At 48.1% G+C, this 57671-nt stretch carries 58 protein-coding genes, 1 pseudogene and 2 CRISPR repeat arrays; of the genes and pseudogenes, 29 read left to right on the forward strand and 30 right to left on the reverse strand.

Features of this window, described 5'->3' with window-relative positions; all coding sequences use genetic code 11:
• Window positions 1-554 precede the first annotated feature (554 nt).
• On the forward strand, window positions 555-2261 hold the full coding sequence (locus tag JOD24_RS10450) for an ABC transporter permease/substrate binding protein (RefSeq protein ID WP_429246889.1): 1707 nt from the start codon (window positions 555-557) through the stop codon (window positions 2259-2261).
• 59 nt (window positions 2262-2320) lie between these two features.
• Here JOD24_RS10450 and JOD24_RS10455 read toward each other — a convergent pair whose 3' ends face one another.
• From JOD24_RS10455 to JOD24_RS10470, 4 genes are all read right to left on the reverse strand, one after another.
• Window positions 2321-3262, reverse strand: coding sequence for a siderophore ABC transporter substrate-binding protein (locus JOD24_RS10455; RefSeq protein WP_380165389.1), 942 nt, complete (start codon window positions 3260-3262; stop codon window positions 2321-2323).
• A gap of 275 nt (window positions 3263-3537) precedes the next feature.
• Window positions 3538-4296, reverse strand: coding sequence for an iron ABC transporter ATP-binding protein (locus JOD24_RS10460; protein WP_380165387.1), 759 nt, complete (start codon window positions 4294-4296; stop codon window positions 3538-3540).
• The gene (locus tag JOD24_RS10465; RefSeq protein ID WP_380165385.1) at window positions 4293-5237 is read right to left on the reverse strand and encodes an iron chelate uptake ABC transporter family permease subunit; all 945 of its coding nucleotides are present in this window, start codon (window positions 5235-5237) and stop codon (window positions 4293-4295) included. The genes JOD24_RS10460 and JOD24_RS10465 overlap by 4 nt, the downstream gene beginning before the upstream one ends.
• Complete coding sequence (locus JOD24_RS10470) at window positions 5227-6180, reverse strand: ABC transporter permease (protein WP_380165383.1); 954 nt, start codon at window positions 6178-6180, stop codon at window positions 5227-5229. Before JOD24_RS10470 ends, JOD24_RS10465 begins: the two co-directional genes overlap by 11 nt.
• Before the next feature lie 468 nt (window positions 6181-6648).
• Here JOD24_RS10470 and JOD24_RS10475 point away from each other — a divergent pair, with 468 nt between their 5' ends.
• On the forward strand, window positions 6649-7446 hold the full coding sequence (locus tag JOD24_RS10475; RefSeq protein WP_380165381.1) for a permease: 798 nt from the start codon (window positions 6649-6651) through the stop codon (window positions 7444-7446).
• Window positions 7373-7711: a permease gene (locus tag JOD24_RS10480; RefSeq protein ID WP_380165488.1), complete on the forward strand. Its 339-nt coding sequence runs from the start codon at window positions 7373-7375 to the stop codon at window positions 7709-7711. The genes JOD24_RS10475 and JOD24_RS10480 overlap by 74 nt, the downstream gene beginning before the upstream one ends.
• Window positions 7712-7982: 271 nt before the next feature.
• Here JOD24_RS10480 and JOD24_RS10485 read toward each other — a convergent pair whose 3' ends face one another.
• On the reverse strand, window positions 7983-10382 hold the full coding sequence (locus tag JOD24_RS10485) for an MMPL family transporter (protein WP_429246890.1): 2400 nt from the start codon (window positions 10380-10382) through the stop codon (window positions 7983-7985).
• Window positions 10383-10515: 133 nt separating this feature from the next.
• On the reverse strand, window positions 10516-11130 hold the full coding sequence (locus JOD24_RS10490) for a TetR/AcrR family transcriptional regulator (protein WP_380165377.1): 615 nt from the start codon (window positions 11128-11130) through the stop codon (window positions 10516-10518).
• A gap of 427 nt (window positions 11131-11557) precedes the next feature.
• On the opposite strand from JOD24_RS10490, the gene JOD24_RS10495 reads away from it, so the two are divergent.
• Window positions 11558-11809 (forward strand): hypothetical protein, encoded by a 252-nt coding sequence (locus JOD24_RS10495; protein ID WP_429246891.1) that lies wholly within the window; start codon window positions 11558-11560, stop codon window positions 11807-11809.
• A 76-nt stretch (window positions 11810-11885) separates the two neighbouring features.
• Window positions 11886-12183: a CRISPR direct-repeat array (repeat unit 30 nt; unit sequence GTTTCAATTCCTCATAGGTACGTTAGAAAC).
• Between the two features lie 911 nt (window positions 12184-13094).
• Here the strand turns inward: JOD24_RS10495 and JOD24_RS10500 are convergent.
• On the reverse strand, window positions 13095-14240 hold the full coding sequence (locus JOD24_RS10500) for a cation:proton antiporter (protein ID WP_380165486.1): 1146 nt from the start codon (window positions 14238-14240) through the stop codon (window positions 13095-13097).
• A 160-nt stretch (window positions 14241-14400) separates the two neighbouring features.
• On the reverse strand, window positions 14401-14820 hold the full coding sequence (locus tag JOD24_RS10505) for a hypothetical protein (protein ID WP_380165371.1): 420 nt from the start codon (window positions 14818-14820) through the stop codon (window positions 14401-14403).
• A 318-nt stretch (window positions 14821-15138) separates the two neighbouring features.
• A CRISPR array of direct repeats spans window positions 15139-15773; the repeat unit is 30 nt; unit sequence GTTTCAATTCCTCATAGGTACGTTAGAAAC.
• A 705-nt stretch (window positions 15774-16478) separates the two neighbouring features.
• On the opposite strand from JOD24_RS10505, the gene JOD24_RS10510 reads away from it, so the two are divergent.
• The gene (locus JOD24_RS10510) at window positions 16479-16652 is read left to right on the forward strand and encodes an ArsR/SmtB family transcription factor (RefSeq protein ID WP_380165369.1); all 174 of its coding nucleotides are present in this window, start codon (window positions 16479-16481) and stop codon (window positions 16650-16652) included.
• A 373-nt stretch (window positions 16653-17025) separates the two neighbouring features.
• Here JOD24_RS10510 and JOD24_RS10515 read toward each other — a convergent pair whose 3' ends face one another.
• The 6 genes and pseudogenes from JOD24_RS10515 to JOD24_RS10540 form a co-directional block, all read right to left on the reverse strand.
• The gene (locus tag JOD24_RS10515) at window positions 17026-17664 is read right to left on the reverse strand and encodes a LysE family transporter (RefSeq protein WP_380165367.1); all 639 of its coding nucleotides are present in this window, start codon (window positions 17662-17664) and stop codon (window positions 17026-17028) included.
• A pseudogene (locus JOD24_RS10520) lies at window positions 17664-17860 on the reverse strand (YqcI/YcgG family protein); the annotation flags it as partial. The gene JOD24_RS10515 and the pseudogene JOD24_RS10520, both read right to left, overlap by 1 nt.
• Before the next feature lie 252 nt (window positions 17861-18112).
• The gene (locus JOD24_RS10525; protein ID WP_429246892.1) at window positions 18113-18940 is read right to left on the reverse strand and encodes a GNAT family N-acetyltransferase; all 828 of its coding nucleotides are present in this window, start codon (window positions 18938-18940) and stop codon (window positions 18113-18115) included.
• An 18-nt stretch (window positions 18941-18958) separates the two neighbouring features.
• Window positions 18959-19402, reverse strand: coding sequence for a GNAT family N-acetyltransferase (locus tag JOD24_RS10530; protein WP_380165363.1), 444 nt, complete (start codon window positions 19400-19402; stop codon window positions 18959-18961).
• A gap of 41 nt (window positions 19403-19443) precedes the next feature.
• Window positions 19444-20118 (reverse strand): sigma-70 family RNA polymerase sigma factor, encoded by a 675-nt coding sequence (locus tag JOD24_RS10535; protein WP_380165361.1) that lies wholly within the window; start codon window positions 20116-20118, stop codon window positions 19444-19446.
• Window positions 20119-20901: 783 nt separating this feature from the next.
• Window positions 20902-21357: a VOC family protein gene (locus JOD24_RS10540; RefSeq protein ID WP_380165484.1), complete on the reverse strand. Its 456-nt coding sequence runs from the start codon at window positions 21355-21357 to the stop codon at window positions 20902-20904.
• Window positions 21358-21516: 159 nt separating this feature from the next.
• Here JOD24_RS10540 and JOD24_RS10545 point away from each other — a divergent pair, with 159 nt between their 5' ends.
• On the forward strand, window positions 21517-22425 hold the full coding sequence (locus JOD24_RS10545; protein ID WP_380165357.1) for a helix-turn-helix transcriptional regulator: 909 nt from the start codon (window positions 21517-21519) through the stop codon (window positions 22423-22425).
• Window positions 22426-23027: 602 nt separating this feature from the next.
• On the opposite strand, the gene JOD24_RS10550 is transcribed toward JOD24_RS10545, so the two are convergent.
• Entirely contained in the window at window positions 23028-23573 is a 546-nt protein-coding gene (locus tag JOD24_RS10550; RefSeq protein WP_429246900.1) for a S1C family serine protease, read from the reverse strand.
• Window positions 23574-23950: 377 nt separating this feature from the next.
• Between JOD24_RS10550 and speE the strand changes: the two genes are divergently transcribed.
• Both speE and JOD24_RS10560 read left to right on the forward strand, forming a co-directional pair.
• The gene (gene speE / locus JOD24_RS10555; RefSeq protein WP_380165355.1) at window positions 23951-24832 is read left to right on the forward strand and encodes a polyamine aminopropyltransferase; all 882 of its coding nucleotides are present in this window, start codon (window positions 23951-23953) and stop codon (window positions 24830-24832) included.
• Window positions 24833-24915: 83 nt separating this feature from the next.
• A complete protein-coding gene (locus tag JOD24_RS10560) occupies window positions 24916-25497 on the forward strand; it encodes a biotin transporter BioY (RefSeq protein ID WP_380165353.1) in 582 nt (193 codons plus the stop codon).
• A gap of 10 nt (window positions 25498-25507) precedes the next feature.
• On the opposite strand, the gene JOD24_RS10565 is transcribed toward JOD24_RS10560, so the two are convergent.
• Window positions 25508-25891: a hypothetical protein gene (locus JOD24_RS10565; RefSeq protein ID WP_380165351.1), complete on the reverse strand. Its 384-nt coding sequence runs from the start codon at window positions 25889-25891 to the stop codon at window positions 25508-25510.
• A 108-nt stretch (window positions 25892-25999) separates the two neighbouring features.
• Between JOD24_RS10565 and JOD24_RS10570 the strand changes: the two genes are divergently transcribed.
• The gene (locus JOD24_RS10570; protein WP_380165349.1) at window positions 26000-26224 is read left to right on the forward strand and encodes a YqgQ family protein; all 225 of its coding nucleotides are present in this window, start codon (window positions 26000-26002) and stop codon (window positions 26222-26224) included.
• Between the two features lie 68 nt (window positions 26225-26292).
• Here JOD24_RS10570 and JOD24_RS10575 read toward each other — a convergent pair whose 3' ends face one another.
• The 11 genes from JOD24_RS10575 to JOD24_RS10625 all read right to left on the reverse strand — a co-directional run bounded on the left by JOD24_RS10575 (window position 26293) and on the right by JOD24_RS10625 (window position 34958).
• Complete coding sequence (locus tag JOD24_RS10575) at window positions 26293-27147, reverse strand: dimethylarginine dimethylaminohydrolase family protein (RefSeq protein ID WP_380165347.1); 855 nt, start codon at window positions 27145-27147, stop codon at window positions 26293-26295.
• Window positions 27148-27257: 110 nt separating this feature from the next.
• Window positions 27258-27878, reverse strand: a complete 621-nt coding sequence (gene leuD / locus JOD24_RS10580) for a 3-isopropylmalate dehydratase small subunit (RefSeq protein ID WP_380165345.1) — start codon at window positions 27876-27878, stop codon at window positions 27258-27260.
• Window positions 27879-27890: 12 nt separating this feature from the next.
• Entirely contained in the window at window positions 27891-29303 is a 1413-nt protein-coding gene (gene leuC / locus JOD24_RS10585; RefSeq protein WP_380165343.1) for a 3-isopropylmalate dehydratase large subunit, read from the reverse strand.
• A gap of 338 nt (window positions 29304-29641) precedes the next feature.
• Window positions 29642-30037, reverse strand: a complete 396-nt coding sequence (locus JOD24_RS10590) for a DinB family protein (protein ID WP_380165341.1) — start codon at window positions 30035-30037, stop codon at window positions 29642-29644.
• Between the two features lie 145 nt (window positions 30038-30182).
• Window positions 30183-30626: an amino acid ABC transporter permease gene (locus tag JOD24_RS10595; RefSeq protein WP_429246893.1), complete on the reverse strand. Its 444-nt coding sequence runs from the start codon at window positions 30624-30626 to the stop codon at window positions 30183-30185.
• 371 nt (window positions 30627-30997) lie between these two features.
• Window positions 30998-31153 carry a hypothetical protein gene (locus tag JOD24_RS10600; RefSeq protein ID WP_429246894.1) on the reverse strand — a complete coding sequence of 52 codons (156 nt, stop codon included), beginning with the start codon at window positions 31151-31153 and terminating at the stop codon, window positions 30998-31000.
• 187 nt (window positions 31154-31340) lie between these two features.
• On the reverse strand, window positions 31341-31892 hold the full coding sequence (locus JOD24_RS10605) for a transporter substrate-binding domain-containing protein (RefSeq protein WP_429246895.1): 552 nt from the start codon (window positions 31890-31892) through the stop codon (window positions 31341-31343).
• A 333-nt stretch (window positions 31893-32225) separates the two neighbouring features.
• The gene (locus tag JOD24_RS10610; protein ID WP_429246896.1) at window positions 32226-32591 is read right to left on the reverse strand and encodes a hypothetical protein; all 366 of its coding nucleotides are present in this window, start codon (window positions 32589-32591) and stop codon (window positions 32226-32228) included.
• A gap of 150 nt (window positions 32592-32741) precedes the next feature.
• Window positions 32742-33833: an LCP family protein gene (locus JOD24_RS10615; RefSeq protein WP_429246897.1), complete on the reverse strand. Its 1092-nt coding sequence runs from the start codon at window positions 33831-33833 to the stop codon at window positions 32742-32744.
• 188 nt (window positions 33834-34021) lie between these two features.
• Entirely contained in the window at window positions 34022-34729 is a 708-nt protein-coding gene (locus JOD24_RS10620; RefSeq protein ID WP_380165331.1) for a hypothetical protein, read from the reverse strand.
• A 34-nt stretch (window positions 34730-34763) separates the two neighbouring features.
• Window positions 34764-34958, reverse strand: a complete 195-nt coding sequence (locus tag JOD24_RS10625) for a hypothetical protein (RefSeq protein WP_380165329.1) — start codon at window positions 34956-34958, stop codon at window positions 34764-34766.
• Window positions 34959-35324: 366 nt separating this feature from the next.
• On the opposite strand from JOD24_RS10625, the gene mraY reads away from it, so the two are divergent.
• The 8 genes from mraY (at window position 35325) to JOD24_RS10665 (ending at window position 42783) form a co-directional block, all read left to right on the forward strand.
• Window positions 35325-36320, forward strand: coding sequence for a phospho-N-acetylmuramoyl-pentapeptide-transferase (gene mraY / locus JOD24_RS10630; RefSeq protein ID WP_380165327.1), 996 nt, complete (start codon window positions 35325-35327; stop codon window positions 36318-36320).
• A gap of 133 nt (window positions 36321-36453) precedes the next feature.
• Window positions 36454-37104, forward strand: a complete 651-nt coding sequence (locus tag JOD24_RS10635; RefSeq protein WP_380165480.1) for an HAD family hydrolase — start codon at window positions 36454-36456, stop codon at window positions 37102-37104.
• A gap of 139 nt (window positions 37105-37243) precedes the next feature.
• Window positions 37244-38095: a MurR/RpiR family transcriptional regulator gene (locus tag JOD24_RS10640; protein WP_380165325.1), complete on the forward strand. Its 852-nt coding sequence runs from the start codon at window positions 37244-37246 to the stop codon at window positions 38093-38095.
• A 27-nt stretch (window positions 38096-38122) separates the two neighbouring features.
• Complete coding sequence (locus tag JOD24_RS10645) at window positions 38123-38791, forward strand: N-acetylmannosamine-6-phosphate 2-epimerase (RefSeq protein ID WP_380165323.1); 669 nt, start codon at window positions 38123-38125, stop codon at window positions 38789-38791.
• Complete coding sequence (locus JOD24_RS10650; protein ID WP_380165321.1) at window positions 38791-39672, forward strand: ROK family protein; 882 nt, start codon at window positions 38791-38793, stop codon at window positions 39670-39672. The genes JOD24_RS10645 and JOD24_RS10650 overlap by 1 nt, the downstream gene beginning before the upstream one ends.
• Window positions 39673-39679: 7 nt before the next feature.
• Window positions 39680-40717 carry a Gfo/Idh/MocA family protein gene (locus JOD24_RS10655; RefSeq protein WP_380165319.1) on the forward strand — a complete coding sequence of 346 codons (1038 nt, stop codon included), beginning with the start codon at window positions 39680-39682 and terminating at the stop codon, window positions 40715-40717.
• Window positions 40718-40877: 160 nt separating this feature from the next.
• Entirely contained in the window at window positions 40878-42314 is a 1437-nt protein-coding gene (locus JOD24_RS10660; protein WP_380165317.1) for a PTS mannitol transporter subunit IIBC, read from the forward strand.
• Between the two features lie 34 nt (window positions 42315-42348).
• Window positions 42349-42783, forward strand: coding sequence for a PTS mannitol transporter subunit IIA (locus tag JOD24_RS10665; RefSeq protein ID WP_380165315.1), 435 nt, complete (start codon window positions 42349-42351; stop codon window positions 42781-42783).
• Window positions 42784-42957: 174 nt separating this feature from the next.
• Here the strand turns inward: JOD24_RS10665 and JOD24_RS10670 are convergent, their stop codons facing one another.
• Together JOD24_RS10670 and JOD24_RS10675 are read right to left on the reverse strand one after the other, a co-directional pair.
• Window positions 42958-44634, reverse strand: coding sequence for an ABC1 kinase family protein (locus JOD24_RS10670; protein WP_380165313.1), 1677 nt, complete (start codon window positions 44632-44634; stop codon window positions 42958-42960).
• 36 nt (window positions 44635-44670) lie between these two features.
• Window positions 44671-45018 carry a phasin family protein gene (locus JOD24_RS10675; RefSeq protein WP_380165311.1) on the reverse strand — a complete coding sequence of 116 codons (348 nt, stop codon included), beginning with the start codon at window positions 45016-45018 and terminating at the stop codon, window positions 44671-44673.
• 338 nt (window positions 45019-45356) lie between these two features.
• Between JOD24_RS10675 and JOD24_RS10680 the strand changes: the two genes are divergently transcribed.
• From JOD24_RS10680 to JOD24_RS10715, 8 genes are all read left to right on the forward strand, one after another.
• Window positions 45357-46043: a protein kinase family protein gene (locus JOD24_RS10680; protein ID WP_380165309.1), complete on the forward strand. Its 687-nt coding sequence runs from the start codon at window positions 45357-45359 to the stop codon at window positions 46041-46043.
• Window positions 46044-46121: 78 nt separating this feature from the next.
• Window positions 46122-47144 (forward strand): NADH:flavin oxidoreductase/NADH oxidase, encoded by a 1023-nt coding sequence (locus tag JOD24_RS10685; RefSeq protein ID WP_380165307.1) that lies wholly within the window; start codon window positions 46122-46124, stop codon window positions 47142-47144.
• A 718-nt stretch (window positions 47145-47862) separates the two neighbouring features.
• Window positions 47863-48144, forward strand: a complete 282-nt coding sequence (locus tag JOD24_RS10690) for a DUF2508 family protein (protein ID WP_380165305.1) — start codon at window positions 47863-47865, stop codon at window positions 48142-48144.
• Window positions 48145-48491: 347 nt separating this feature from the next.
• Complete coding sequence (locus JOD24_RS10695) at window positions 48492-48914, forward strand: CoA-binding protein (protein ID WP_380165303.1); 423 nt, start codon at window positions 48492-48494, stop codon at window positions 48912-48914.
• 142 nt (window positions 48915-49056) lie between these two features.
• Window positions 49057-49239, forward strand: a complete 183-nt coding sequence (locus tag JOD24_RS10700; protein WP_380165301.1) for a hypothetical protein — start codon at window positions 49057-49059, stop codon at window positions 49237-49239.
• A gap of 341 nt (window positions 49240-49580) precedes the next feature.
• On the forward strand, window positions 49581-50180 hold the full coding sequence (locus tag JOD24_RS10705; RefSeq protein ID WP_380165299.1) for a hypothetical protein: 600 nt from the start codon (window positions 49581-49583) through the stop codon (window positions 50178-50180).
• Window positions 50181-50403: 223 nt separating this feature from the next.
• Window positions 50404-51609, forward strand: a complete 1206-nt coding sequence (locus tag JOD24_RS10710; RefSeq protein ID WP_380165297.1) for a Tm-1-like ATP-binding domain-containing protein — start codon at window positions 50404-50406, stop codon at window positions 51607-51609.
• An 877-nt stretch (window positions 51610-52486) separates the two neighbouring features.
• The gene (locus JOD24_RS10715) at window positions 52487-53185 is read left to right on the forward strand and encodes a tetratricopeptide repeat protein (RefSeq protein WP_380165295.1); all 699 of its coding nucleotides are present in this window, start codon (window positions 52487-52489) and stop codon (window positions 53183-53185) included.
• Window positions 53186-53487: 302 nt separating this feature from the next.
• On the opposite strand, the gene JOD24_RS10720 is transcribed toward JOD24_RS10715, so the two are convergent.
• Window positions 53488-54723, reverse strand: coding sequence for an aminopeptidase (locus tag JOD24_RS10720; protein WP_380165293.1), 1236 nt, complete (start codon window positions 54721-54723; stop codon window positions 53488-53490).
• Window positions 54724-54898: 175 nt separating this feature from the next.
• Here JOD24_RS10720 and nagA point away from each other — a divergent pair, with 175 nt between their 5' ends.
• The 4 genes from nagA to JOD24_RS10740 all read left to right on the forward strand — a co-directional run bounded on the left by nagA (window position 54899) and on the right by JOD24_RS10740 (window position 57653).
• Window positions 54899-56059 (forward strand): N-acetylglucosamine-6-phosphate deacetylase, encoded by a 1161-nt coding sequence (gene nagA, locus JOD24_RS10725; protein WP_380165291.1) that lies wholly within the window; start codon window positions 54899-54901, stop codon window positions 56057-56059.
• A gap of 26 nt (window positions 56060-56085) precedes the next feature.
• Window positions 56086-56472 carry a DUF309 domain-containing protein gene (locus tag JOD24_RS10730; RefSeq protein ID WP_380165289.1) on the forward strand — a complete coding sequence of 129 codons (387 nt, stop codon included), beginning with the start codon at window positions 56086-56088 and terminating at the stop codon, window positions 56470-56472.
• Between the two features lie 158 nt (window positions 56473-56630).
• Window positions 56631-57203: a hypothetical protein gene (locus JOD24_RS10735; RefSeq protein ID WP_380165287.1), complete on the forward strand. Its 573-nt coding sequence runs from the start codon at window positions 56631-56633 to the stop codon at window positions 57201-57203.
• Between the two features lie 45 nt (window positions 57204-57248).
• Window positions 57249-57653, forward strand: a complete 405-nt coding sequence (locus JOD24_RS10740) for a hypothetical protein (RefSeq protein ID WP_380165285.1) — start codon at window positions 57249-57251, stop codon at window positions 57651-57653.
• Window positions 57654-57671: the final 18 nt, after the last annotated feature.

A 57671-nucleotide genomic window follows, 5' to 3' on the forward strand; every position in this document is an offset into this window, starting at 1 on the left:
GCCCATCGAGATTGTAGTGCCTGTGGCGCAAAGGTCGCTTTGGCAGCACACGACTCCCTTCCGCTGCCCATTTTCTGGTTAATCAACAGCCCTGACTGCGTATATATTCCCAATGGATCAGATCTTCGTCTAAGTTCATCTCGTTGACTTGACCGCCATGATATATTGCCCACCATCCCCGTCCCCTCAAGCCATATTATACGATGGAGACAATGGGAAGAACGAAAAAGATCGTTTCGTTTCCGTCATCCACTTTAGGTTAATTCAAAGCCCTGCTTGTCCATCTCTCATGCAAGTCAGAGTATAAGTTTCCGATTTACCGCCATCTGTTAGATATGCTTTAAATCACCAAATCGATCTATGTTAAACTATCAATGGTTGAGTTTTCACAAGTAGATTGAAAAAAATGACATCGAAAGGAGATTGTTTTTGAAGGTAACTACAGCGAAAGATCTCATCAGATGTTCAGACACTTCTCCGGAGTCGGCTGTGAAGTGGGTTTCGGGGAGAAGTATGGATGATCTCGACTCTCGCCGAAAGCGGGGTGAAGGATCATGAGTTTTCCCAAAATTCCCATGGATAAATGGGTCGATCAAATTGTGGACTGGCTCCAAGTGCATTTGGCACCATTGTTTGCCATGATTACTGAGTTGATTGAACCGACGGTGTCTTTCTTCCAATCTGCGTTGATGATCCTGCCGTCGATGATTACAGCCCTGGTATTGACGGTGCTCGTCTTTTGGGCGAGTCGGTTATCCATCGCATTGCTCACTTTTTTCGGTTGTTTATTAATTGACAACCTGGGGTATTGGGAGGCAAGCGTTGAAACGATCGCTATGGTGTTGACTGCCACATTGCTGTCCATTATCATCGGGTTGCCTCTCGGCATCTGGACTTCCCGTAGCCGGTCTTCCCAACACCTGATCACGCCGGTGTTGGACTTCATGCAGACGATGCCGGCTTTTGTCTATCTGATTCCGGCAGTCTTCTTTTTCTCCCTGGGGGCGGTTCCCGGTATCATTGCCTCAATTATTTTCTCCATGCCGCCAACGATCCGTCTGACCAATCTTGGGATTCGTCAGGTGTCGGCAGATCTGATCGAAGCTGCGGATGCGTTTGGGTCTACGTCGCTCCAAAAATTGTTCAAGGTTCAACTCCCGCTGGCCAAGCCCACGATCATGGCGGGGATCAACCAGACGATTATGCTTTCACTATCCATGGTGGTGATCGCCTCGATGATCGGGGCGGGTGGATTGGGCACAGTGGTTCTGCAGTCCATCACCCGCTTGGAAGTGGGGAAAGGGTTTGAAGGCGGCCTTTGTATCGTGATCATCGCGATCGTACTGGACCGTGTCACTCAGAGCTTGGGGCGCGAACGTCAAAAAGCGAAAAGTCACAAGGGGAAAGGAAATCGGCGGGGGTGGATTTGGCTGGTTCTTTTCCTTATTGCGGCTTTGGCGGTTTTCACACTGTATACACCCCAGGATCCGGAGAAGGATCGTGTGACGCTGACCTATGTGAACTGGGATTCTGAGGTGGCTAGTACTCATGTGCTGAAGAAAGTGCTGGAGGATCAAGGTTTTCAGGTGAAGATGCAGGAAGTGGATGTGGGGCCGATGTTTGCGGCAGTAGCCAGTGGGGATGCGGATGGAAGCGTAGCCGCATGGCTTCCCGTTCAACATCGAAACTATATGGACAAGTACAAAGGAAAACTGGAAGATCTGGGGCCCAACCTGAAGGGAACTCAGCTGGGCTTAGTGGTCCCCCAATATGTAAAAGCGAACTCCATCGATGATCTAAAAAAGGATGCAGACCAATTTGATCACCAGATCATCGGGATCGAGGCAGGGGCCAACATGAATAAGCAGACGGAAAAGCTGATCAAAGATTACGATCTGGATATGGAGTTGGTGGAGAGTTCCAGTGCGGCGATGGCTTCTTCCCTGGCTAAGGCTTATAAAGAAAAGAAACCCATCGTCGTGGTCGGTTGGCAACCTCATTGGAAGTTTGCTAAATTCCAACTGAAATTCCTCGATGATCCCAAAAAAGAGTTTGGGCAGTCCGAGGAGATCCATACCATTGTCAGCAAAGATTTGAAAGAGAAAAACCCCGAAGCTTATCAAATCATGGACCAGTTTTATTGGACCCCGGAGGATATGGGGGAAGTGATGTTGATGATTGATGGCGGAAAAGAACCGGAGCAAGCAGCTGCGGAATGGGTGGAGAAAAATAAGGACAAAGTAAAAAAATGGACTCAGTAGGTTGATATGCAGCTGAGATCAGAGAGTAAAAGGATAAGCGCCCCGAAGGGGCGCTTATTTTATTTCAGAGCCTGATCCACTTGTTTCACCATTTCATTGAGGGAAACTAAGCCACCTCCAGAGAGGTACCAATAGTTGGGATCCAGGTAGGTGACCTGTTTCTCTTTATATGCCTTGGTTTTTTTGACAAGATCGTTCTCTACCACTTGTTTAGCGGAGGATTGGCCGCCGACTACAGCACCTCTGTCAATGACGAAGAGGTAATCCGGGTTATTTTTAGCGATGTATTCAAAGGAAATGCTTTGCCCGTGGGTGGAAGCTTTGATGTTTTTATCTACAGGCTGGACGCCAAAGACATCATGGATCAGGCCGAAGCGTGATCCTGCTCCGTAGGCACTCACTTTCCCGTCGTTTGCCAGAATGATCAAGGCGTTTTTGTTGGAGGACTTCGCTTTCTCCTTCAGGTTGTCAATGTCTTTTTCAATCGCTTCCAATTCCTTCTTTGCTTCTGATTCTTTATCGAAGATCTTGCCTAGTTGGGTTACGTTTTCTCGGAAAGATTCCATGTACCGGTTGGTATCGACTCCCATGTAGATGGTTGGGGCAATCTCCTTGAACTGATCGTACAGATCTGACTGTCTTCCGGAGATGATGATCAGATCCGGTTGCGTCTCATGGATCTTTTCAAAATCGGGCTCTTTCAGATTGCCTACATTTTCATATTTGTCGTCTTGGAATTTGGAGAGGTATTTTGGGACATTTTCTTGGGGGAGGCCGGTCACTTCCACTCCCAATTTGTCCAGTGTGTCCAGGGTACCGAAGTCAAAGACCACCACTTTTTTCGGGTTTTTCTTCACCTTGGTTTCGTCCAGTTCATGTTTGACGGTCAGGGTTTCTTCCTTGTCGGAAGTGGAGGATGCATCATTGTCTTGGCCACAACCGGCGATGACTAAGGCAAAAGCAGCAGCGAGAATGAAAAACATCGACATCCTCTTTCTCATGTAAGCTCACCTCTTATATAGAATAGGTCAGGGCTATTGATGAACCATAAAGTGGATGATGGGAACGAAACGACCCTTTCCCTCTTCCCCTTGCCCCCATCTTAAAATATGGCTTGAGGGGACGAGATGGGGGGAGGGCTACGATCTCTTGTAAAGAGCACAAAGGCTCCACCATCCCGACCTTACTTACTCCCTGAAATATGGCTAATCAACAAGCCTGATTTCTCCTTGCAAGCGAATGGATCATCGATCATCCGGTAGATGGAGTTACTACCTTAGGTGTAATACAGACAAATCCGGTGATCTCCGAAATGTTCCACATTGAAATCCATGTTGTAAATCTCTTTCAGGGTGGAAGAGTGGATCATCTCGTGAGGGGGGCCTTCCCGCACCACTTTTCCGTCTTTGAGTGCGACGATATGATCGGAATAACAGGAAGCGAAGTTGATGTCATGAATAACGATCACCACGGTTTTTCCCAGCTCATCGACCAGTCTGCGTAGGATCTTCATGATCTGGACGGCATGTTTCATATCCAGATTGTTCAGGGGTTCGTCCAGTAAAATGTATTCCGTATCCTGAGCAACCACCATGGCGATATATGCCCGTTGTTGTTGACCGCCACTCAGCTGATCCAGATATTGATGCTGGATCTCCTCCAAATTCAAGTAGCGGATGGCTTCATCGACATGCTTCCAATCGGTCTCTGTCAAGTGTCCTTGTGAGTAGGGAAAGCGCCCGAAGGAAACAAGTTCCCGGATGGTCAAACGGAGGGTGGTGAAGTTGGACTGTTTCAGAATCGATATTTTTTTAGCGAGATCCCTGTTTTTACTTTTGGTGAGGTCTTGGTCATCGATAGTGACCACACCGGCGTCTTTTGCAATCAGTCGGCTGATCATCGATAACAACGTGCTCTTACCGGCACCGTTGGGTCCGATGAAGGAGGTGATCTTCCCTTTTTCAATTTGAAGGGACACATCCTTAATCACCTGTTTGCGGCCGTACTTTTTAAAGAGATGGCTCACCTGGATCATGTTCGACTCTCCTTTAACAGCAGATAGATAAAGTAGATCCCACCGACAAAGTTGATGATGACACTTAACGGAGTGGAGAAGCTGAATACTTTCTCCACCATCAGTTGCCCCCCGACCAGTGTGATGATACTAATCAAAAAGGACCCTACGAGTAAATATCGATGACGATAGGTCTTCATAAGCTCGTATGTGACATTCACTACCAGCAATCCCAGGAAGGTGATGGGTCCGACCAGTGCTGTCGAGATGGAGACCAGGATGGCGACGATGACTAGAAAATGTTTGACCACATGGTCGTAGTCGACCCCGAGATTGACGGCCTGGTCCCGTCCCAGAGACAGGACGTCCAGGTATTTGGCCAACTGCAGAAAATAGAGGATGACCACCAAAATCAAGGCGCCTGCGATCCAGAGTAATTCGGTGTTGATATTGTTGAAGCTGGCAAACATTTTGTCCTGTACAATCTGAAACTCATTGGGATCGATCAGGATCTGCATAAAGGAAGACAGGCTTTGGAACAGAGTTCCAAAGATAATCCCGATCAGGAGTAGCAAATAGACATTCCGTCCGCTCTGAAACATCAGTTTGTACAACACACCGGAGAACAAGATCATGATTCCGATGGTCATCAGGAAGTGGATATGATTATTCATCATGGTCAGGGTAGTGGAACCCACCAAGAAGACCACGAGCGTCTGGATGAGTAGATACAGAGAGTCGAGACCCATAATGCTGGGAGTCAGGATCCGGTTGTTGGTGATCGTTTGAAAGATGGTGGTGGAAAGAGCGATGGCACCACCGGTCAGGATCATGGCGGTGACTTTGGCGATCCGTCGCGGAAGAGCATAATCCCAACTCCCCCTGAGGTCAAAGAACAGATAGATTGCGACAACGATGGCGGAAATAACCGTGAGTAGAATGGTTTTGGACTTAGGTGTCATATGCCCTTCTCCTCAACAACAGATAAATGAAGATTCCACTTCCAATGATCCCTACAGTCAAACTGATCGACACCTCATAGGGATAGATGACGATTCGCCCGAGGATGTCACAGAACAATACGAAAACCGCTCCCAGTACGGCTGTATGCGAAAGGTTCTTCTTCAGATGATCTCCTTGGTAGATGGAAACGATATTGGGGATGATCAGGCCGAGAAAGGGGATCATACCCACGGTCAAAACGACACAGGCGGTTACCATGGAGACGATGATCAGGCCGATCCGGACCACCTGGCGATGATTCAATCCCAGGTTTTTTGCAAACTCTTCCCCCATTCCTGCAATTGTAAATTTATCTGCAAAAAAGTAGGCAAGAATCAGCAGAGGGATGCTTATGTAGATCAATTCAAACTGTCCCGAGACGATCATGGAGAAATCTCCATGTAGCCATGAGGACATATTTTGAATCAGATCATACTTATAGGCGATGAAGGTGGCGATCGAACTGATGATATTGCCAAACATCAGACCGACGAGGGGAATAAAAACGGCGTCTTTCATTTTAATGCTGTCCAGAATTTTCATAAACAGCAGAGTTCCACCCAACGCAAAGGCGAAGGCGACGAACATTTTGGTCAACGGACTCGCCGATGTAAAGACGAGTAGAGAGACCAAGACGCCCAGGCGGGCCGCATCCATTGTTCCCGCTGTGGTCGGAGAGACAAATTTATTGCGGCTGAGCTGTTGCATGATCAAACCGCAAATACTGATGCTGGTTCCGGCGATAATGATGCTGATGAGGCGGGGTAACCGGCTGCTCAACAAAATCAGAGATTGATCCCCTTCCAGATGGAGAAGATCGAGGGGAGTCAATTCCTGGACTCCTACAAAAATGGAGATGACGGACAAGACAAGTAATGCGATCAATAAATATCTCAGTTTCACAAGAAATCCTTCTCCATATTCTTTTCTAATAAAATTGATATTCATTCTCAGTGGTTCAGATCCCATTTTAGCAGGTTATAAAGTTTCGTCAACAGTCATGGAGATAAAAATGCGGAAAATATAGTGACTAAAGTGAGATGGATAGCATCTATAAGTGTTGTGATGTCATACAATCTGAGTCGATCGGGAAGGGATTTTACATGAGCTTTTCGTTATTCTGAACTGCCAAAATCACTCCATGGGAACCGCAACTCTCCCTGATCACGTGGGGGAGAAAAGCAATCCGAGGCGAAAGGATGCCTTACTCACAGCGCTTCCAGAGGTATGTTCAGAAGGCGAGTTTAAAAGTAGGTATTTTTTGGTGTAAATACGTATAAGTGCGAGATTCCAGAAACAAACAGATGTATGGTATGATCGTAAACGAAAATCTGGTGGATAAAATCCTTTGAAAGGAGCGTCAGGTCATTTGTGACAACTGTTAATCATCTAGTGTTGCGGCAGAAGAAATGGATTGGACTTATAGTCTTCCTGCTAATCGCCGTCGTGGGGCTGTATCTTGTGAAATGGGCCCCCTATTATGAGAAAGCGATCCGGGCAATGACTGAGCATTCTATCGGACCTCCCATCATCTCCGGGGAATCCGCTACAGTGCCGGCACCTTCCTGGAACGCCGCGCTTTCTTATAGTCTCGATTACTTTCAGGCGATCTGGCAGGCGATGATCGTCGGGATTGTCCTCGGTTCTCTGATTCAAGTACTGATTCCCCGGGATGGACTGGTCCGTTGGCTCGGTGGGGGAACCTTCAAAAGCACCATGGTAGGCGGTTTGTGCGGGATGCCGAGCATGATGTGCACTTGCTGTGCGGCTCCAGTCGTGATTGGGATGCGGAAGAGTCAAAGCTCTGTCGGGGCTGCCATCGCTTATTGGACGAGCAATACAGCGCTCAATCCAGCTGTCCTGGTCTTCATGGCTTTTATCCTTCCTTGGAAGTTCGTGGTGCTCCGCGTATTGCTGGGTTGGATCCTGGTGTTTGGAGTAAGTCATCAGTTGAACCGATTGGCACCGGAAAGAGCGGTGGAGATGGAGAAAATTATCCCTCCTGTCTCAGGAAGAGACGCTGTCGCAACCCTCATTTTTTCATCGTTGGTGGAAGCAATTGAAAGGATTGACCTTCACTATCCTTCCTACTTATGTGATTACGGTCTTGATCCTGGGGGGAGTGCGGGCCTGGTTGTTTCCCACGATCAACCCGGACTGGGGCAATAGTTCCCTGGCGATTATCGGCTTTGCCTTGGCAGGGTTGCTATTTGTCATCCCCACAGCGGGAGAGATTCCCATTGCGCAGACGCTTATGGCTGCGGGTTTAGGTGCCGGACCTGCCGCCGCACTCCTATTTACCCTTCCGGTCATCAGTCTGCCGTCAGCGATCATGGTGAGCCGGGCGTTACCCTGGCGAGTGATCGCTGCCTTGGCAGGAATGATCCTGTTACTCGGAATTCTCAGCGGATATGTGGCTATGATCTGGTTTTAGGAGGAGTGCGGAGGTGAGCCGGAGATGAGAAGCTGGCCCACCCTTGCGGGGAAAGGAAACCACCCCACAATCCTAGGAGCATTGTGAAATAAACATGGAGCGTCTTTGGCTCGTTATCTTTTATCCCTATACCCGACCGTCTGCAAACGCAGGGTATCATAACACTTTTAGTCGGGATGGTTTTTGTTCGGGCCCACAAGAAAAGCGCCGATCCAACCTGTTATACAGGTTGGATCGGCGCTCATTGCTGCTGAGGAAAGTGAGGGTTTCCTCAGTTTTTGCTATCCTTTGCATTCAGTTCTTGGATCAGCTTTTCACCCTCAATGTCCAAGTTCGGCAGGATGCGGTCCAGCCACTTTGGCAGCCCCCAAGCCTTGTCACCGAAGAGAGCCATTACGGCGGGAACCAGCGCCATGCGAACCACAAAGGCATCAATTAAAATACCGATCGCCAATGCGAAACCGATTTGTTTGATCATGATATCATCGGTGAAGATGAAGCCTGCGAATACCGAGACCATAATAATCGCAGCAGCCACTACGACTCGACTGGCCTGTTCATATCCATGAATCACACTCTCTCTGCCTCGATGTCCGTGGACATAAGACTCACGCATGGAAGAGACGAGGAACACCTGGTAGTCCATCGCCAGTCCGTAGAGGATTCCTGTGACGATGATAGGGATAAAGCTCAACAGGGGACCCCCGGTGTCAAATCCGAAGATGTCCTTGAACCATCCCCATTGGAACACGGCTGTGGTGATCCCGAAGGTCGCAAGTATGCTGAGCAGGAACCCAACGGTTGCCTTGATCGGGATCAGGATGGAACGAAAGACTAAGAGCAGAATGATCAGCGAGAGGATGACAATGATACCGATATAAATCGGGAAGACCTCCGCCAACTTTTCCGACATATCAATGGTGACTGCGGTGAATCCAGTCACCTGAAGCTTCACGTCGTGGTTTTTTGCTATCTTTGAATCTGTATCCCGCAGATCTTCTACAAGGTCTTTGGTTGCGGCATCGGATGGGCCTGTTTCGGGAATCAGGCTCAAGATAGCCAAGTCTCCCTCTTCTTTAACACCCATAGGCGATACCACTGAAACATCTTTCACCTTGTGCAGATCCTGGACGAGCTTATTCAGCACTTGCGGTGTGATCTTCTCAGAAGAATCTTTGGGTTTGGCGACGATGAGAAGCGGACCGTTGAACCCTTCTCCGAAACTGTCGGAGATGGCGTCATAACTCTGCCGTTCGGAGGTATCCAAGTTAGCAGTACCGCCAGAGGGCATCCCCAGTTCCATTTCTGTAGCGGGAATGGCCGCAACACCAAGGATGGCGATCACAGCGACAATGACAGGCCAACGGAATTTAACGATTCCCTGCACCCAGCTTTTCGCGAATCCATTTTGCTTTTCTGCTGCCTTGGAACGTCTCTTTTCGCGGGCCTTGTCGGAGCAGATGCGTTCACCCACCAGGCCGAGCAACGCCGGTAGCAGTGTGAGGGCGATCAACACGCTGAGTAAAACGGTAACCGCGGCAACGAGGGCCATCATGCTCAAGAAGGAAATACCGATCACGAACAATCCACTCAAGGCGATGATCACCGTCAGCCCAGCAAAAAATACTGCGCTTCCTGCTGTGCCGATCGCTCGGCTTGCAGCTTCACGTGCGGTCAGTCCCTGGTCGAAAATGAGATTTCGCTGGCGATTCACGATAAACAGTGCATAATCGATACCCACTGCCAGTCCAATCATCAAGGCCAAAACAGGTGTGACAGATGTCATCGAAACATAGTTGGAAAGGGCGAAGGCACCGCCGACACCAATACCGACGCCGAAGAGCGCTGTCACGATGGGCAAACCAGCTGCAATGATCGACCCCAGCGTGATGATCAGAACCGCTGCAGCGATAATCAATCCGTAAAACTCATTCGAACCGATCGGAATATCCAAGGCCTTAAGGGAATCACTTGGCAGTACAGTGATCCCGGTGCCGTCCTCCGCTTTGGAGACCTTATCAACAATGGAATTCAGAGCACTTTTGGGCAGAGAGGATTGCTGTTCAGTGAACTGGAATTGGAACAAGGCAACACTGCCGTCGGAGGAAATCAACACCCCAGGCACGGGCATTCCATCAATTACGAGCGGGCCATAGGGTAGGGAATCATTGTCGGGAGTCTGCCCTCCTTGGCCTTTGGCCTGTGCCTCGGCTTGGGCTTTGGCTTGTGCTTCGTCTTGAGCTTGGGTTCCGGCTTCCCCTTGAGCCTGTGCCTCAGCCTGGGCCTGTGCTTCAGCTTGTGCTTTGTCTTGAGAGGCTTCGTTTGCGGCGGCGGCAGCCAAATCAGCAGGGTTGATGACATACTTATTGTCATAAACCTCTTTCACTGCCTTGCTAATCGCAGCCAAGCGTTTCGGTGTGTCCAGCCGTTCTCCTTCGGATGCTTTAAACACGACACTGGCTTGATCGCCGGATGCTTCCGGTAATTCTTTCTCCAGTTCATCCAAAACCTTTTGCGATTCTGTGCCTTCCAGTTTCAACTCGGGACTGATACTTACACCATTCATGACGAGCATCGCAATGACGAGCCCAAGAATCAGAGCCCATCCGAAAATAAAATACCATGGCTTGTCGTAGGAGGTTTTTCCTATTCTGTACAACAATTTGGACATAGTGCGATATTGTCTCCTTTTATATGAGGATGTGTCTGATCCCATCCATCGCTGTAGGCGAATCTGCATGATCGTCACTGATCTCTTGTAAAAAAACACATAGCGGAACCGAGAACGAATTACCAGACACGCTCTAGAATCCGTTTCGCAGATAGCTGAATACAGTGTTTAAGTATTGTTCAAAGGATGTTGCATCGCTTGGGGCTTCATCTGTGGATTGGCCCGGAAGCAGTACACTGAGATTTCCGTCAATCAAAGGAATAATGGCCACGTAAACTGCGCCGGCGAGAAGTTGGGTGTACGCTTTGGGGTAAAGTTCATGAAATAAGTCGTTCAATAACTCCTGAGCCGCTGTTTGCAATCGGTGTATTACACTTAAGGTGTACGGTTCAAGTGTTGGATACTCTTTGGAAAGCGCTACGAGTTGGCGCATTTTTCGAATATATTCTGTTGTTAGTTGCATCTTGGTAAATTGGTACATCACATCCAACGGGGATGTGTTTTTAGGAATCTTATTGAGCACATCAATAAATTCGTCGACTCTGAATGGCACAACCCCCATCGCCACCGCTTCCTCCTTGCAGGAGTAGTAGTTGGCGAATGTTCTTCGGGAATAACCGGCACGTTGTACCACATCCTCGATCACAAAGCCGTCGAGACCACGTTCCAGTGTAAGTTGGAATGCAGTTTCTGCTAGGGTGTGTGCCGTAACCTCCTTTTTAAGTTCACGCAAGCTGAGTTTATTCATCTTTCATCATTCACTTCCATTCAAGGTGAACATGTTTTGCTGGTGAATACTTTATCACAAATTGCCCATTGTGCAATATTTCATATTAGGCAATTTTGTGTACGATCAAAATCATATACACAGTCAGCTATTGTTTTAATTTACTCGAAGCGTGTGGATTATTCATATTTGGATAGGGAGAACGTGTTCGACCTCGCGACCATTGCAAGGAAATGAAGGCGAGGCCGTTTTAAGGTGGGTCTGATCCACCTTTGCCGGAGGGCGAGCCTGTGTGACCGTCTCTGATCTCTTGCAAACTACGCAAAGGACCTCTGCCGATTGTAGTGCCTGTAGGAACAAAAGTCACTTATTTAGCACAGGATCTCTTCCCTAGGGGGCAAGACGTGAAAACGAACCGACTCCCTCGATATGCAGGGAGCCGGTGTTTTTGTTACATAAAATCCCTTACCAATGGCTTCACCAGGTCGATGGGGATGGCGAAGCTGATGGCTTGGGAGGGATAGACGACGAGGGTGTTGATCAGGGGGCCGCCGCTGTTTCCCGAATTGATGGCTGCATCGGTCTGGATCACATGGCCAAAGCGTCGCTCCCGCAAGTTGAGTGGACGATCTTTCCCGCTGACCACCCCCAGTGTGACGGAATGGTGGAGACCGAGGGGGTTACCGCCAGGGAGGAGTAACTAGACCACTTTTTTTGTTATGGGGATTCGATTATTTTTATAGGCAGTTTTGTCGATCATGGTACCCTAAATTCAGGTTTCAATTCCTCATAGGTACGTTAGAAACACACCTTACATTATTCAGGATTATTTGATCCCGATCTCGTTTCAATTCCTCATAGGTACGTTAGAAACCGTAGTTAATGGAGAAACAAAACACCCCAGACGGGTGTTTCAATTCCTCATAGGTACGTTAGAAACAGGTGCTGGGCTATTTTCTTGACAGACGGTTTCCTAGGTTTCAATTCCTCATAGGTACGTTAGAAACTGGACAAAGGGACAAATTGACAAATTCAAGGAGGAATGTTTCAATTCCTCATAGGTACGTTAGAAACCCATCAAAAGCCCAGTACAAAGCCAATCTATCGATACTCTAATCATACAGAATAGTCCTGACGGAAACAATAGGAATCGCGATACAGCTTGCTACATCTAGTGATTCAGCCAGTTTGGTTTTGTCGTCGATCCCCAGGGGTTTTTACACTACTGGGGGTCGACAACAAGATTTTTTGATCTACGATACGAACTGATCCCATCATTTACCTTTTATATACTTCTCCCGTAAACCGTGGCCGCCTGTCTGCGGCGGCTACTCGGCGGTGGCGTTGACCCTGCCGCTCGTTACTATTTCTATCCATAGAATAGAACAGATATGCGTTTTTCGTCCAATAACTAAAACCGACCGGAAAAAGGTCGGAAAAATAGCGAAAAAAAGCGGAGGAAAAACGGAAATAATAATAATGAGTGGTTTCAATCAAAGACATTGGGCTATATGCCGGGTCAGGGCTGTTGATTAACCAGAAAATGGGAAACGGAAGGGAGTCGTGTGCTGCCAAAGCGACCTTTGTGCCACAGGCACTACAATTTGAATTCAAGGTTGCGCCACAGGCACTACAATTTAAAAAGCTGAAGCTCTAGATTAAAGAAGCCATCCTGCCCAGCGGAGAAGTCTTACGAGAGGGGGTTAGGGGCAACCTCCTCCCTGTGTTGCTTCCGTAAGGCTTTGCTCCTGCCCGATGGTCAAATTTGGAGCGGCCAGTTTTCACTTCCTTGCCGGATGGCAACGGTCGCGTGGGTGAACACGATCTCCCCACCCAAAATATAGCTGATCAACACGCCTGATGCCGGGTGTCTTTTTTTGTTGGTGGATAGGTATTTGATTTTAGAAGGTTCTACATAGGTTTCAGACTTCATTTGCTGTTAGTGTATGAAAATCGTTCAAAAATGGACGGTTTTTGCGCTTATCTTAGGATTCTTCTGTCGAGGCCCCAAACACTTTTTTCAGGAGGGGTGGGGTGATCAATGTCGTCAGGATGACCACGATAATAATAGATGTATAGAATTTCGGTGCCAAAATTCCTGCTTCCAAACCGATGGCGGCAATAATCAAAGCGACTTCCCCCCTCGAGATCATGCCAGCACCAATCCCTATGGATGAACGCATGTTAAATCCGGTTAAACGGGCGCCGATCCCACTGCCAATCCATTTGGTAGCGACGGCAAGTACAGATAAACCTAAAATGAAGCCCATCTGTTCCCCTAACCCCTGGAAGGAGACCGAGATCCCGATACTTACAAAAAAGATCGGGACAAAAATGGCGTAGGCGATGGGTTCCAGCTTCTGTTCCACCTCCTTTTTATGTGGTGTGTAGGAAATGGCCAAGCCGGCGGCAAATGCGCCGATGATTCCCGCAACCCCCAACTCTTCAGACAAATAAGCAAAGCCAAAACAGATGATCAATCCGGCACTAATGACAGCTTCTGATACCCGTAGGGAAGCAAACCATTTCATCATCCAAGGGACTAACTTCCAACCGATCGGGATCGCCAGTATAAAAAACAATACTTTTTGACCAATGACCATGCCCAAACTCACGTCTCCAGTCCCGGCAAAACTCATCAGAAAGGCGAGGAGGACGACGACCAGGATGTCATCGACGACGGCAGCTCCTAAGATGGTGACGCTCTCTCTCGATTGGAGTTGGCCCAGATCCCGCAAAGTCTGAACGGTGATACTCACCGAAGTTGCCGAAAGTAGTAACCCCAGAAACCATGCGGGGATGTCTTCCATTCCCATGGCTTTTCCCGCTAGGTACCCACCCAACAAGGGAAGAATAACGCCTCCCACTGCTACGGCTAGGGACGAATTTCTGTTTCGGTTCATTTCTTTGAGATCCGTTTCCAGTCCGGCCATGAACATCAGCAGTAACACGCCGATCTGACTCAGTTCCTCCATTATTTTCGAATCTTGGATCCATCCGAGCATAGCAGGACCGATGATGATCCCTATAACCAATTGGCCCAAAACGGCAGGTTGTTTTAGCCTGACGCTGAGATCTCCGGCTAATTTAGTACTGAGTAAGATGATCAGTAGTTTAAAGAAAAACACGATTAATCCCTCCTTCAGGACTGTTTTTTTCAAAAAAAACAGAGGAGCCCCTTGGTGACAGGCTCCTCCAGAAACGAACACTACTATTCAATTAGTATGATCATACTTGAAAATCCGTACAAATTCAACCCGATCATTCACAGGTCAGAGGCGGTTTCCTCTATTAACCGTTATAGGGGTAGACGGAGTATTTTACTTTGAGATCCAAACCATTACGAGGTTTTTCGAAGCGGAAATAGTAATTTCCACTGGGGACATCCCAGGCGGCAATATCTATCCCATCCGTGCGGATCGCTACCTTATTGCCCATCTCCACATTTGAACCGGCTTCATATAGTGTGACCACAAAATAGTCAAAGTCAGTTGCCTCCGCTACATATGTTGCATAGGTATCCAATTGCAAGTTCCCTCTCTTTTCATCATGGGTAAATACAGGTGTATCGACTGTCTCTTTAAACGTTACTGTTTCACTAAGATATTCGCTGGTACCTACTTCACTGGCTGTCGCGACATTAGCACTTACACTAAACAAAGAGAGCACAACCACGAAAACTGACCCCAGCACAAATGGCTTGATCTTCATAAAAACTCCTCCATCTCTTTAGGTTGTTTATAATATTCAATGTTCATATTTTTAATCGTCTCTCTGGGTGACTGAAACTTCTGCCATTATTTATGGGATCTCCACTATAATATAAACCCCCTTACAAAGGGGGTGAACGAAGGCATTAAGTATGGATATTGTGCCAAAAGGCATCCTTTCCTGAATCCCCTTCAGGGCCCCCAAGACGGCTTGTCGGAACTCAGCCACATCCTCTTTGGTGGCACCGTCGATAGATCCTCCTTGGAGACCATGCTGTTCTTAACTTGGTAACCATTACATCGGAAGAGGCTGTGGCAGCATTCAATTCCTCATAGGTACGTTAGAAACCCTGAGTCCACCGTTTTCCATCCCAAATCAGCCAACCGCCGTTTCAATTCCTCATAGGTACGTTAGAAACGTTGTTGCAGGGGTGTGGGTTTTGACATGGTTCTAGTTTCAATTCCTCATAGGTACGTTAGAAACGCTTTTCAGCAACTCGTTTAATATCAACCCCATTCGGTTTCAATTCCTCATAGGTACGTTAGAAACGGAAGGACCGTCACAATTGCACCCATCACAGATTTACAGTTTCAATTCCTCATAGGTACGTTAGAAACCGAAATTTTGTCATCCTTTTTTAGAGAGCGAGTCGAGGTTTCAATTCCTCATAGGTACGTTAGAAACTTTATTTCCCTAATACAATTGATTCAAGAGATTCTGTTTCAATTCCTCATAGGTACGTTAGAAACGGGCCAGCCTCTCGACAAGAGGTTCTGGAAGAAGGTTGGGGTTTCAATTCCTCATAGGTACGTTAGAAACAAACACCCGAGTATAGACCTGCTTCAACGTTTCCCGAGTTTCAATTCCTCATAGGTACGTTAGAAACTTTGCTTTCTGCTCTGCATGGAAAACGGTGATATCAAGTTTCAATTCCTCATAGGTACGTTAGAAACCCGTCTAAAGCCCAGTACAAAGCCAATCTGCCGATACTCTAATCATACAGAAAAGTCCTGACGGAAACAATAGGAATCGCCATACAGCTTGTTACATCTAGTGATTCAGCCGGTTTGGTTTTGTCGTCGATCCCCAGGGGTTTTTACACTACTGGGGGTCGACGACAAGATTTTTTGATCTACGATACGAACTGATCCCATCATTTTACCTTTTGTATGGTGTCGATGAGCATTCGGAATTCAAAAAAGCAATAGACCACCCTGACTCGTGCGGTCCTATGGTAAAATAAACCATGGTAGTAGCTAAGGGCGGGCGGTCACACTGACCCTCGATCGAGAGGGGGTGAGGAAATGGGGGGGCCGTGGGATGCACAAAGCAACCTCCCTTGAAAATCATTCTGCGATGAAAATTCCGTGGGATAATTGGCCCGTTGACGGACGCTCTCCGACGGAATACCCCCTAATTATATCGCAGAATGGAGTTTCTACGATGAATATTCCCCTCCGCTAGGGTGAAAATTACTCTAACAATCATTTAATTGTAATAGTCAGCGGCGCTACACTTTATAATAAAATGATCATTTGATTATTAGAGGAAGGTGAGTCTATAGCGGACGATCGTTAGATATTTACTGTTACGACAAAGGGAAAGTATAACGGGTTCAGTCCTCATTGGAAACGGAAGATTTTATGGGGACAGTCCAGTTGTTTAAAGCGCTGGCGGATCCAACCCGAATGAAGATCGCCTATGCCTTGGTTCAAGAAGAGGAGTTGTGTGTCTGTAATGTGGCTAACATCATCAGTTCCACTTTGGCGACTGCATCTCACCATCTCCGGCTCCTCCGGAAGTTGATTTATTCTATGGCAAGATGCTGGTGACTTTTTCGGCGTTCTTTATGAATAAGGATAATATATATTGGAGATTGACCGCAGGTTCCCGGATGTGGGATCAGTATCTGTCACGCCTGGAGTCTGAATTGATCTACACCCCAACAGACACGACCGTTTTTGAAGCTCCTCCGATCAGAGATGAGAAGGATCGTCCTATCTTGGTCTCAGCGATCTTTTCCCAACCGGATATCTTGTCACTGGGGAAATGGATTTTCACACTGAGGAGATTCGGGAGTCTACACTCCTTCAGATTTCCTTCGTGATTTTACATAAACAAAGAAATAATGTAATTGAAGGATTAACAGAGGGATTTAGGGGATTCCCAAGCGGAGGGGAGAATTTTTCCATTACATCCCCTTACTTAGAGCATTTGTATTATGCTTTCCACTGCCTTAAATCCGAAAAAGAATCCAAACCCAATGAGGATCATCCCAGCAGTTATCGAAATCCACTTCATATACTTTTGGTTGACAAATTTTCGACTATAGTGAATAGATACAGAAACAAACAAATCCCATAGAATGATCCCAATAAAAATCGCACTGCTATATAACAAAGCACTTCCTTCCCCAACAGATTCTACAGTGGAAGCCAAAACAGAACCGTATATACCAATCCAAAATATAATATTTTGCGGATTGGAAACAGCGATGAGAAATCCTGAAAAAAATGATTTCGAGATTTTGGAACTGGAATTTTCCTGAAAAGAAACATTGATCTCCTTAAATGCTTCTTTAATGCTTTCGTAACCCAAATATAGGAGCACAAAAAAGCCAGCAGCCCATAAAACCAACTTAGCCACTGGAGAGGTTAAAATAGAAGCAACCCCAAAATAGATTAAAAACATCAAAACAATATCAGCCGACATTCCTCCTACACCTACTAACCAAGAGTGAAGGAAACCATGTTTTATCCCTCTCTTAATCATTTCAACTGTAATTGCCCCTATAGGCACTGAGAGAGACAATCCCAATAAAACAAAACTCCAAAATGTACCCATTAATCTCCCTTCTTTCTGGTAAAAGGGCATCTAACAACGCTTTCTTCGTTGCTGTCGGGAAGAATATATTGCTTCCATTCTCTTGTCTGTTCCGATCCATAATCGCCGATGTCTGGATGTGGAGGAATCAGATCATATGCTCTAATCGCTCACGAATGACCCTTCTTACCTGTTTACCTTTCATGGTATCCCCACTGTATATATTACACTAGGCGTGTTAATTAGCCATATTTTAGGTAAGAAATAAGGTCGGAATGGCGGGACGGTGAAGAGCCTTTGCGCTCTTTGCAAAAGATCGTAGCCGTCCCACCATCCCTGTCCCCTCAAGCCATATTTTACGATGGGGGCAATGGCAAGAGGGAAAGAATCGTTTCGTTTCCATCATCCACTTTATGGTCCATCAACAGCCTGATATTACACGTATTTCGGATGATCTGCTAAAGGGGCACTAGAACTCAAATTCAAACGTCTTGCGCTTGTAGGCAAACTCAAACCCAAGCTTCTCCGCTAAACGCAGAGACTCCTTATTCGTCTCAAGTGCCGACCAATGTGGGTTGATGTTATTGACCAGGCAATGTTCCAAATACGCGGCGCAGGCCAATGTGGCAAAACCTTTATTCATGTCCTCATCATGATAGGTTTCTACACTGATCTCATGATCTCGACCGTTCACGCAACAGGAAAGGCAGGCGCTAATAACCCTGTTATCCTTCATCACACAGTATCCTAAACCCATCTTAAGAAAATCGCCCGTCGTGTACCAAAATTCATTTAACACCTTGGAGAGAATTTCTTCTTCATCGTTCTCGATCGTCGCTTGGTCGATTCTCTGAATGGTATACCCGGCAGGCAATGGTTTAAAGCCGCTCTTGAGTGCATGGAAACGATCTGTATGGAATGTATGGTACCACTCAAAATCGGTCTCATAATCCCGATGCGAAATAGCTTTCTCTATAGCTTGTTCCCAAGCTTCATCACTTACTACTGCTAGAAAATAAGTGCCGCCGCATGCTTCCAGTGTATCGATCTTTAATTGGTTGTCGATAAAGTCCGGCAGTGGGCGAAGAAAATCCTCGTTTGCATGATCTCCAATAAACATCGAGATTGTTCCGGTAACGTCGATCATAGCCGTGCGCGGATGTTCCAGGTGATCCACGTAAACGGTACCGCGATTGGTGCCGTTTATCATTGCATTTATTGTCAGGTCATTTTGCTGTTCGTATTTTAGCAATGGTTTTATTTTCTCGTGATCGTTTGTATCAAGTTTGTATATCACGTCGGATCTCCACTCTTTCTATAGCTTTTTCTTGAGAAAAAATTGTTTGATTCCGTCTGGGTAGTCGTCCAGCATGCCAAAAATCTCGTAACCCATGCTTTTATAGAAATGCGGAGATTGATAACTGAAAGTAGAAGTATGCGCGAAGACGCAGCCCATTTCCTTGCCGGCTCTTTCCGCCTCCGTGATCATCGCCTTGCCAACACCTTTGCCACGGTAATCAGCCGCAATCCAGAACATATCGATATATAGGCAATGGTTGTACGTTTCGCAAAAGATGCCGCCAATCACGTGTTCGAACGTATCCTTCAAAAATAAAAAGACGTCATGCTCCGGTTTTTTGAGCAATCCTTTCGAAGCTTTCACATTATACTCGTATAGCTTGTCCGCGACAAAATCATAATCTTTTTCATTGTAGTCATCACTTATTTTGACCTTTCCGTCTAACAAGACCTCTTCCATAAAAGCATCTCCTTTACCGGATGGACACCAATTTTAGATTTCTACCAATTAACCGCAAGACCTCGTCTGTGCTGTCTGTTTGGCAAGCAGGAAAGCGCCACATCGATTCGCTCCCACACAACGACGGGGGGCAGAGGAACCGATTTATTTCGGCGACGCTCCTGCATTACAGTCGGGTCATCAATCATTCTCCTTTCGTGTGGGGATTCAAGGACTTCCGCTAGCTTCTCGCGGGCCCGATGCAACCGGGATTTTACCGTGCCCTTCGGAACGCCGAGCAACTTGGCGATTCGCTTAACCGGAACATCCTCATAATAATAAAGCTGGATGACGATTCGCAGGTCGTCCTCCAAATAAGCTACCGCTTCTTTCAACTCGATTGCCTCGTAAGGAACGTTCGCGGTTTTACAATCCCATTCAGATTGCTCGATGATGAGCGCCCGTTTTTGTGCCCGCAACAACTGGATGCATTCGTTAATTAGAATACGGGATAGCCATGTTTTGAAAAATGTGGGCTCTCTCAAGGTGCTTATGGACCTGAACGACTTGAAAATTGTTTCCTGGATCGCATCAGCACAATCCTCGTCATGATTCAGGTATCTACGTGCCAAGCTATACAGATAACTTTTATGAGTCAGAATCAGCCTAGTAAAGGCATCGGTGTCTCCACGAATAGCAAGCCCGACATCCTGTTGAAAATTGTGTTTAACGTTCACATTGCGAAACCTCCTATTCCCACGCTTGATTTTAGGTTATATATACTTAGATGTAGAAAGGAGCTCTTTAGTTCGTGAATAACAAAATTAATTAGTTATTCCCATCCCTAGTCCCGATCCAACCGATTCAATGTATTTACTATACCAGGTCGCTTTTCCGGATTTCTCATTGCTGAGTTCAATCCGCAAAATATTATATTTTGGATAGCAGGGCTGTTGATTAACTATAAAGTGGGTGGAGGAAACAAAATTGATCCTTTCGCTCTTCCTATTGCCCCTATCCCGACCTTATTTCCTTCCTAAAATATGGCTAATCAACACGCGTGATTTTGGATAGGTATATACGGATCTGATCTTGGTTCTCTTTAATGCTCTCGTAACCCAAATATAGAAGCACACAGGGCTGTTGATTAACCAGAAAATGGGCAGCGGAAGGGAGTCGTGTGCTGCCAAAGCGACCTTTGTACCATGGGCACTACAATCCAAAGGAGCTGAAGCTCTAGATGAAGGTAGCCATCCTACCCAGCGGAGAATCTGGAGGGAGGGCGTTTAGGGGCAACCTCTTCCCTGTGTTGCTTCCGTAAGGCTTTGCCCCTGCCCGATCGGAAGATTTGGAGCGGCCAGTTTTCACTTCTTTGCCGGATGGCAACGGTCGCGTGGGTGAACATGATCTCCCCACCCAAAATATGGCTAATCAACACGCCTGAGAAGCACAAAAAAGCCAGTAGCCAAGTTGATTTTATGGCTACTGGGGATCATGTGGATCATCCACACACTTGGAATTTAATTTACGAAACTATCTAGAAACTTACTCGCCTCACTATTGAATTTCCATGTTACACCAAATTTATCGATTAACATTCCAAAACTTGCTGACCATGGCGTAGAAGATAAGGGCATGATCACAGTGCCGCCTTCCGAAAGTCTTTCAAAGCTTTGTTTATTCATTTCTGGATCCCCATCGATGATACTGATTAAGACATGATTACCTTTAGTGACTTCACCTGTCACAGTTTGCATAGAAGGCAGTACATCAGAGATCATTAAAGTATTATCTGAAAACTCAATGCAAGATTCCATAATCATGTTTTGTTCTTCTTCTGTTAATGGAGCGTTGGGATCTTGCCCGAAAGCACCAAACTTCACCTTTTTTACGGTTGTTGCTTGTAATGCTTGTCCATAAAAGGTTAATGCCTCTTCTGCTTCCCCGTTAAATTGTAGATAAACGATGGCTTTCATCATTTATTTCCTCCTTTTCATATGGGAACAGGGCTGTTGATTAAACAGGATATGTGATTGGCTAGATCTCGCTCACTGACATAAGGATCATCAACGCCCTGATATTTGAAGTATAATAGAGCATATGCGACAAATGTATGTCGTATATGGGAGGGAAACATGAAAAAAATTGAGAGACTGATTTCGATCGTGATGATCTTATTGCAAAAAGAAGTTGTTTCTGCATCAGAATTTAGTCGACTTTTTAATGTAACGAGACGAACGATTCAGCGTGATATGGAAGCATTAAATAATGCAAATATCCCTATTTATGCGGAATATGGTGCTGAAGGGGGATATGCGCTAATGGAAGAGTATAAATTCGATAAACGACTATTAAATCAAAAGGATATTGAAAATATACTCGTAGCTTTAGGTGGATTTGAGCAACTGATAACTAATCATGAGATTCAAACGACTATGCAAAAAATCAACGGAATGACCAACACTGATATTTCTCCAAAACTTGATTTATCTTTTTATGATTGGCCAGGAAGAAGTCAAATCAAAGAAGATATATCGTTTATCAAGCAGGCAATTGAAAATCATTGGTTATTGAAGTTTGAGTATGTGGACCAAAAAGGAAATAAAACGTCTAGAGTCGTAGAACCCTATAAGATACATTTAAGTGAGATGCATTGGTATCTTTTTGGGTATAGTTTAGAACGGGAAGACTATCGAACATTTAAATTGACGAGGATATTAAAAATCCAAAAAAACGGTTCTTTTATCCCTAGGTCTGATAAGGAGATTAAGGGAGAAAAACAACGCACCGAACAACAAAATTGGGTTAGTGTACAACTATGGATCGATGTTGCTGTGAGAGATCAATTTATTGAGAGATATGGGAAAAATGCTGTTACAAAAGTAAATGCAAGAAGTTATCTTGCAACCATTCGATTGCCTGATAGTCAATTCGCATTCCAATTTTTAGCGGGATTCGGTAATCAAGTTAAAATTATTGATCCAAAAGATTTCATCGCTAACTATTTGGCTTTTTTGAACGAAACTGTGAATCTTTATAATTGAAATATCCATAGGACGGCTTCCAGGAGTATATGATAGGGATCAATCAGTTGATCCCATGTCATGTTGGATAACTTTATTGAATTATCAGATTCCGGTTATAATACAGACTTGGGACCCGTGGGAGAGGAGATATGAAAATGAACGCGGCTGGAAATAATTTTCGGGTGTTCATCGATACCAACATCTTGATTTCTGCTGTTCTCTCCCGAAAATCCGTCACCGGATGATTTGCAGTCCACCATTTCGCAAGCCTCTTAAGTGATTGGCCGCCGGTTCCCGAATAAAATTCCCCTGTGGGATCAGTATCTATCTGTGGGCTTTGATTCGCCTTTTTGTAAGAGATCGTAGCCGTCCCACTATCCCATCCCCTCAAGCAATATTTTACGATGGGGGCAAGGGAAAGAGCGAAAGGTCAATTTTGTTTCCTCCACCCATCAGCCCCATGCTATCCTGCCAGGAAATGAAGATGGCGGGTGGTGGTTCTTGGTGGTGGTGAAGTGTATGTAGGCACAAAAGTCACTTGTGCAGTACAGGATCCCTTCCCTAGAGGGCAAGCATGAAAACGAACCGGCTCCCTGATGTACAGGGAGCCGGTGTTTGGATTACATAAAATCATGGATCAATGGTTTCACCACGTCGATGGGGATAGCGAAGCTGATGGCTTGGGAGGGATAGACGACGAGGGTGTTGACCCCGATGGCCTGACCGAGGATGTTGATCAGGGGGCCGCCGCTGTTTCCCGGATTGATGGCTGCATCGGTCTGGATCACATGGCCAAACCGCCGCTCCCGCAAGTTGAGTGGACGATCTTTCCCGCTAACCACCCCCAACGTGACGGAATGGTGGAGACCGAGGGGGTTACCGATGGCGATTGCCCATTCTCCTACTTCGGTATGGCGGGAGGAGCCCATGGTCAGGGGTTGAAGCGGAGTGGAGGAACGGACCTGGATCACCGCGAGGTCGTGGTGGGTGTCCCTCCAGACTACTCGAGCGGGCAGGGGCTTCTTTCTGCCGAAGAAATGGACCAGTAGCCGGTGGGCGTTTTTAACGACATGTTCGTTGGTCAAAATGTATCCTCTAGGGGAAATCACAAATCCGGAACCATACTGTCGTCGGGTTTCCTGTCCTTCCTGGTCAGAGGGGATGATCTCGTTGAATAAACGATTGAATAAAGATGGGGAGGCAGGTCGACTGTCTTCTTCAGCAGAGATGGAAATCACGCTGTTCCGGACCCTTCGGATCACAGGGACAAATGAATTGGCGGGATGATTGGCGGAGAGGGAATAAAGTTCACCCTTCCGCCGATGGGAGGCCTTCATATCAGCCGGTGATGGTGGAAGGTCCCGAGTATTTTACAATCCATGCACCTCTTACCTCCTCTCGCAGCCCCGGGGGGCAGTTGGATGGGTGAGCAGTCATTCCTTTCCATCATCTTATTGGGAAAAACGTCCCGGAGTTCGGGCGGGGATTTCTTTTCCTTCACAATAGACGTCTGATACAATAGGGGAAAAAACAGGGGGACACGATGGACAATAAAAAAATGACTGGATCAGGCTTTTTCGTGGCAGAAGATGGTACGCAGTGGTTGTCCGACCCTGAAGAACGCTTCGGATTCCGGGCCAGCTGGAAGGTCAACCGATTTCTCCACCGGGAGCGGTCAGATTTTCAGGATGTAGCAGTGGTGGAGACCGAAGGGTTTGGAAAAACACTGGTCTTGGATGAAATTGTACAAACGACGGAAGCAGATGGTTTTATATACAACGAGATGATCACTCACATTCCCCTGGCAACGCATCCCTCTCCCCAGGATGTCTGTATCATCGGAGGGGGCGATTGTGGAGCCGCCAGGGAAGCAGTCAAATACCCGGCGGTGAAACGGGTGGATCTGGTGGAGATCGATCCAAAAGTGGTGGAAGTGAGTCGGAAATACCTGCCGGAAGTAGCGGGGGCCGGGGAGCTGGATCCGCGTATTCAACTCCATTATGAGGATGGGACCTCCTTCATCAGGGAGCGGGAATCTCTGTATGATGTCGTGGTGGTAGATTCTTCGGATCCGGTGGGGCCGGCGAAGGTTCTGTTTGAACTCCCTTTTTACCAGGATGTTCATCGGGCTCTGAAGAACGACGGTCTCATGGTTTGCCAGAGCGAATCGCCGATCTTTCATCCCGAGGTTTTATCCCGAGTCCATCAGACTCTCCGGCAACTGTTTCCGGTGGTTCGCACCTACTTGGCGACCGTACCCACCTATCCGGGAGGAGTGTGGAGTTTCACCTTGGCATCCAAGTCATACGATCCCCTTTGCGAAGGAAGCGGCCGTTTGCAAACAAAAGGGAATCGCTATGTCGACGGAGAGATCCTGGAGGGTAGCTTCCGGCTTCCGGTCTATGTAAAAAAGCTTCTTGGTTGATTGTCAACTATAATTATATTGAGGTTGACAATGGTCAACCTCTTTTTTATGCTTGGAGAGGAGAAGATAGGGAGGGATCATGGATGACAAAGCGTACCGCCCGGATTCGCAATATGGTCTTGGCTGCCATGTTTGCGGCATTGCTGGCTGTATCGGGACAGATCGCCATCCCGGTGCCGCCGGTTCCGGTGACGTTGCAAACCCTGGTCGTCATGTTGGCAGGCTCGGTTTTGGGAGCACGATGGGGGGCTACCAGTGTCGCAATTTTCATTCTACTAGGGGCTTTTGGAGTCCCGGTATTATCCGGGGGGCAGGGAGGGTTGGCGGTTTTGGTCGGACCCACTGGTGGTTACATCTGGAGTTGGCCTCTGGCAGCTTTCCTGATCGGCTGGATGACGGAAAGGTCAGCCCCTCGGCTTCGTTTTTGGAAACTGTTAGTCTACCATGTGGTTTGGGGAATGGCCTTAATCTATCTCTGCGGTACCTTGTGGATGATGTTCAGCCTGGAGTTGGATGTGAGAGCTGCGCTGGCAGGGGGCGTGCTTCCCTTTATTCCGGGGGATGCGGTTAAAGCGGTCGTCGCTTCCACTGCAGCCCTCAGTTTGAACCGGGCTTGGCCGATCCTCCGACCCCGTCGGGAGCCAGTCGATGAAAAAACCGCCTGATGGCGGGTGATTAGGAAATAGGGATGGAGACCAGGTCTGTATATTGTTGAATATGGCGGATAAAGCGATCGGAGAGGGGGATCAATAGATCTGTTGCACCCCGTTCAAACCGGCCGTTACGGTTGATGATAAAGATCCGGCTGGCAGAGATTCTGTAAAAACGATGGGTGAAGGGAGTAACCCCCGTCTCATCCCATGGTAGCGTCGAGCCGGTCTGGTTCAGTTGAAAAGGTAGGATGCCCAGCGTCTCCGAGAGCATGACCTGATAAGAGGTGTGGGGCTTTTGGAAAATCAGTTCCCGGGTGGTCAGCGTGCATCCCAACCGATGGCGCTTCTGGGACAGCAGGAGCTCGCCTTCCATCCTGTTGACTCGGATAAAATCAGAGTAGGGCATACAGGATTCACACCTTTATTTTGTGTATTGACCGTATTCTATCATGAATGAGAGGTAAACATCGAAGTATATGTGTGACAAGATAGCCAAAAAGAGGAGGGCCAGGGATTGCAGGTACCACTGCGAAATATGATCGATCTTCGAAAGCTGTTGCGCCAATATGGTTTGGTTGTATACACGGGAGATCGGATAGGAGATCTAGATTTGATGGAAAGTGAACTGACCGACTTGAACCAAGCGGGTTTGCTGGAGCAGCAGATCTACTTACAAGCGAAGGTTTTGATTCGAAACGAAAGAAGAAAGGTTGGAAAAAACACTTCTTCTTCCCGCTGACAGAAGAAAACTGTCGGTGGCTGCCGACAGTCTTTACATACCTTGTTCGCTGAAGGAGTACCAGGTGCTCATCCCCGAAGCAGGGGCAGGGTGCAACAACGAAAAGCGCCGCCGGATTTCGTGATCTCCGACAGATCGACTTCGATGACGGTGAATCCGCGCTGGCGCAGTTTTTTGTTCACATCCGGATTGACAGGTTGACTGATGACGGTCCGGTTTCCGATGGAGAGAACGTTGGTTCCCAGGCGGAACTGTTCGTCCTCATTGATCTCGATCAAGCTGTAGCGAGAGGCCAGCCGGCGCAGATCGCTGTCTGCAAAAGCCTGTGGATAGATCAAGGCTTCCCGGGAGGAGAGGGGATTGAACAGGCAATCCAGATGCAGATATTTTTCCGGAAAATGGAGGCTGACCACATTCAGATGGGGAAGCTCCTGCCGAAGAGTGGCAATCGCCTTGCGTGAGGTACGTCCACTGTCCCCGATGTAGAGGGTATCTTCGTCAATCAGAACATCTCCGCCTTCGATATTTCCTTCCGTGATCCGGGAGAAGGGGATCCCTTCTCTTTGGAGCCACCCGGTCAACAAATTCTCTTCTCCTTGACGAATCGATTTTTCCATACGGGAGATATACAGGCGGGGACCGATGGTGAAACCGATGTCGCGGGTGAAGACTTGTTCCGAAAAACGGGGATCCGGCTGAAGCAGGATGACCTTTACCCCCAATTGTTCCAGTACGTCGATCAGATGTTGATGTTGCTGTTGCGCTTTCTCCCGATCGATATTTTCATCCGCAAAATGGCGCTGAGTGCGGTTGATCACTTCTCGAATCTCCAAAAAACGGGGTGAACAAAGGAGCACCTGTTTTAAAGGAGCATATTCGCTGCGGCAGTCTGGCCGGGAGATTTGTACAGTGGTTTGGGTCATGGACAGACGTCCTTTCAGAATGATCTATTCAGGTGTTAACCTTTCCTTTCTGTGTTAATCCATGTACAGGAAAATAGGAAGACCACCCTTGCGGATGGTCTGGCTTGGGATTATACAGTTGTGCCTGTCTGGATGGAATAGAAAGGGGGGAGATTCTTTTCATAGGCGCGGATTTTTTCTTCCTGAAGCAGGGTAACGGCGATATCGTCCAGTCCCTCCAGTAAGAAATGGCGTCGGTGGGGCTCCACTGCAAAGGAGATGACCCATCCGTTGTCGTCATGGATTTGCTCAGTTTCCAGGTCGACGGTGAGGGTGCGGGTAGTTCCTGCTACCACCCGTTCAAAAAGGTGGTCGACGGTCTCTTCGGGGAGACGGATGGGCAGAATCCCGTTTTTGAAACAATTATTATAAAAAATATCGGCGAAGGAAGGGGCGATGAGAGCCCGAAAACCATAATCATGCAGTGACCAAGGGGCGTGTTCCCGGGAAGAACCACATCCGAAATTGGAGCGGGTGAGCAGGATACTACCTGCCTGGTACTCCTCCCGGTTCAGTACAAAATCGGGGATGAGCTCCCCCTGATCGTCAAAACGCCAGTTATAAAAGAGGTACTTGCCAAACCCGGTCCGTTCCACACGTTTCAGAAACTGCTTGGGGATGATCTGGTCCGTGTCCACATTGGCCCGATCCAAAGGGACGACCTCTCCGGTATGTTTCTTGAAAGCTCGCATGTCAATCCCTCCTCAGTCTGCTAATTTCCAATCGCGCACATCAACAAAATGACCTTTAATGGCCGCCGCCGCTGCCATCATCGGACTGACCAAGTGGGTTCGTCCTCCGCGACCTTGTCGCCCTTCGAAATTGCGGTTGGAGGTGGAGGCGCATCGTTCACCAGCCTGCAGGATATCATCATTCATCCCCAGGCACATGCTGCAACCGGATTCTCGCCATTCAAATCCGGCATCTTGAAAGATGCGGTCCAACCCCTCGGTTTCCGCTTGGATTTTTACCTGTTGAGAGCCGGGGACTACCATGGCCCGCACACCGGGTGCCACTTGGCGATTCTTTACCACGCGGGCGGCGGTGCGTAGATCTTCGATCCGGGCATTGGTGCAGGAGCCGATAAATACCCGATCCAATTGGATCTCGGTAATAGGCATGCCGGGGGTGAGATCCATGTACTCCAGAGCGTTTTCTACGGACTTTCTGTCTGTTACCGTGGAAAAAGCGGCGGGATCCGGCACTCTTCCAGTCACTCCAGTTCCCATCCCCGGGCTGGTACCCCAGGTCACTTGCGGGACGATCTCAGTGGCGTTGAGCTCCACTCGTTTATCATAGTCAGCCCCTTCATCGGTACGAAGTTGGCTCCAATCTTCCTTGGCTTGTTCCAGGGCTTCTCCTTGGGGAGCGAAGGGTTTTCCCTCTAGGTAGCGGAAGGTAGTCTCATCGGGAGCGACCATTCCCGCCCGAGCTCCGGCTTCGATGGACATATTGCAGATGGTCATCCGCTCTTCCATAGACATCTGGCGAATCGCTTCCCCTGTATACTCGATGACGGTGCCGGTGGCTCCGTCGGTTCCGATCTTTGCGATGACAGAGAGGATGACATCTTTGGCGGTGACACCTGGAGCCAAGCGTCCCTTTACATGAACCTCCATCGTCTTCGGTTTCATCTGTTGCAGACACTGGGTTGCCAGTACATGCTCCACTTCGCTGGTCCCGATCCCAAAGGCCAAAGCACCAAAAGCGCCGTGGGTGGAGGTGTGGCTGTCCCCACAGACGATGGTTTTTCCTGGAAGGGTCAACCCCAATTCCGGTCCGATCACGTGTACGATTCCCTGTCCGGGACTGTGGAGATCATACAGACGAATTCCGAATTCCTCACAGTTTTGAGCGAGAGTGTTGATCTGCGTGGCGGAAGTAGGGTCCTTGATTGGCAGATGACGGTTGAGGGTGGGGACATTGTGGTCCATCGTGGCTATGGTTAAATCCGGGCGCCGCACTTTGCGTCCATTGAGTCGCAAACCTTCAAATGCTTGAGGTGAGGTAACTTCGTGGACGAGGTGGAGATCGATGTACAGGATCGCCGGCTTTCCTTCTTCCTGATCGATCACATGACGTTCCCATACTTTTTCGAATAATGTACGTGGCTTCACAGGACTCACCTCATTTTTCAGTATTTTTAGAAGAGAGGGGGTTGGAAAATATATTGTTGCTATTGTAGCAAACTTCAGGAGAGGTGCAACACCTTTTTGTCATCTTATTTATTTAAAGCGTAGATGCGGGGAAAGAACAAAGGGATTGGAGAAATCAAAAAAACCGCCACAGAGGCGGATTCAAGAGGTGCTAATTTTTCCTGATACCTGGATCCTAATTTCTCCTCCAGTTTATCGTTTTCTGAACCAGATGGCAAGGGGATTTAACTAATTATTTTAACTTAATATAAATGTTCCTCTTTAGACGGAGTCATTCCCTTATGGATCCTAATTTCAATTCATTGATGAAATATGATTTTAAAGCGGTGGGCGTCCTCCAGGGTCAAAAATCCCCACTCGGGATGCAGGTACCCTTTCCGAAATTCTTCTGACCGCAGGGATTGAAGTAACCTCGTCCATCGCTGATGAAGAGCCTTGAGAAAATCGATTGAGACGTGGATCTCCAACCGGGAATTGGGAAGGTGGTTCCATTTGTCCGGGTCAAAGGGAGAGATGATAGGCCGTTCTTCAGTCAGGGCTCGTTTGAACCTCAGGTATCCGTATAGTTGGCTGTGGGGCAGATGATGGACCACTTGCTGCAGAGTCCAGCCATCGGGACGGTAGGAAGTGTCCAATTGTTCCCGATCCAAATCGGAGACGGCCTCCTTCAGTCGGTGAGGAGTTTCTGCCAACACCCAGATATGCCATTCATGGGACTCCTTTTCTCGGTGAGGATTGAAACGGCCAATCGGATAACGCAGGTGTTCCGCAGAGAGGATCCCTCCTTTTGTATGTTTTTCCTGGACCGCTGGCCCGGATCTAAACCACCAATCCTCTGAATTAAGCTGTTCCTTCTTTGCCGTGGTGGAGGTGCTTTTCCATCCGATTGAGTAAGAAAGTGGAGATTAAAACCAATGCCAGATAGTAAAGTCCGTTGCCGGCATAGGTGAGAAGGGGCTGGTAATTGGCGGAAGCCTCGGACAATGCCATTCCGAACAACTCATTCACACCGATATAAGCAACCAGGGAAGAGTCTTTCGGGCCGATGATAAACTGGTTTCCCAGCGGGGGCAACGAACGCCGAAAAGCCTGAGACATGATGATTCTACCCATGGACTGAGCATAACGGGCTGCCTCCATCTGGCCTCGGTCTATGGACTGAATGGCTCCCCGGAAGATCTCTGCAATATAGGCAGCGGCATGAAATCCCAGAGCCAAAATTCCGGCGGGAAATTCATTGATGTTCCAACCCAGTCCTTGGGCCAAACCAAAATAAAAAAACATGATTTGTATCAGGCGTGTTGATTAGCCATATTTTGGGTGGGGAGATCGTGTTCACCCACGCGACCGTTGCCATCCGGCAAGGAAGTGAAAACTGGCCGCTCCAAATCTGACCATCGGGCAGGGGCAAAGCCTTACGGAAGCAACACAGGGAAGAGGTTGCCCCTAAACGCCCTCCCTCCAGATTCTCCGCTGGGTAGGATGGCTACCTTCATCTAGAGCTTCAGCTCCTTTGGATTGTAGTGCCCATGGTACAAAGGTCGCTTTGGCAGCACACGACTCCCTTCCGCTGCCCATTTTCTGGTTAATCAACAGCCCTGGATCTGTATAATCAAAGGGGTGCCCCGGATCAAGGTGATATAGAGGTTGGCGATCTATTGTAACACCCGAATGGAGGAGATTTTGCAGAAAGCGAGGATCAGCCCCAATGCACTTCCTAGAATCAGGGATACAAAGGTGAGTTGAACCGTGATCCAGGCGGCATGGCCAAAACCAGCCGCTGTGGTGACTAATATTTCGCGGAAGTTCATCGATTTTTTCTCTCCTTTGTAGGCCTCCTCTTGGCTGGAAGGATTTGCCAATTCAGTGGATCCGGGGGATCAAGTAGAGGTGTCTGCTCTTTCAGATACATGAATAGAATGCTCCACTCATAGCTTTGGATCACACTTTAGAAACGTTGTGATTATATTGACTTTGAACAGTTTTATCACAACGTTTCTAATCGGAGAGGATATTGCGGTTGAACCACTTTTGGCTGATCTTTTCATAGGTTCCGTTTTCGATGATCTGGTTCAACGCTTGATTGATTTCCATTTCCAAACCGGGATTGTTTCGGTTGAGGGCTATTCCCATCTTATCCATAGTGAGGGGCTTGCCTACTTTTCGGATTTTGAGATCGTCCTGTTTGATCGCGTGATCGCCGACCCCTTCATCGGTGATCACGGCGTCGATCCGTCCGGTGGGTAGATCTTGAAGTGCCACCACATCGCTGGTGTACTCCTTGACCTTCTTTGAATGCTTCATGGCCTCGTCTTTATAAGTGCTGGCCTTGACCACTCCAATCTTTTTTCCCTTCATGTCTTCCGCTGTCTTTATCTCGCGGTTTCCTTCTCGGACGAAGATTTGAGCTCCTGAGTGATAATAGGGCTTCGTGAAGAGAACTGCTTTTTTTCGTTTCTCCGTAATCCCCATGCTACCGATGACCGCATCGTATTTCCCTGCTTGCAGACCGGCCACAATGGTTTCCCAGGGGGTGGTCTCCGCAAGCACCTAGGAATCCAGTCAGGGTGAGGATGATCCCCACGGACAACAGAAACTTCTTCTGGAAGAAAATGAATCATCCCTCCTCTTATTTATATCCTATATAAAATATTCGGTTAATGACATAAAATCCCTTTTTGATCCGCCTTCCGGGGACCGCCTGGGCTGAATGAGAATCCCTCGATTCACATACTGTGATGATGAAGAGGATCAACGGAGAGGGGGGAAGGCAGGGCTGTTGATTAATTGCAGGCGCCGGATTTTTCTCCGGGGCGACTCTAATCGTAAAATTGAAAAGCAAAGCGTCGCTCTCCAAAAAGTGGAGAGCGACGGCTCAAAGAGCTACAGACGGGCACCCATCTGTTCCAAAATCTGTTCTGCTTTTTCAAAGTGTTCTTCATCAGTGACCACCGTGACCGAAAGGTCCTCGACTCCCCATTCGTCACTGGCGTCAGCCATGCCGCTGGCATGGGGATCGGCGGCCTTCAGGATCCCTGCATCCCGTCCGGTTACCGGGGCGCCGGTGATCGTGGACAGGGAAGAGATCGGTTCGGCGATGGGGTTGTCCAGATCGCTCCCATCTTCCCTGGGGCTAAGGGAAAAACGGGACAGATCCACAGTATCAAACCCTTCCGCCTTCAGTCGTTGTACGGCTTTATGAGCTTGTTCCTCCGTCCGGAAAAAAGCGATGACGCTCCGTTCCCCCATAGGAGAAGCCTCCTTATTCAGTGATTCTTTTATAATGTGGACGGAAAGGGTGATTTTTATTTTATGGGTCTTCCTTCATGCCATCGTATGAACCGAAACAAAAAAGATAAAAAAGGACTTTGAAGAGTCCTTTTTTATCATGAAAGTGATTCAATTGATTCCGGAAGTGCCGGTGGTTCCCTCCGTTCCATTCCCTGTTCCTTCTCCTGTCCCTTCTTCGGTTCCCTGTTCGGAATCCTGAGACTCTGAAGGAGTGTACGGTTGACCGTCCAGGGTTTGTAACGGCAATTTCAGTTGTTTTCGCAGCAGATTGCTGATCCGAAGGCGTTCATCGTCACTGACCAAGTAGAACCAGATTCCTTGAGGATTATTTTTACTGTTTTCACCGTTGATTTCCAAGGTTTCTGTCCGGTCCTTAGGGATCTTCCGGTAAGTGTCCTGAAGTGCGATCATCTGTTTGATCTCCAGATTATGATTGAGATTATTCCCCACGGCCTCCAACAGATCATCCACTTTTGACACGGTCTTGACGCTGGTGAGCTGGGTCATCAGCGCTTGCATTACTTCTTTTTGTCGCTTGTTGCGCCCCTGGTCCCCTTCGGGATCGGATTTGCGCATTCGGACATAAGCGAGGGCTTCATGGCCGTTTAAATGAGCCGGCCCTTCTTTGAAGGTGTACCACTTGTAGAACAGACGCATGTTGAAGTCAAAGGGAACGTTCACATCCACCCCGCCCACGGCATCCACCGCTTCGATAAATCCGTTGAAGTTGATCCTCAGATAATAATCGATAGGAATATTGAGGAAGTTTTCGACAGTTTGCACGGTGTTGGTCATGGGTCCCACCTCGGAACGGGTCCCATAATAGGGTGCGGAGTTAATCTTAGTCTTCACCCCGTTGGAATTAGGGATGGCAGCATAAGTGTCTCGGGGGATACTCAGCATCTTGATTGAATTTTTTTTGGGATTGACGGCAGCAACCATGAGAACATCAGAGCGCCAATCCTTTGCTTCGGAGGTGCGGACATCGGTTCCCACCAACAGGACGGTGAAGGGATCATCCATGGTGATTTTCTTATCCCGTTTATCGGATTTAGCCCGGTTCAGGGGATCAAAGGATTGATCCGCTGCCGCCCAAACTTGATAGATAAAATAACTGGAAACACCGATAATACCCACCATAAAAACTGTCAATATACGAAGCCACAATTTACGGCGATTCTTTTTTCGCACTCGATCCATTCTTGAATGTTTGATAGGTCAACCCCCACTTTTAAGTCCAGATCCGAAGATCTGTCTTTGTATATGCAAAAGCCGGGAGGGGATCGTCCCGGATTGCGTTATTTTGCCGTTGCCTTCAAGTATAAAACGATGATTCAGAGACAGGTGTTTCGTCGATCAGCTTGCCAGGTTTTTGAAAATAATTCGCATCACCTGCGTCGTAGCCATCGGGACCATACCAGATAAAAAATGAAGAGCAACAGAATGAATGCAAGGATGAAACTAAGGATCCACCCCACAGGATTGGGGAATTCGACAAGAACCCGGACTGGATTTTTTTCACCCGGTTCCAGTTTCCATGTCAGAGTTTTTCCATCTTCGGAAACTTGATCTGCATTGTGGCCCTCGGGTTTTAGAGGAAGAGTGAGACGAAAACGGAGGTTGGTTTCTTCCCATAAAAACTCCTCCAGTGGATTATCGGCCTGGAGAGAGGTCAGATCCGCTTGCGTCTTCAAAAAGATTTGGTATTGAAACCAATTTTTCTCGATGCGAACCGGACCTCTGGACCCCTCCGGGAGAGAGGGAAGCAAACTGGCCGTTTTCCCAGAGGGTCCGAGGAGCTCTTTGAACTCGTCCCCAGGTGGATCTTCCACTACATTTTTGCTTTCTTTTTCTGCCAGCCACCCGACACGTTGATCCTCACGGATCTCCCGTACCCGATAACCCTGAGTTTCCATCTTTTTTTGAAAGGAATCCAATTGATCGGCGACCACAGACGGGGCCAACACCTTCACCCGGTAGCTTCCCGACCCGTCTTTATGAATGGTGACGTGGTAGTCAGCATTGACACATCCTGTTGTCAATAGAATGAGAGTCAGTGTAGCAATCAGGTAGCTTCTTTTTTTGCATAGCTTCACCGTCATCCCTCTCTTCCGCCGATGCGATCCCAGATCAATAAAGTTCCACAAGCGTGAGCAAGGCGGTTACATTCTGATCCACTGATTCGGGTATGATGTTTCCCTTTTTGTCAAAACGGATCTTTTGCAGAGATTCTTGAATCGGATTGGGACGTTCAAAGCGGACATATTCCTTATCTAGCAGTATTTGCAGTTCAGTCATACGCTTATGAAGTTGTTTCTGGTCCACTCCACGGACCTCCTTCCTGCAGATTGCGTGATTCATTCAATCTACACCCAAACGAAACAGGGATATATATACTATCAAGATTACATCATGGGATGATGGAAAGGAAAGAAAAAATTATGAATGAGGGACAAAACAATATAAATGTAAGTATCCCATAAAACCAATCGACTACTCCCTTGGTTCGGTTGCTAATTCTGGTGAGGAAGTTTACCATAGATTTTTGCGAGAAGTCCCGTTTAGGGGAAAGACAGATATAGGGGAGCCGGTCAGATATCCGAACTGCGAAGCCATTTACTTGGTCTGTTCCGACCATGGGATCAGATGAGCTTTACGAAGGTTGTGAAATGGGTATAAAGGGGTGATTCTATGCAAGATCATATGTTTTGGATCTCACTGGCGGTCACTTTCGGCTTGGGTGTCTTGATCGCACCATTGGCTATACCTCTGCTCAGAAGGTTGAAATTTGGTCAATCGATTCGGACAGAGGGGCCGGAGGCGCATCAAAAGAAATCCGGTACGCCTACGATGGGGGGAGTGATTTTTCTCACTGCAGTGGTATTGGCCTCCATCCCTCTCGCCAGCAGGACAGAAGCTGGAAACCCAGACCTTTTCTTTCTGTTGTTTGCCACGCTGAGTTACGGAATTGTTGGTTTTTTGGATGATTACATAAAAGTGGTAATGCAGCGAAATCTAGGATTGACCGCCAGGCAGAAATTATTGGGACAGGTCTTTATCGGGATGGTGTTATTCTGGGTATTGTGGGAAGTCCGGGTGGTGCGTGGTACCTATGAGGCCATCTCTATGATCGGAATCCCTGGGACGGATTTTTATATTGCTTTAAACTGGATTTATTTCCCACTCCTAGTGGTTATAATGATTGCCGCTTCCAATGCCGTGAATCTGACAGACGGACTGGATGGACTGGTGGCGGGAACTGCAGCCATCGCCTATGGAGCTTACACTGTGATCGGAATTATGCAGGATAATACCAGTGTCATCATTTTTTCTGCCTCTGTCACCGGAGCATTGCTGGCTTTTCTCGTCTTCAATGCCAATCCGGCCAAAGTCTTTATGGGAGATACCGGGTCACTTGCCTTAGGCGGGGGATTGGCAGCGCTGGCGGTGATCACCAAAACGGAACTTCTACTGTTGATTATCGGCGGGGTGTTTGTATTAGAAACTCTGTCGGTGATGATCCAGGTCGCCTCCTTTAAATTCCGGGGAAAAAGAGTGTTCCTCATGAGTCCTATTCACCATCATTTTGAACTGAAAGGCTGGTCGGAATGGCGGGTGGTGATCACCTTCTGGGGGATGGGATTCTTGTTTGCGGTGTTGGGGATCTACCTGGAAGTATTTATTTGAATGACCGGCGTGACCGGTCTTTTTTTTATGGGTTGACATCGCCTTCACCATGGCTACTACCAAGATGAAGGAAAGTTGACTCCTTTTTAAATTATGCTAAACTGATAGTGCTATTGGAGGAGGAAGCGCCATGATTAAAGCTGTCATCTTTGATTTTGATGGTCTCATTTTAGATACGGAGACCGCATGGTATGAGTCTTATAGAAAAACATTGCTGGAGTACTATCAGTTTGATTTGCCTCTGGAAGAGTTTGTGAAATGCGTGGGTTCGGATGATACGGTTTTGTTTGTGTACCTGCAGGAAAAGCTTGGAGATGCCCTGGATGCGGATTTGATTCGGACGAGAGCGAAAATGTGGCATACAGAGAAGGTGAAGGAAGCGCAGGCGCGTGAAGGAGTGGCCCAATATTTGGAAGATGCGCGTAAAGCGGATTTGAAAATTGCGCTCGCCACGAGCTCTACGCGAGAGTGGGCGACGACCCATTTGACGAACTTAAATTTAATATCTTATTTTGACCATTTGATCACACAGGATGATGTCAAACGCATCAAGCCAGCGCCGGATCTGTTTTTGAAAACACTGGATGTTCTTGGAATTCAACCCCATGAAGGGATTGTGTTTGAGGATTCGTTGAATGGATTGATTGCAGCAAACCGGTCGAATTTGCCGACGGTTATTATTCCCAATCCCGTGACAGAGGGACTTCCATTTGAGAAATACCACTTAAAGCTCACGTCGATGGCAGAGATGAGTCTGGACGAGGTGCTCCAAACTTTGGATTAGTTTTCTCGCAAAATGGAGGAAAAATCCGTTTTGAAATGATTTCCGGTGAAAAAATCCATCTTTCCTGTTATGATGAGAGTATATCCAAGAGATGAATGGCATTTGTCTCAAAAAAATTCAGGATAAGGATTTGTGAACAATGGATAAAGCCGTTGACTTCAACACAAAGGTTTATAGTTATATCCATACATTGACGAGGTCCGAAAAAAAAGTGGCAGACTATGTCCTCGAAAATATGGAGGAGACCATCTATTTAACCGTGACTGAACTAGCGGAAAAAGTAGGGGTAGGGGAAACCACCGTACTGAGATTTTGCAGAAGAATCGGCTACAAAGGCTATCAGGCTTTCAGAATGGCGGTGACAAAGGAGGTCGCAAAGCAGTCGAATGAAGATTTCGATGACATTGATGAAACAAATGTTATGCAGGCGATTGTGCAAAAGTCCACCTATGCCAGCATCCAGGCTTTAAAGGAAACGGCAAGTTTAATCGGTACAAAAGAGTTAGAAAAGTCGATTGAATTGATGGTAAAACAAAAGCGGATCGTCATGTACGGGTCATCCATGTCAGAAAATACTGCCCAAGATGCCCGCAATAAGTTTCTGCGTATCGGAAGGGTAGTCGAAGTTTATACAGATGCACATATGCAAGCTATGTCGGCAGCCACTTTAACAGATGAAGATCTTGCTATAGGGATCTCCATCAGCGGGAGTACCAAGGATACCTTTGATGCACTTACGATTGCCAAAGAGAATGGAGCGAAAATTATTTCGCTGACGCACTCGAGACGATCCCCCATCGCAGATATATCGGATACCGTCTTACTGACTGCGGGAAGAGAGACTCCCTTGCAAGGCGGTTCTCTAGGGGCGAAGATCTCCCAATTGCTTGTCATCGATCTACTCTTTAATGGAGTAGCGAGTCAACAACAGGAAAGAGCCAAACGATACAAAGATCTCACCGCCAAAGCGGTTCTGGATAAAGCATATTAAAAATAGAAGAATGATAGGTGAATAGAGATGATGAAACCATTGGAAGGCGGCCTGGTTGTCTCCTGTCAGGCCCTCGAAGATGAGCCCTTGCACGGGCCTATGCATATGGCAGCGATGGCGATCGCTGCCAAAGAGGGAGGGGCTGTGGGCATTCGGGCCAACGGTTCCGCTGATATCCAGGAGATCAAGAGATACGTCGATTTGCCGGTCATTGGCATTTTAAAAAAGCGATACCCAGGTTGTGATGCTTTTATCACTCCCACTAAAGCGGATGCCAAACTTGTGGCAGAGGCGGGTGCAGATATTGTTTCAATCGATGCGACGAACGTATCCCGTCCGGAAAAGTTGGAAGAATTAGTTCATTATATCCAAGAAGACCTGGGCAAGAGGGTCATGGCGGATATTGCAACGTTGGAAGAGGGGATCCATGCTGAAAAAATCGGGTGTGACTTTGTAGGAACGACATTATCCGGATACACGGCGGAGACAAAGGATCGCGAGCGTCCGGACTTTGGTTTGTTGGAGAAGTTGGTCCAACAGCTGGCTGTTCCTGTTGTGGCGGAAGGCAATATCAGTCTACCTGCACAAGCCAAAAAAGCCCTAGAATTGGGTGCATTCTTCGTCGTCGTCGGCACAGCGATTACACGTCCCCAACTGATTACTAAAAAATTTGTGGAAGGCATGAGGAGCTCGTGATGAAAGCGATCGGTATTGATATCGGAGGAACCAAAATAGGCATAGGTGTCGTACGAGAGGATGGCGTATTTCTCAAAAAGGAGGAAATATCCACCAACCCACATATGAATGGCGAAAGTATCCTTTCAAGGATTGCGGAGCGATTGAGGCAGTTCCGAGAGGAAGAGATCGCAGGTATTGGGATCGGAACAGCAGGGCAAATCAGTCCGAGGGGAGTCGTGTTATCATCTACGGACACATTTTCGGACTGGAAGGGAATCAATGTGAAACGACAGATGGAAGAAGCGACGGGATGTCGTGTAGAGGTTGTGAACGATGTACAGGCGATGGGGCTTGGAGAACAGCGATTCGGTGCAGGGAAAAATGTGAACGATTTCATTTGTGTCGCTTTAGGAACCGGTGTCGGGGGATCGATCATCACTAACGGAAAGTTAGTCCGGGGACATCTCGGAGCAGCAGGTGAATTGGGGCATATGATTCTGATTCCGGAGGGTCGCAGATGTCCCTGTGGCAACAGAGGATGTCTGGAAGCACACGTTTCGGGTGTTGCCATCGAGTCCCTCTATCAGGAGAGGTATTCAGTCGCCAAAAAGGGCCAGCTGATCTTTAAAGAAGCTTTGGAAAACGATCCGCATGCTCTTGCAGTCGTTGAACACTATCTTATGGACCTGACGACGGGGCTGACCTCACTGGTCAATATTTTCAATCCCGAAAAAGTGATTCTCGGAGGGGGGGTTGCACAGTCCTTATTGCCGTATATGGAGAGATTAACCTACGACGTACGAAGGTATGTGGCCCCTGTGAACGATAAAGTCTCTATTGAACAATCCCGTTTGAGGGGGGATGCGATGATTTTAGGTGCGGCAAGTTTAGTGATGTGAGCGACTCATGAATATTTTATTGGAAAAGGATGTGTTTGCATTTATGAAACAGTTAAACGTAGCAGTGATTGGACTCGGTGTGATGGGACGAACCCATGCACGAATCTTCTCTGAACTGCCAAATGTTCAACTCGTAGCCGTAAACGATATTAACCATGCCCTTGCAGAAAAAATCGCCAGTGAGTTTAACTCTGTCGCGGTAAAAGATTTGCAGGATCTGTTTGCAGATGAGAATGTACAAGCTGTAAGTATTTGTACATCTGATGATCAGCATTATGATGTAGCCAGCATGGCATGTAAGCACGGAAAGCACATTCTGATTGAAAAACCATTGGCGGATACGGTTGAAGATGCCAAGGGGATTCTTGACCAAGCCAATGAAAACGGTGTCAAGCTGATGGTCGGTCATTCACTTCGTTGGGATCCTCGTTATTACTTGGCTAGAGAAGCCGTGCAAGAAGGTAAGATCGGAGAAACGGTTCATTTGCATGCGCGAAGAAATAATTCCTATCTGAACGGCCAAAGACTGCGAGGAAGAACCTCTGTCGCTATGTTCCTGGGTGTGCATGATCTAGATGCAATCGAATGGATTACCGGTGATCGGATTGTCGAGGTCTCTGCAGTAGAAGTTCGTAAGCGCTTAAAAGAGTTTGACGTGGCAGATGCGATCATCACTACTCTGCGCTTCCAATCTGGAGCCATTGGTAGCTACGAAACCAGCTGGGTTCTTCCGGAAAATCATGTGGAACTGGATGCGAAGTTGGATATCACTGGCACAGATGGGGTCTTAAATATTGATATTTTGGATCAGAACATTCGTGTGTATGAAAAAGACAATCAAATCACGTATCCCGATACGATGTACGGCGTGGATCTGTATGGCAAGCAGACCGGCATTATGAAAGAGGAACTCAGTTCTTTTGTGGAGGGTGTACTTGAAGGCAAATCGTTCCCCATTTCACCTGAGGATGCCTATCGCGCAGTGAAGATTGTCAAATGCATCGAAGAATCGGCGAAATGTGGACAACCCGTAAAAATCGATTAGAGTGTGGCAGTCTCCCGGAAACATTGTGATCTGTATTGAAGGGGCGGGATGGGGTTTCCGCTCCATTTGTTGATATGACATAGCCAAGGCACTCTGCGGAAACTCCATCCCGACTTAAATCACAACGCTTCCAGATCTCATCGTAAGGAGTTGTGAGTGAATGGCTGAAAAAAGAAATATTCGTGCACAGATTCAGAGATACGGAAGTAACCTGAGTAGCATGATTATCCCCAACTTGGGTGCATTCATTGCTTGGGGGTTGCTAACAGCAATTGCGATCCCGACAGAACTCGAATTGTTCAACAATTTTATTGATCCCATGTTGCATTATTTGTTGCCTTTGCTCATTGCCTTTTCAGGTGGACGGATGCTCCACGATTTTCGTGGTGGAGTGGTAGGGGCCACCGCGACCATGGGAGTGATTGTTGCTACCGATATTCCGATGTTTATCGGGGCCATGATCATGGGTCCCCTCGGTGGTTGGGCGATAAAGAAATTTGACCAATGGGTAGATGGCAAGATTCGCGCAGGGTTTGAAATGCTCGTAAATAATTTTTCTGCCGGGATCATCGGAGCACTCCTCGGTTTGTTTGGATCCGTGGCGATTGGACCGCTTGTGGCTGGCCTGACAAGCATGATGGAATTGGGTGTGAATACGATTGTGGGATGGGGTTTACTTCCGCTTGTCAGTATTCTTATTGAGCCGGCAAAGGTGATGTTTTTAAACAATGCGATTGGTCAGGGTATTCTCAATCCGATTGCCAGTGGACAAGTCGCCGAAACCGGGAAATCATTCCTGTTTCTCCTCGAGGCGAACCCAGGGCCTGGGCTCGGGATCTTACTTGCTTTTATGGTATTTGGTAAAGGTACTTCTAAGGCATCTGCCTATGGGGCTGGTCTGATTCATTTTATCGGTGGGATTCATGAAATCTATTTCCCTTATGTCTTAATGAAGCCTGCTCTTATCATCGCGGCGATCTTGGGTGGTATGAGCGGAATCTACATGATGACTCTCTTTGATGCGGGCTTGGTAAGTGTCGCTTCGCCAGGGAGTATCATTCCGATCCTGCTTTTGACTGCTTCTGATAGCTATCTAGGAGTTATTTTAAGTGTTCTTCTCGCAACAATCGTTTCTTTTGTAATCGCTTCACTGATCCTGAAGATGGACCGCAAGGGAACAGAAGATATCGGCGAAGCTAGTGAAAAAATGGAGTCCCTCAAAGGGAAAAGGAGCAGCGTCGCCTCTCATTTTGCCAGTACCACCGAGGTAGAAAAAGCTGAAGTGGTAAGTTATGAGCACGTGAAAAGAATCGTTTTTGCCTGTGATGCGGGGATGGGCTCCAGTGCCATGGGGGCATCCTTATTGAAGAATAAATTGAAGAAAGCAGAGCGAACCGACATCGATGTCAAAAATATTGCCATCAGCAATTTGCCAACCGATGCTCAAATCATTTTCACTCACAAAGATTTAACCGAAAGAGCGCAAGAAAAACAGCCGGATGCGATTCATGTTTCTGTTGATAATTTCTTGAGTAGTCCGCGATATGACGAAGTCGTGGAACGTTTGAACTCACAAACCGAAGAGGGCTCCTCGTAAGAACCGAAATAAAAATAATAGAGGAGGGGAACCGATGAGTGAAATCCTAAAAGTAGACAACATTCGCCTTTCTGCAAAGGCGACCCTAAAAAAGGAGGCTATTGCCGAGGCCGGCGGTATGCTGGTTGAGCAGGGCTATGTCGCAGAGAATTATATTTCCAAAATGTATCAGAGAGAAGAAGCGGTCTCTACCTATATGGGAAACCTATTGGCTATTCCCCACGGAACGGATGATGCCAAGAACGAGGTACATCAATCAGGCTTGGTGATCCTGACACATGATCAGCCGATTGATTGGGATGGTCATGATGTCCGGCTCGTTATTGGAATCGCGGGGAAAGACAATGAGCATCTCGAGCTACTCTCGAAAATCGCAATTGTCTGTTCTGATCTGGAAAATGTAGAACGACTCCTACAGGCGAAAAGCGAGGAGGAAGTGCTTCAGTTTTTTGATGGGGTGAATGAGTAAAGCAAGGTTGTTGATCAAATTCCTAAACGGTCCGTCTTCAGATGGCACCGGAGCGTAGGCGAACTTCTCCCCTATTAGGGCGAATCAACCCGCCTAAGATGGAAATCTATCGAAAAAGAAGGCCCAATTCGCTCTCTTCCCTGAGTGACTTGGGCCTTTTTGTCATCTTTTCTACTATAACCTTCCCGACTTGATAATGGAGTAGATAAGCCACATCAACATGAATAAGGCGATCACAAAACCGATTTCGATGGCAGGGATTTTCCACAGAAGAGTTTGCTGGCGGGTCAGAGAAGACCCGATGATCAGTCCGCACATAATGATGCTGAAGGAGAGTAAGACGATGCTGTAGGAGAGGCGGTTGATGATCTGATCCATTTTTCGCAAAAACAGATTGAGCCGGGGAACACCCACATCCACCTGGAATCGACCCTTTTTTAGGTTTTCAGTCAGTTGGCGCAGATTCTTCGGCATCTCCAGCAAGGTTTCTCCCATGTCGTATACATGTCTCCAAGTCTCTCGCATGATCCGTCTTGGATTTAACCGAGCCCGAATCAGCTGATCACCAAAAGGTTTTGTGATCTCCGTAATGTTGATCTCGGGATCCAGTTTTTTAACGACACCTTCCAAAGACAGGATGGTTTTCCCCAGGAGGGTGAGGTCAGGGGGAATCTGGATCCGGTATTTAAAGGCGAGTTCAAACAGATCCTGAACTGTGTCCCCTAGATTGATTTCCGACAGAGTGATGTCGTAATACTTGTCGTTGAGTTCATCCACGTCTAACCAAAAGGCTTCCGTATCCACATCTTCGGGAACCATACCCATGCGGAGCAGGGCCCGGACCGCACTATCAGTGTCCCGTCGCATCAAGGCGACCACCATGGAGGAAAAATGGTTTTTCATCTCGGGAGTCAGTCGGCCTACCATGCCAAAGTCGAGCAGAGCAATCCGATTTCCAGGCAAGGCGAATAGATTGCCCGGATGGAGATCCCCATGAAAAACTCCGGCGATCAAGATTTGGCGAAACATGATCAGCACTAACCGCTCCGCCAACAGCTTCCGATTGAATCCTTGTTCTTCCAGATCTTTCATCCCGCTCAGTTTGACGCCACTGATATATTCCATGGTTAAGACCCGGTGGGTAGTCAGATCCCAATCCACCTGGGGTATGTAAACTGGATCCTCATCGGTGTATAGACTACGGATCTTGTCCATATGACGCGCTTCAGCGGTGTAGTCCAGCTCCTGATGGACGGCACGGGCCAGCTCGTCTACCACTTTGCCGATCTGGTATTGCCTGCCCCACTCCAACCGTTCCTCTGCCAGTTCCGCCCACTCCCGCAGGATTTGCAGATCACGATGGACGATCCCGGAAATCCCTGGACGTTGAATCTTAACCGCCACGGTTTCCCCGCTGTGTAACACCGCTCGATGTACCTGACCGATGGAGGCGGCGGCGATAGGGTTTTCATCGAATTTCGAGAAGTATTGAGAGTAGTCCCCCAGCTCTTGTTCCAAAACTTGCTGAATCTCTGGGAAGGAGTGGGGGCGCACATGGTCCTGCAGTTTTTCAAGTTCATGGATCATGCTCTCAGGTAGAAGATCGGAACGGGTGCTAGCTACTTGGCCCAGCTTCACAAAAGCTGGGCCCAACTCTTCCAGTGCTTTGCGGATATGCTTGCCTATTGTAACCGGATCCTTTTTGACCGGTGGCGATTCCTTTGCCTTTTTAGGCAGGGAGAGTTTGGAGAAGAGTCCGGTCTCCTCCAAGATGTAGCCGAAGCCATGTCGGGCAAATACAGTTGCAATCTCTCGGTATCGATTGAGGTTTCTAATTTTTTTTCCAAACATCAGATGCACCCCTTGGCAGCCTTCTCTGAAAGCGTGTCAGGATTCTGGACCCGATTCTTCTTGAACAGGCGTTTGTTTGTTGGCCTCTAGATGGGACAATCGCTCTTCCTGGAGATGGATCTGTTCCTCTAGACGCTGAATGTCTTCATGAGTGGAGATATTCATCTCGTTGAGCAGTTTGGTCATTCGTCCGCGGAGATATTGATCCAATTGTTCCTGCTCCTGTTCACCCCGGGCAATCAGTTTCTCCAGTAGCTCTTTGGAGGCGGAGGGGGTCATTTCTCCCCGATTCACCATGTCCCGCAGGATTTTTTCCATCCGTTCTTTACTGATTACAGCTAACCCCACACTAGCAGCCAATCCTTTTTTCATCCAGTCTTTCATCATGGCTTCCTCCTTTACGTAATAACTTTCGTTTTATCACTCCTTATCCCTCTTTTCCCCCGATGAGTGAAGATTAATCCAGTCGGATCTCGGAGTCATGACTGGGGTGGGGAGGGATGGGCCCGTGATTGAATGGAGGTCTCCACTCCGTCCCCGGTCTGATCAGTTTAGTAATTTATCTCCCTGGGTTCATCTAGGAGGATTTGTCGGTTTTGTCCGCAAAATGGACATATTATAGATAAGTCATCTGTTTGACACAAGGGTTAAAGAAAAGTATTATTTTCGGGTATAGATCAAAATAACCGGGTCCAGGCCTTTATCAGACAAGGGGGAACCCAATGTTTTGGAGTTGGATCCAGCCTCTGATCGAAAATGTGAAAATCCAGGGCCAACCGGGGAATCAACTGGTGACCATTTTCCACATTCCAAATGAATTGGAGAAGGTCGGTATCGGGACGGATGCAGTGGTGGTTCGTCACCCCTCGGAACCCCAAGTAGTGTTTAAGTGTTATGCACCCGGCCGGGAGCAGAAGCGATTGGATGAATACGAGGTGTATCGCCGTCTTGGAGATACCCCGTACTTTCCAGTCTGCTTTGGAATGGGGGACTCTTTCCTCGTCCTTAGCCATGAGCGGGGTCCTACATTGTACGAATGTGTCTCCCAAGGGATTGTCATCCCGGAAAACATCATTGCAGAGGTGGAGGCGGCACGCCGCTATGTCCGCAACCAGGGTCTCAATCCACGGGATTTGCATTTGAAAAACATCCTGTTGCAGGAGGGGCATGCCAAATTGCTGGATGTTTCCGAGTACCTCAAACCAGGCGATGACGCCCGGTGGGATCATCTGGTACAGGGGTATCGGCTGGTTTATCCGTTGATCAGAGGACGAAAGATCCCGGTTTGGCTGATGGAACGGGTGAAAAAAACTTATTTTCAGCAAGTGGCGGGGGAATTCTCCGTCTCGGAATTTGCCCGCCCCTTTTTATCGCTTTTACATCGGGAACAGGAACAGGACCGTCCTTAAGGGCGGTTTTTGTTTTTGATGGACCGGGTATAATTGAAAAGATATTTCGTTTCCGTAAAGAAAAAGGAGTGGTGAGATTTGCCGGGTTTGTTAGATCCTGTCGAGTGGAAAGGGTTGAAGCTGAAAAATCGAATTATGATGTCTCCCATGTGCCAATACAGTGTGGAGGCACGGGATGGTGCGCCGGAAGAATGGCATGATGTTCATTATGTTTCCCGTGCTGTGGGAGGAACAGGATTGATTATGATGGAGATGACGGATGTCCATCCCGACGGTCGGATCAGTGACCGGGATCTGGGGCTTTGGTCTGATAAGCAGATTCCCGCTTTTCAGCGGATAATCCAGGCCTGTCAGCGGTATGGGGCCAAAGTAGGGATCCAGATCGCCCATGCCGGGCGCAAAGCGGAATCGGAAAGTCTGCGGCCGGTGGCTCCCTCGGCAATTTCTTTCCATGAGAACTTTCGTGTTCCCCATGAAATGACCACAACTGAGATTCAAGAGATGGTGAATCTCTTCGGACAGGCGGCAGAGCGAGCCGTTCAGGCGGGAGTGGACACCTTGGAGATTCACGGTGCTCATGGCTACCTGATCCATCAATTCATCTCTCGCATCTCCAACCGGAGAACGGACGAATACGGGGAACCGGATCGTTTTGCTTCAGAAGTGATCCGTACCGTTCGGAAACGGATTCCAGAAACGATGCCCTTGATGATGCGGATCTCCGCTGTCGAGTACGCTGACGGAGGATATACTCTGGAAGAGACGGTGGAACGTTGCAAAAAGTTCCGTGATCTAGGTGTGGATGTCTTCGATGTGAGTTCCGGCGGTGAGTCCCCAACGGGGCCCTCTCCGGTGCAAGCGGGCGCCCCCGGTTATCAGGTACCCTTGGCTACCACTATTCGGAATGAGGTAGGCGTCCCGGTGGTCGCCGTCGGTAATCTGGATGATCCCAAAGTGGCGGAGATGGTGGTGCGAAACGGCCTGGCCGATGCGGTGGCCGTCGGTCGGGGCATGTTGCGCAATCCCTATTGGGCCAATGAAGCGGCCCTTGCTCTGGGTCAAGATCACATTCTTCCTCGTCCATATGCACCGGCACTTTGAAAGGAAAACCTGGCAGACCACCTCAAGATGGGTCTACCAGGTTTTTTCTTGGAAATCGAGATATTTGAGAGCAGGCGTGTTGATTAGCCCTATTTTAGGTGAGAAATAAGGTTCGGGATGGTGGGATGGTGAAGAGCCTTTGCGCTCTCTGCAAGAGACCGTAGCCGTCCCCCCATCCCCGTCCCCTTAAGCCATATTTTACGATGGGGGGGGCAATGGGAATAAAAGTCAATTTTACTCTCTCCACCTATTTCCTGGTCTGATTTGGGAAAAATTCAGGGCTAGGGGATGAAGCTGAGGCGACGTTTCCCAGGTGACTTGCAAGAGGTTGCATCTAGGGAGTGAAACCGTGGCCCATTGGACCCTTCTCATCGTTTTCGCCGTTGTGGTGATCTTTCCCCACATGGATCGGAGATTGGGTACCCGAGGGACAGCGGGTGTTCCAAGTCGTATCCTTTCCAAGGCGAGTCGGGATCTTGAGGGTGTAGAGCCTAGTCGAGGGAGAGGATGGATCCTTTGCGGGCGGGGTAATAGAGTAAAAGACGGAACCGTACATAAAAAAGTTCCTCCTCAGTAGAGTCAGGTGCAACCCCTCCAATGTATGAGTGAAACTGAACCGGAGTGAATTGACTGTCGGAGAAATTGTGGGATGACGACCCACCCGTTCCGAACATCATGGGACTATTCAGGTGGAATAAGACATAGGGTGGAAAAAAGGATGAGACATGATGAGAAGGATGGAAATACAGAGGAACCCGGTTCAAAGGGGATGATAAGTTTGCGCTTTTTCAGCCAGGAGAAAGACTGTAAATCACGTTTCGAGGAAATTCAGGAAGAGATGAAGCAGACACGCCGGGAGTGGGAGCGGACCAAAGAGCAGTTGGATCATCTCACAGATCCGGACCTGGTGGACAGTGCCATCTACCGGTTGAACTCCCTGGAAAAACGATGTATGTATTTGATGAAGGAATTGAAGGCCTTGCAAAGTAAAGTGGTTTGACACGGGCTCGCCGATGGCGGGTTTTTTCTTGTCCTTCCGATTGGCTGTGGTGGACATCGATTTGAGTCGACTCCTCATCGACAACTTGTCTGTACACATAAAAAAGGGGTTGCCGATCCTCTTGAAATCGTTTGTTGCAAGACCAAAGGAGAGGAGAAGGTGCAGATCGGCTACCCGTTTCAGAAAATGATATATCAATTAGATATATTCTAGTATATATATTAATTATGCAGGATGAGATGAAGAAAATAAAGCGCTGGTTTTTTCCATTTGCGGAATGGGTAACTATTGTTCCTAAGGGAGCGATTTGGGGTATAGTTGGAACAAAGGATGAGGAGGGAGTTCGATTGCATCAAAATCCGAATCATGATCAAATCAGAAGTCTGTTGAGAAATGCAAAAAATATTGCTGTGGTGGGCCTGTCTGACAAGCCGGATCGGACGAGTCACATGATTGCCGCTGCCCTGCAAAAGGCGGGTTACCGGATTTTCCCGGTGAATCCAGTCCTGAAGGAACCGGTTCTCGGGGAGAAGCCCTATGCCTCTCTGACGGAGATTGAGGAGAGGATCGATATCGTCGATGTGTTTCGGAGAAGCGAATACTGCGTCCCGATTGCAAAGGATGCCGTGGCAGCCGGAGCCAAAGTGTTGTGGTTGCAGCAGGGAATCGTCAACGAAGAGGCGGCAGCCATCGCTGGGACTGCAGGCTTGACCGTGGTGATGGATCGTTGTATCAAAGTGGATCATGCGATATTGCTGGGGAGGAGCTGACACCCGCTACGCGGCGGGTGTTTTCCGACTGCAAACTCTGGATTCGTTACTTGACTACCTGGTGGACCCTGGAATCATATAATAAAATAGGATGTAACTTCACTGGTAAGACAGCACCATCCTTGCTTAAGAGGTGATCGCTGTGCAAACGATGAAATTGTCAACTCTCATCTTGACTGTTTCCCCTGAACTGTACGAATTGCTTCGTGAGGAAGAGCTGGAATCCGAAGTTATTGTCAGCGACCTCCGTGCACTCAATAAGAAAGATATCAGTGAAATCATCGAGGAAACCATCCAGCACTATCACCGTGCATATTATCACTAGAAACGTTGTGAAAAAACTATTCACAGGGAGTGGCTTGAGCTCGCTAGAACTTACCCATACCGACCCGTTTCAGATCTGGATGACTCGATACCCCCTTTGGAGGAGTGCTCCAGACTACTGGGATGGATTGAAAGAAATCCAATGTCCCATGTCCCAAACAGAGGGCATACCATTTTCAAACCATTCTCTCCCTGATCTTTTCCCCTCTGCACATGTGAAGGAATTCTTCTGTACTCGATAAAAAAAGGAAAGATTCGCGATTTATTTTTTTAATTCGACACAAAAGTTTATAGATCATACGAATTATTATATAAGGGGAGAAAAACAGAGGGGTTTGAAGAATGGATTGTACAAGTTGGGCAGTACAGATTGGGTGGAAACACCATCTCGTCGAATCGGATTTTTCTGGCGAAGTCGGGTCCATCCGTTTGAATGGAGTTTTGATAGAGCAATGGACTTTGAACAACTCAGGGGAATGCCATCGATTGATCTTCCTCCAGGATCAAAGACTAGGATTGCATCTGTCTAAAGACCAGAAGGGCAAGTTTAATTGCGATTTGTCTTTAAATGGAATCTCCGTTGAAACCGGTGAGAAGGTGGATGCCTTTCTTTCCAGTCCCTCAGAGGGGATCTGGAAGCAATGGTATCTGCGGCTGGAGAGTGGACTTCACATCCTGTGCCTGGATCACTGTCTTCATATTCGGAGGACAGTTTATATCGACGGCAAATTGATGATGGATATCCGGTATGAGGTGGAGGAAGAGGGGGACCACCTGTTTATGTTCAAAGGATGCCAAATCGGGATTCACTTGCGACAGGTGGAGGAAGAAGGGTTTCTCTACCAAGTGACTGTGGACGGAACCCCGCAGGATCCGGGAGGATTACCGGGAGATGCTTTTGAAGAGCAAGTGGAATATGGACGGAATGCTTCATCGTTTTAGGGATGGTCTTTTCTTCGGATTGCACAAATTTTTGGATGATGCAGGCGACCGGACAGATGATTGTTTTTGGAAAGGGGAAAGTTATGGGATCTGTTTCTGGCATCCCTCCCCTGATCTTCGTTCGTTAGGAGAATATCCTGATTGACTTTTTGGAAAACAGTGCAACTCACACACAGTGGAAGACGTTCTAATCAATGTAAAATTTTTTTTAGGAGGTTGAACTGTGGCAAAAACGATTGCAGTGATCGGTGCATTGGATACCAAAGGCAAGGACTATGCTTTTGTCAAAGAGGCGATCGAAGCCCGAGGACATCATGCCTTACTGATCGATATCGGAATTTTGGGCGAGCCTTACATTTCAGCGGATATCCCAGCGGAATACGTGGCAAAAGCGAGTGGAGTCACCCTGGATGAATTGAAAAACAAAGGGGATAAATCCCTGGCCATGTTGGTGATGACCAAAGGTGTGGCCCAGGTGGTGAAGGAGTTGCATGCGGCGGGGCGGATTGATGGTGGCTTTTCCATGGGCGGATCCAACGGGACCATCATCGGAACGGCGGCGCTACGAGCTCTCCCCCTCGGTGTGCCCAAAGTGATGGTGAGTACTGTCGCATCTGGAGATACCCATCCCTATGTGGGAATCAGCGATGTGGTGATGTTTCCCTCCATCCTGGATGTTTCCGGCGTGAACCGGTTCAGCGCACAGATCTACGCCAATGCGGTCGGAGCGATTTGTGGGATGGTGGAAACCCAAGTCCCGGAAATCGAAACCCGGCCTTTGATCACAGCGTCCATGTTTGGCAATACGACCCAAGCGGTCAACCAATGTACGGAATTTTTGGAAGATAAGGGCTACGAAATGCTGGTTTTCCACGCTACTGGCACCGGTGGTCGCACGATGGAAGCCTTGGTGGAGAAGGGTTACGTCTCCGGTATGCTGGATTTGACCACGACGGAGCTCGCCGATGAGTTGGCGGGTGGTGTACTGTCAGCAGGTCCTGATCGGATGGATGCGGCAGCAGAATTGGGGTTGCCTCAGGTGGTAGCACCTGGTTGCTTAGATATGATCAATTTTTGGGGAATAGATAGTGTTCCCGAGGAATTGAAAGATCGAATTATCTATCAGTGGAATCCCAACGTGACCTTGATTCGGACCACTCCGGAGGAGAATGAACATCTGGGCCGGATCCTGGCCCAAAAGGTGAACCGGGCTCAAGGGCCAGCGGCGATTTTTCTGCCTTTGCAAGGAGTTTCCGCCCTGGATGCTGAAGGAAAAGAGTTTTGGTGGCCGGAAGCCGACGCTGCCCTGTTCGAGGGGATTAAATCCCACATCCGGCCCGAGATCCCAATCATTGAATTGGATTGTAACATCAACGATCGCCAGTTTGCCCAAGCAACTACGCAAAAATTGTTGGAAATGATGGACTGAACTAATTCTTATACACAGGCGTGTTGATTAGTGAAATCAGGTCGGGATGGTGGGACGGTGAAGAGCGAAAGGTCAATTTTGTTTTCATCACCCATTTCCCGGTTAATCAACAGCCCCTGACTTATACATTATTCCTTTCCCCCTTTGCGAAGAGTAAGGGAAGAGGGAAGTCGGAAACAGACACCGTCTGGAGACCCTATAAAGGTTTCCAGACGGTTTTTTGCTTGGTCTAGGCTTGTCGTGGTAAAGAAGGAGGAGCTTTACAAAGGCAGAGGATCTCCAGGGAATAGTTGAGGACATGCGTGTTGATTACCACATTTTGGGCGGGGAGATCGTGTTCACCCACGCGACCGTTGCATCCGGCAAGGAAGTGAAAACTGGCCGCTCCAAATCTGACCATCGGGCAGGGGCAAAGCCTAACGAAAGCAAAACGGAGAAGATGTTGTCCCTAAACGCCCTCTCGTAAGACTTCTCCGCTGGGTAGGATGGCTACCTTTATTCCAGGGCTTCAGCCCATCGAGATTGTAGTGCCCATGGCGCATCCTTAATTTCAAATTGTAGTGCCCATGGCGCATCCTTAATTTCAAATTGTAGTGCCCATGGCGCATCCTTAATTTCAAATTGTAGTGCCTGTGGTGCTACTTTAATCTAGAGCTTCAGCTCCTTTGGATTGTAGTGCCCATGGTACAAAGGTCGCTTTGGCAGCACACGACTCCCTTCCACCACCCATTTTCTGGTTAATCAACAGCCCTAAGTAGAGGAGTTTGTCGAAAGAACGTGACAAAAAATGTCGAATGGGATAAAATTAATGTATTGCTTCAGGACACCACAGGTGTGGACGGATGAAGAGAGACAATATGAAAAGGGGGAACTGCTGATGGCGGCTGGAGGCACGGTAGCAAAAGCGGAAAGCGTACATACGGAAGCCTGGACATCGGATGGTGGAGAAATAGCGGTAGATTCTGATGTGGAACAGAAATATGAATTGGCCCGCACGAAAATGAGGAAAAAGCAATTTACTGAAGCGCTGGCGGCTCTTGAAGAGTTGGAAAAGGCGAATCCTTTCCACGTCAAAGGTCATTTGCTCCGGGCGCGGACATTGCAGGCGCTGGGTCGGATTTCAGATTCCCGATCCCTTTTCGAGAAAATTTTGTCGAAACACCCGGATTGCAGTGAAGTCCACCGGGAGTATGGTTGTTTTTTGCTGTTGGAAGGTGCACCGAAGGCAGCACAGGCTCATCTGTTGAAAGGTTTGACTCTCAATCCGCAGGATGCCTTTGCTCATGCGCTTCTGGCGGAAGTCTATGCTCTGACGGGGCGGAAGGGACAGGCTTTTCTCCATTTGGAAATTGCCTCTCGCTTTCGAACGAATGAGATTCGCTATTTTGAAGTATATGCTCGGGTGTTGTTCCGTTTGGAAGAATTGACGGAAGAAGTCCATTTTTTGAAAGAAGCTGTTTTTACTCATACTCACGATCGCCTTGCCAAAGCGCATTTCAAAAAAGCGATGCGTGCCCAACGGCGTGAAAAGAAGGGATTGCCTATTTTTATGCGCTTTTTGAGAGTCCGTTCTTAAAACCGGGTCAAAAAGCAAATCAAAAAAATTTTCAAACAAACATCGACAAAATTCGAAGCCTATGTTATGATCATTCTATAAGCGAGGTTGACCTCCTTGCTTATGCTACCACGCTTCTTAACTCCTTAATCTTGACCCTCTTTCATGTGGCCAGGTGGTTTTCACCCTGGTCTTTTTCTTGTTTGTATCTCCTTTTTTTCGGATGACATCAACCCTGGATTCGGTATCAATTCTCTGGATCCGATATTAGAAAAAACACGGCCTCTTTCCTTGCGAGTTCTAAGGCCGTGTTTCTCATGGATTCAGGAGATGAGTGCCCAGTTTCCCTTGCGGAAGATCGGTTCCCGGATTCCTTCATCGGTTTCGCCGTCAATGTCCAGGTCGGCAGAGCCGATCATAAAATCCACATGGGTCATACTTGTATTCACCCCAGCTTTTTGCAACTCTTCCGAGGACAGCTTCGCTCCCTCTTCAATACAGGTAGAAATAGCGGCTCCAATCGCTAAATGGCAGGAGGCATTTTCATCAAAGAGAGTGTTATAGAAGATGAGATCGGTATTGGAAATCAGGGAATTGTGGGGAACCAGTGCAATCTCTCCTAGATATCCGGCTCCTTCGTCGATTTCGATTATAGATTGTAGGGCATCCAATCCCTTTTCTGCAGATATGTCCACGATTTTTCCTTTTTCAAACCGAAAGGTGAAGTTTTCGATCAGATTTCCTTGATAGCTCAAAGGTTTGGTACTTCGAACCGTTCCCGATGTCCCCAGCTTCAGTGGGGCGGTGAACACCTCTTCGGTGGGGATGTTGGGATTGAACTGGATGCCCCGTTTATTCTCAGTACCTCCGCCGCACCAAACATGATGAGTGGGCAATTCCACGGTTAAATCGGTACCCGGGGCACGATAGTGAAGTTTTTTGTACCTTTTTTGATTCAAAAGAGCCATTTTTTCTTGTAGAGAAGTGTTGTGTTTTTTCCACATACTCTCGGGATCTTCCTGATCCACCCGGGTGGCTTGAAAGATCGCGTTCCAGAGGGCCTCTAATGCCTCTGTTTCCTCTTTTTCCGGGAAAACTCTTTTGGCCCAGGGGCGGGAGGCAGCGGCGATGATACACCAGCTCATCTGGTCTGAAAGCATATATTCCCGCCATTTTTTCAAGGCGATGCCCGCAGATTTGGAGGCGGTGTGAATCTTCCCGGAATCCACCCCTTTCAACCATTCGGGATCATTGGATTCGATCACCAGGTAAGCGCCGCCTTTTTCGGCAAGCTCCTCCCGGGACTTTGCTTGCCAACGAGGATATTCTTCAAAAGCTTTCAATGGTGCAAGTTCATAGTGCAAACGTGTGCAAACTGGGTCCTGCCACTCGATATGTACTTTTTTTGCTCCCGCTTGATATGCTTTTTTCGTAATGAGTCGCACTAAATCCGCCGTATCGATGGAAGCTTGGATCATCAGGGTTTGTCCCGGCTCCACATGTACCCCCACGTTGACGGCCAACTCTGCGTACTTTTCCAGCTGTTCGTTAAAAGACATGCCCATCCCTCATTTGTATATTTGGAGTGAAGTCTTTTTCAATTTATCCGAAAAAGTCGTTCCCGGCAACTTATAGGACCAACCCAGCCTGACAAAGGCCTCTTTGACAAGTTGAGGGTTCAGCGTTAAGCTGATGGAAATCCCGTAGCTTCGGCGAACAAAAGGGGGCGAAGTGTTGAAGCAGACAGGGAGAAACGTATTCCGGGGAAAAGTGATTCTCCGTGACGGCATGTTGGAAGATGGAATGGTGGTGACGACAGGGGAAAGGATCGAATATGTCGGTTCCCCTCTCTTTTTTGATGGAGTGAAAGAGGAAATCCGAGTGGATGGCTGGATTTGGCCGGGTTTGATTGATCTCCATGTGCATGGGGCCGGCGGTAGCGATGTGATGGATGGAACCCCCGAGGCTTTGCACCAGATTTCAACCACTTTGGCGGCTCATGGTGTGACCGGTTTCTTGGCGACGACGGTCACAATGGATCGGCCGCGACTGGAACAAGCCATCCAGAATACCGTTGAACATGCTTCATCGGCGAAAGGGGCGGAAATCTTCGGAGTCCATCTGGAAGGGCCGTGGATCTGCCCAGCCAAACGAGGCGCACAAAATCCTGAATACATATCAGATCCTCTGCCGACAGATGCCAACTGGGTGCTAGATGTAGCCCAAGGCAGTCTCCGTCTGATCACTTTGGCTCCTGAGCGTCCCGGAGCTTTGGATCTGATCCGAAGGTTATCTCGGGAAGGGGTCGTTGTTTCTGTCGGACACTCCTCAGCCACCCATGACGAAGTGGAGGCCGCTGTAGAGGCAGGAGCTTCCCATGTGACCCACATTTTTAACGGGATGACTGGATTGCATCATCGGGAACCGGGGGTGGCAGGTACCGCGATGGCGGATGACCGGCTCACGGTGGAATTGATCGGTGACGGATTTCATGTGCATCCGACTGTGATCAAGCTTCTGGCACAGGCCAAACCAATAGATGGACTGATTCTGATCTCGGATGGGATGCGGGCAGTGGGCCAACCGGAAGGGTTTTATGACCTCGGTGGATTGAAAGTGAAAGCCGAGGGAGGGAAGGCAACCCTGGAAGACGGTAGCCTGGCCGGAAGTTTGCTCACATTGGATCGGGCCGTTCACAATACAGCCCGCTATGCAAGGGTACCTCTCTGGAAGGCTGTGAGAATGGCCTCCCTTGCCCCCGCGCGGCGCCTGGGATTGGACCGGGACTTGGGTAGCTTGGAGGCCGGGAAACGGGCGGATTTGCTCACCACTGACGAATATGGAAGGGTGACCCGTGTATGGATCCGGGGCAAAGAGGTCCCGATCCCATCTTAAACCGGGCAAGAGGAAGGAGAGACAGAGTGTTCCATCCGCTCTACTATCGTTTTTTCCAATGTTATCATGCCGGATTGTACTGGGAAGCCCATGAAGTGTTGGAAGAACTGTGGCAAACTCGACGTCAGGACGATTTCTATCACGGGCTAATCCAGGTTGCGGCTCTCATGCATCAGCTGAAACGAGGGAAAGTTCGGGGAGCCCGTAAACTAGCCACCACCGCCGTCGGTTATCTAGGGCCTTTTTCCCCGGAAAAAGACGGAGTGAATGTAGAAGCGGTCCTGCGTTGGCTGGAGGAGTGTTTGAATCTTCTCCCCGACGGCCCACGAATTATCACTCCTGCAGAGGTGGAAGCTCTGGGGATCGGAATCTGTCCACTGCCTTGCTTTTCCGCTGAGTCTGTGGAGGAATAGGTCTGATAGCCGAATCAGATGTCATCTCCCACCGGAAAGGGAAACCTGCCCGGTGGTTTTTTTATGGAATGGATCTAGCGAGAGTTCAGCGTGCTGGAACAGGACAGCCGTCCGAAGCATAGTATACCGATAGAATGCGCACCAAAGGAGGATTTGATATGAAAGGGCGCTGTTGGACGGAAGAAGAAGATCAGTTGTTGGCAGAAACAGTTCTTCGTTCGGTAAGAGAAGGCGGCAACCAACTGGATGCTTTTCAGGAGGTGGCCGAAAAGATTAAACGAACCCCAGGAGCCTGCGGCTTTCGATGGAATGCCGTCGTCAGGAAACGGGAAGCGGATGCCTTTCAGGAAGCTAAGAAAGAGCGGGTGGAAAACCAACTGAAACGGAAGCGCAAGCCTTCCATCTCTATAAATGATGTGATTCGCCAATTAAAAGAATTTGAAGCGGAATATCTCTCCACCCGCACCAGGCTGTCTGAATTGGAGAAAAGACTGGCGGAAAAAGAGAAAAAACTGCAGGTAGCAGAGGCGGAACACAGTCGATTGACCGAAGAATGGGATGCCTTTGAGAGTTTCCAGAATGAAATTAAGGATCGGTACACCAGTTTGCTTCGCCTTTTCCAAACCGCACGCCATATGGAAGCGGCGGATCGCCAGGAGTCCCTGGGGGAAGGGACTGAAAACAAAGAAATCGGGACGGGAGTCGAGTCGAAGCTGGAGGCGGAATCATAACATGGTTCCATAGAGGACGGCGGTCAGAGGAAAGAGGTGCTGAATGTGTCCCGTCCCTGGAACCCCAAAGAAGACCGATTCCTTCTCTCCCTGGTGGATCAGGACAGACAGCGGGGGCTCACTCCCAGTCGGAGTTTCGCCCAAGCCGCGATGAAGTTGAAACGCAGTCCCCAAGCATGTGCCATCCGATGGAAAGAATTAACCTTCCGTGATGAGGAGACGGTTACCGTCACAGCCGCTCGGACGGATCCTTCTCATCTGCGGGAGCGGATCAAACAATTGGAACAGAAATTGGATACTAACCAAACCCAACTGGGGGAATTGATCAAAGAAAACCGTAGGATGCGGGAAGAGATGAAATTTTTTGAGGTGATGTTGCTAGAGGAATACCAATTGCTGATCAGCCTTTTGGAAAAGAAACAGAACAACGCCAGAATTCACCACTTTTGAGATTCCCAAAGGCAAAAA

The sequence above is a fragment of the Kroppenstedtia sanguinis genome (genome assembly GCF_050433445.1).
GTDB classification, from domain to species: domain Bacteria; phylum Bacillota; class Bacilli; order Thermoactinomycetales; family DSM-45169; genus Kroppenstedtia; species Kroppenstedtia sanguinis.

Bases quoted from the DNA above. Each gene is read 5' to 3' on its own strand.
- JOD24_RS10660 (WP_380165317.1), top strand. From the start codon at position 40,878: ATGGCTGAAAAAAGAAATATTCGTGCACAGATTCAGAGATACGGAAGT.
- JOD24_RS10675 (WP_380165311.1), bottom strand. From the start codon at position 45,018: ATGAAAGACTGGATGAAAAAAGGATTGGCTGCTAGTGTGGGGTTAGCT.
- JOD24_RS10615 (WP_429246897.1), bottom strand. From the start codon at position 33,833: ATGGATCGAGTGCGAAAAAAGAATCGCCGTAAATTGTGGCTTCGTATA.
- JOD24_RS10465 (WP_380165385.1), bottom strand. From the start codon at position 5,237: ATGACACCTAAGTCCAAAACCATTCTACTCACGGTTATTTCCGCCATC.
- JOD24_RS10690 (WP_380165305.1), top strand. From the start codon at position 47,863: ATGAGACATGATGAGAAGGATGGAAATACAGAGGAACCCGGTTCAAAG.
- mraY (WP_380165327.1), top strand. From the start codon at position 35,325: ATGCAAGATCATATGTTTTGGATCTCACTGGCGGTCACTTTCGGCTTG.
- JOD24_RS10490 (WP_380165377.1), bottom strand. From the start codon at position 11,130: ATGAATAAACTCAGCTTGCGTGAACTTAAAAAGGAGGTTACGGCACAC.
- JOD24_RS10610 (WP_429246896.1), bottom strand. From the start codon at position 32,591: ATGGGGGAACGGAGCGTCATCGCTTTTTTCCGGACGGAGGAACAAGCT.
- JOD24_RS10515 (WP_380165367.1), bottom strand. From the start codon at position 17,664: ATGGGTACATTTTGGAGTTTTGTTTTATTGGGATTGTCTCTCTCAGTG.
- JOD24_RS10655 (WP_380165319.1), top strand. From the start codon at position 39,680: ATGAATATTTTATTGGAAAAGGATGTGTTTGCATTTATGAAACAGTTA.
- JOD24_RS10680 (WP_380165309.1), top strand. From the start codon at position 45,357: ATGTTTTGGAGTTGGATCCAGCCTCTGATCGAAAATGTGAAAATCCAG.
- JOD24_RS10645 (WP_380165323.1), top strand. From the start codon at position 38,123: ATGATGAAACCATTGGAAGGCGGCCTGGTTGTCTCCTGTCAGGCCCTC.
- JOD24_RS10600 (WP_429246894.1), bottom strand. From the start codon at position 31,153: ATGAACTTCCGCGAAATATTAGTCACCACAGCGGCTGGTTTTGGCCAT.
- JOD24_RS10705 (WP_380165299.1), top strand. From the start codon at position 49,581: ATGGATTGTACAAGTTGGGCAGTACAGATTGGGTGGAAACACCATCTC.
- speE (WP_380165355.1), top strand. From the start codon at position 23,951: ATGGACAATAAAAAAATGACTGGATCAGGCTTTTTCGTGGCAGAAGAT.
- JOD24_RS10565 (WP_380165351.1), bottom strand. From the start codon at position 25,891: ATGCCCTACTCTGATTTTATCCGAGTCAACAGGATGGAAGGCGAGCTC.
- JOD24_RS10575 (WP_380165347.1), bottom strand. From the start codon at position 27,147: ATGACCCAAACCACTGTACAAATCTCCCGGCCAGACTGCCGCAGCGAA.
- JOD24_RS10450 (WP_429246889.1), top strand. From the start codon at position 555: ATGAGTTTTCCCAAAATTCCCATGGATAAATGGGTCGATCAAATTGTG.
- JOD24_RS10720 (WP_380165293.1), bottom strand. From the start codon at position 54,723: ATGTCTTTTAACGAACAGCTGGAAAAGTACGCAGAGTTGGCCGTCAAC.
- JOD24_RS10460 (WP_380165387.1), bottom strand. From the start codon at position 4,296: ATGATCCAGGTGAGCCATCTCTTTAAAAAGTACGGCCGCAAACAGGTG.
- JOD24_RS10670 (WP_380165313.1), bottom strand. From the start codon at position 44,634: ATGTTTGGAAAAAAAATTAGAAACCTCAATCGATACCGAGAGATTGCA.
- JOD24_RS10650 (WP_380165321.1), top strand. From the start codon at position 38,791: ATGAAAGCGATCGGTATTGATATCGGAGGAACCAAAATAGGCATAGGT.
- JOD24_RS10560 (WP_380165353.1), top strand. From the start codon at position 24,916: ATGACAAAGCGTACCGCCCGGATTCGCAATATGGTCTTGGCTGCCATG.
- JOD24_RS10485 (WP_429246890.1), bottom strand. From the start codon at position 10,382: ATGTCCAAATTGTTGTACAGAATAGGAAAAACCTCCTACGACAAGCCA.
- JOD24_RS10540 (WP_380165484.1), bottom strand. From the start codon at position 21,357: ATGAAAGCCATCGTTTATCTACAATTTAACGGGGAAGCAGAAGAGGCA.
- JOD24_RS10640 (WP_380165325.1), top strand. From the start codon at position 37,244: ATGGATAAAGCCGTTGACTTCAACACAAAGGTTTATAGTTATATCCAT.
- JOD24_RS10595 (WP_429246893.1), bottom strand. From the start codon at position 30,626: ATGTTTTTTTATTTTGGTTTGGCCCAAGGACTGGGTTGGAACATCAAT.
- JOD24_RS10455 (WP_380165389.1), bottom strand. From the start codon at position 3,262: ATGAGAAAGAGGATGTCGATGTTTTTCATTCTCGCTGCTGCTTTTGCC.
- JOD24_RS10715 (WP_380165295.1), top strand. From the start codon at position 52,487: ATGGCGGCTGGAGGCACGGTAGCAAAAGCGGAAAGCGTACATACGGAA.
- JOD24_RS10530 (WP_380165363.1), bottom strand. From the start codon at position 19,402: ATGGAAGAGGTCTTGTTAGACGGAAAGGTCAAAATAAGTGATGACTAC.
- JOD24_RS10505 (WP_380165371.1), bottom strand. From the start codon at position 14,820: ATGAAGATCAAGCCATTTGTGCTGGGGTCAGTTTTCGTGGTTGTGCTC.
- JOD24_RS10545 (WP_380165357.1), top strand. From the start codon at position 21,517: ATGAAAAAAATTGAGAGACTGATTTCGATCGTGATGATCTTATTGCAA.
- leuD (WP_380165345.1), bottom strand. From the start codon at position 27,878: ATGCGAGCTTTCAAGAAACATACCGGAGAGGTCGTCCCTTTGGATCGG.
- JOD24_RS10665 (WP_380165315.1), top strand. From the start codon at position 42,349: ATGAGTGAAATCCTAAAAGTAGACAACATTCGCCTTTCTGCAAAGGCG.
- JOD24_RS10735 (WP_380165287.1), top strand. From the start codon at position 56,631: ATGAAAGGGCGCTGTTGGACGGAAGAAGAAGATCAGTTGTTGGCAGAA.